This window comes from Mycobacterium sp. E802 (genome assembly GCF_001666875.1).
GTDB lineage: Bacteria > Actinomycetota > Actinomycetes > Mycobacteriales > Mycobacteriaceae > Mycobacterium.
Genome location: NZ_LZJD01000076.1, coordinates 1 through 44,169, shown reverse-complemented (window position 1 = coordinate 44,169; position 44,169 = coordinate 1). Strand labels below are relative to the sequence as shown.

At 66.4% G+C, this 44,169-nt stretch carries 39 protein-coding genes, 3 tRNA genes and 2 pseudogenes; 20 read left to right on the top strand and 24 right to left on the bottom strand.

The features are described 5' to 3' along the window. Window positions 1–222 (bottom strand): annotated as a pseudogene (locus A5699_RS11180) (IS1634 family transposase); the annotation flags it as partial. A gap of 206 nt (window positions 223–428) precedes the next feature. On the opposite strand from A5699_RS11180, the gene A5699_RS29075 reads away from it, so the two are divergent. Further along, the gene (locus A5699_RS29075) at window positions 429–569 is read left to right on the top strand and encodes a hypothetical protein (protein ID WP_157561197.1); all 141 of its coding nucleotides are present in this window, start codon (window positions 429–431) and stop codon (window positions 567–569) included. Window positions 570–1,304: 735 nt separating this feature from the next. On the opposite strand, the gene A5699_RS11175 is transcribed toward A5699_RS29075, so the two are convergent. Then, window positions 1,305–1,387 (bottom strand) — tRNA-Leu (locus tag A5699_RS11175). Between the two features lie 274 nt (window positions 1,388–1,661). Between A5699_RS11175 and A5699_RS11170 the strand changes: the two genes are divergently transcribed. From A5699_RS11170 to pknB, 7 genes are all read left to right on the top strand, one after another. Next, entirely contained in the window at window positions 1,662–3,122 is a 1,461-nt protein-coding gene (locus tag A5699_RS11170; protein ID WP_067769170.1) for a DUF3662 and FHA domain-containing protein, read from the top strand. Window positions 3,123–3,254: 132 nt separating this feature from the next. Next, window positions 3,255–3,722, top strand: coding sequence for an FHA domain-containing protein (locus tag A5699_RS11165; RefSeq protein ID WP_067769168.1), 468 nt, complete (start codon window positions 3,255–3,257; stop codon window positions 3,720–3,722). 28 nt (window positions 3,723–3,750) lie between these two features. Next, the gene (locus A5699_RS11160) at window positions 3,751–5,274 is read left to right on the top strand and encodes a PP2C family serine/threonine-protein phosphatase (RefSeq protein WP_067769166.1); all 1,524 of its coding nucleotides are present in this window, start codon (window positions 3,751–3,753) and stop codon (window positions 5,272–5,274) included. Beyond that, window positions 5,271–6,686, top strand: coding sequence for an FtsW/RodA/SpoVE family cell cycle protein (locus A5699_RS11155; protein ID WP_067769164.1), 1,416 nt, complete (start codon window positions 5,271–5,273; stop codon window positions 6,684–6,686). The genes A5699_RS11160 and A5699_RS11155 overlap by 4 nt, the downstream gene beginning before the upstream one ends. Beyond that, window positions 6,683–8,158 carry a D,D-transpeptidase PbpA gene (gene pbpA, locus A5699_RS11150; protein ID WP_067769162.1) on the top strand — a complete coding sequence of 492 codons (1,476 nt, stop codon included), beginning with the start codon at window positions 6,683–6,685 and terminating at the stop codon, window positions 8,156–8,158. Before A5699_RS11155 ends, pbpA begins: the two co-directional genes overlap by 4 nt. A 73-nt stretch (window positions 8,159–8,231) precedes the next feature. After that, complete coding sequence (locus tag A5699_RS11145) at window positions 8,232–9,509, top strand: protein kinase (protein ID WP_067769160.1); 1,278 nt, start codon at window positions 8,232–8,234, stop codon at window positions 9,507–9,509. Beyond that, a complete protein-coding gene (gene pknB, locus A5699_RS11140) occupies window positions 9,506–11,377 on the top strand; it encodes a Stk1 family PASTA domain-containing Ser/Thr kinase (RefSeq protein ID WP_067769158.1) in 1,872 nt (623 codons plus the stop codon). Before A5699_RS11145 ends, pknB begins: the two co-directional genes overlap by 4 nt. Here pknB and A5699_RS11135 read toward each other — a convergent pair. Together A5699_RS11135 and A5699_RS11130 are read right to left on the bottom strand one after the other, a co-directional pair. Further along, complete coding sequence (locus A5699_RS11135; RefSeq protein WP_067769156.1) at window positions 11,355–12,029, bottom strand: aminodeoxychorismate/anthranilate synthase component II; 675 nt, start codon at window positions 12,027–12,029, stop codon at window positions 11,355–11,357. The genes pknB and A5699_RS11135 overlap by 23 nt on opposite strands. A gap of 30 nt (window positions 12,030–12,059) precedes the next feature. Further along, window positions 12,060–12,809, bottom strand: coding sequence for a DUF881 domain-containing protein (locus A5699_RS11130; RefSeq protein WP_067769154.1), 750 nt, complete (start codon window positions 12,807–12,809; stop codon window positions 12,060–12,062). 93 nt (window positions 12,810–12,902) lie between these two features. Between A5699_RS11130 and crgA the strand changes: the two genes are divergently transcribed. Together crgA and A5699_RS11120 are read left to right on the top strand one after the other, a co-directional pair. Continuing rightward, a complete protein-coding gene (gene crgA, locus A5699_RS11125) occupies window positions 12,903–13,187 on the top strand; it encodes a cell division protein CrgA (protein ID WP_067769152.1) in 285 nt (94 codons plus the stop codon). 155 nt (window positions 13,188–13,342) lie between these two features. Beyond that, a complete protein-coding gene (locus A5699_RS11120; RefSeq protein WP_067769150.1) occupies window positions 13,343–13,759 on the top strand; it encodes a PH domain-containing protein in 417 nt (138 codons plus the stop codon). Window positions 13,760–13,847: 88 nt separating this feature from the next. On the opposite strand, the gene A5699_RS11115 is transcribed toward A5699_RS11120, so the two are convergent. Continuing rightward, the gene (locus A5699_RS11115) at window positions 13,848–14,375 is read right to left on the bottom strand and encodes a peptidylprolyl isomerase (RefSeq protein WP_067769148.1); all 528 of its coding nucleotides are present in this window, start codon (window positions 14,373–14,375) and stop codon (window positions 13,848–13,850) included. Window positions 14,376–14,494: 119 nt separating this feature from the next. On the opposite strand from A5699_RS11115, the gene cwsA reads away from it, so the two are divergent. Beyond that, the gene (gene cwsA, locus A5699_RS11110; RefSeq protein ID WP_067769146.1) at window positions 14,495–14,887 is read left to right on the top strand and encodes a cell wall synthesis protein CwsA; all 393 of its coding nucleotides are present in this window, start codon (window positions 14,495–14,497) and stop codon (window positions 14,885–14,887) included. 9 nt (window positions 14,888–14,896) lie between these two features. Here cwsA and A5699_RS11105 read toward each other — a convergent pair whose 3' ends face one another. From A5699_RS11105 to dnaA, 11 genes and pseudogenes are all read right to left on the bottom strand, one after another. Next, on the bottom strand, window positions 14,897–15,406 hold the full coding sequence (locus tag A5699_RS11105) for a hypothetical protein (protein ID WP_082957663.1): 510 nt from the start codon (window positions 15,404–15,406) through the stop codon (window positions 14,897–14,899). A 240-nt stretch (window positions 15,407–15,646) separates the two neighbouring features. Further along, window positions 15,647–15,719: transfer RNA gene (locus A5699_RS11100), tRNA-Ala, on the bottom strand. Window positions 15,720–15,873: 154 nt separating this feature from the next. Then, window positions 15,874–15,947: transfer RNA gene (locus tag A5699_RS11095), tRNA-Ile, on the bottom strand. 56 nt (window positions 15,948–16,003) lie between these two features. Continuing rightward, window positions 16,004–16,909 carry a DUF3566 domain-containing protein gene (locus A5699_RS11090; RefSeq protein ID WP_067769142.1) on the bottom strand — a complete coding sequence of 302 codons (906 nt, stop codon included), beginning with the start codon at window positions 16,907–16,909 and terminating at the stop codon, window positions 16,004–16,006. Window positions 16,910–16,961: 52 nt separating this feature from the next. Further along, the gene (gene gyrA / locus A5699_RS11085) at window positions 16,962–20,039 is read right to left on the bottom strand and encodes an intein-containing DNA gyrase subunit A (RefSeq protein ID WP_067769140.1); all 3,078 of its coding nucleotides are present in this window, start codon (window positions 20,037–20,039) and stop codon (window positions 16,962–16,964) included. A 72-nt stretch (window positions 20,040–20,111) separates the two neighbouring features. Further along, window positions 20,112–22,139: a DNA topoisomerase (ATP-hydrolyzing) subunit B gene (gene gyrB / locus A5699_RS11080; protein WP_067769138.1), complete on the bottom strand. Its 2,028-nt coding sequence runs from the start codon at window positions 22,137–22,139 to the stop codon at window positions 20,112–20,114. Window positions 22,140–22,355: 216 nt separating this feature from the next. Then, window positions 22,356–22,946 (bottom strand): DUF721 family protein, encoded by a 591-nt coding sequence (locus tag A5699_RS11075; RefSeq protein WP_067769136.1) that lies wholly within the window; start codon window positions 22,944–22,946, stop codon window positions 22,356–22,358. After that, window positions 22,943–24,097, bottom strand: coding sequence for a DNA replication/repair protein RecF (recF, locus tag A5699_RS11070; RefSeq protein WP_067769134.1), 1,155 nt, complete (start codon window positions 24,095–24,097; stop codon window positions 22,943–22,945). Before recF ends, A5699_RS11075 begins: the two co-directional genes overlap by 4 nt. Before the next feature lie 8 nt (window positions 24,098–24,105). After that, window positions 24,106–25,014, bottom strand: a pseudogene (gene gnd, locus A5699_RS11065) (phosphogluconate dehydrogenase (NAD(+)-dependent, decarboxylating)); the annotation flags it as partial. 10 nt (window positions 25,015–25,024) lie between these two features. Then, the gene (gene dnaN, locus A5699_RS11060; RefSeq protein WP_067769130.1) at window positions 25,025–26,215 is read right to left on the bottom strand and encodes a DNA polymerase III subunit beta; all 1,191 of its coding nucleotides are present in this window, start codon (window positions 26,213–26,215) and stop codon (window positions 25,025–25,027) included. A 559-nt stretch (window positions 26,216–26,774) separates the two neighbouring features. Next, complete coding sequence (gene dnaA / locus A5699_RS11055) at window positions 26,775–28,247, bottom strand: chromosomal replication initiator protein DnaA (RefSeq protein WP_067769128.1); 1,473 nt, start codon at window positions 28,245–28,247, stop codon at window positions 26,775–26,777. Window positions 28,248–28,758: 511 nt separating this feature from the next. On the opposite strand from dnaA, the gene rpmH reads away from it, so the two are divergent. The 9 genes from rpmH to A5699_RS11015 all read left to right on the top strand — a co-directional run bounded on the left by rpmH (window position 28,759) and on the right by A5699_RS11015 (window position 35,223). After that, on the top strand, window positions 28,759–28,902 hold the full coding sequence (gene rpmH / locus A5699_RS11050; protein ID WP_003883350.1) for a 50S ribosomal protein L34: 144 nt from the start codon (window positions 28,759–28,761) through the stop codon (window positions 28,900–28,902). Between the two features lie 30 nt (window positions 28,903–28,932). Further along, window positions 28,933–29,289 (top strand): ribonuclease P protein component, encoded by a 357-nt coding sequence (rnpA, locus tag A5699_RS28445; protein ID WP_076239776.1) that lies wholly within the window; start codon window positions 28,933–28,935, stop codon window positions 29,287–29,289. Then, window positions 29,286–29,642, top strand: coding sequence for a membrane protein insertion efficiency factor YidD (gene yidD / locus A5699_RS11045; protein WP_067769126.1), 357 nt, complete (start codon window positions 29,286–29,288; stop codon window positions 29,640–29,642). The genes rnpA and yidD overlap by 4 nt, the downstream gene beginning before the upstream one ends. Before the next feature lie 43 nt (window positions 29,643–29,685). Next, window positions 29,686–30,720: a membrane protein insertase YidC gene (gene yidC, locus A5699_RS11040; RefSeq protein ID WP_231965683.1), complete on the top strand. Its 1,035-nt coding sequence runs from the start codon at window positions 29,686–29,688 to the stop codon at window positions 30,718–30,720. Window positions 30,721–30,758: 38 nt separating this feature from the next. Further along, the gene (locus A5699_RS11035; protein ID WP_067769121.1) at window positions 30,759–31,301 is read left to right on the top strand and encodes a R3H domain-containing nucleic acid-binding protein; all 543 of its coding nucleotides are present in this window, start codon (window positions 30,759–30,761) and stop codon (window positions 31,299–31,301) included. Between the two features lie 57 nt (window positions 31,302–31,358). After that, window positions 31,359–32,075: a 16S rRNA (guanine(527)-N(7))-methyltransferase RsmG gene (gene rsmG / locus A5699_RS11030; RefSeq protein WP_067769119.1), complete on the top strand. Its 717-nt coding sequence runs from the start codon at window positions 31,359–31,361 to the stop codon at window positions 32,073–32,075. Continuing rightward, on the top strand, window positions 32,072–33,058 hold the full coding sequence (locus A5699_RS11025; RefSeq protein ID WP_067769117.1) for a ParA family protein: 987 nt from the start codon (window positions 32,072–32,074) through the stop codon (window positions 33,056–33,058). Before rsmG ends, A5699_RS11025 begins: the two co-directional genes overlap by 4 nt. 50 nt (window positions 33,059–33,108) lie before the next feature. After that, complete coding sequence (locus tag A5699_RS11020) at window positions 33,109–34,155, top strand: ParB/RepB/Spo0J family partition protein (RefSeq protein WP_067769115.1); 1,047 nt, start codon at window positions 33,109–33,111, stop codon at window positions 34,153–34,155. Between the two features lie 222 nt (window positions 34,156–34,377). After that, window positions 34,378–35,223, top strand: a complete 846-nt coding sequence (locus tag A5699_RS11015) for an acetyltransferase (RefSeq protein WP_067769113.1) — start codon at window positions 34,378–34,380, stop codon at window positions 35,221–35,223. Between the two features lie 13 nt (window positions 35,224–35,236). Here the strand turns inward: A5699_RS11015 and A5699_RS11010 are convergent, their stop codons facing one another. The 8 genes from A5699_RS11010 to A5699_RS10975 form a co-directional block, all read right to left on the bottom strand. Then, the gene (locus A5699_RS11010) at window positions 35,237–35,668 is read right to left on the bottom strand and encodes an SRPBCC family protein (RefSeq protein ID WP_067769111.1); all 432 of its coding nucleotides are present in this window, start codon (window positions 35,666–35,668) and stop codon (window positions 35,237–35,239) included. 96 nt (window positions 35,669–35,764) lie between these two features. Next, complete coding sequence (locus A5699_RS11005) at window positions 35,765–36,955, bottom strand: N-acetylmuramoyl-L-alanine amidase (RefSeq protein ID WP_067769110.1); 1,191 nt, start codon at window positions 36,953–36,955, stop codon at window positions 35,765–35,767. Between the two features lie 126 nt (window positions 36,956–37,081). Then, entirely contained in the window at window positions 37,082–37,414 is a 333-nt protein-coding gene (trxA, locus tag A5699_RS11000; protein ID WP_067769108.1) for a thioredoxin, read from the bottom strand. A 32-nt stretch (window positions 37,415–37,446) separates the two neighbouring features. Continuing rightward, the gene (trxB, locus tag A5699_RS10995; RefSeq protein WP_067769106.1) at window positions 37,447–38,382 is read right to left on the bottom strand and encodes a thioredoxin-disulfide reductase; all 936 of its coding nucleotides are present in this window, start codon (window positions 38,380–38,382) and stop codon (window positions 37,447–37,449) included. An 81-nt stretch (window positions 38,383–38,463) separates the two neighbouring features. Then, window positions 38,464–39,207 carry a hypothetical protein gene (locus tag A5699_RS10990; protein ID WP_067769104.1) on the bottom strand — a complete coding sequence of 248 codons (744 nt, stop codon included), beginning with the start codon at window positions 39,205–39,207 and terminating at the stop codon, window positions 38,464–38,466. Next, window positions 39,158–39,769, bottom strand: coding sequence for an RNA polymerase sigma factor SigM (sigM, locus tag A5699_RS10985; protein WP_067769172.1), 612 nt, complete (start codon window positions 39,767–39,769; stop codon window positions 39,158–39,160). Before sigM ends, A5699_RS10990 begins: the two co-directional genes overlap by 50 nt. A gap of 138 nt (window positions 39,770–39,907) precedes the next feature. Then, window positions 39,908–43,612: a murein biosynthesis integral membrane protein MurJ gene (gene murJ / locus A5699_RS10980; protein WP_067769102.1), complete on the bottom strand. Its 3,705-nt coding sequence runs from the start codon at window positions 43,610–43,612 to the stop codon at window positions 39,908–39,910. Next, window positions 43,609–44,169: DUF6049 family protein (locus tag A5699_RS10975; RefSeq protein ID WP_231965682.1), on the bottom strand; the 561-nt coding region annotated here is incomplete at its 5' end. The genes murJ and A5699_RS10975, both read right to left, overlap by 4 nt.

Here is a 44,169-nt window from a genome sequence, read left to right as displayed (position 1 = left end):
AACCATATGGGCCCGAACGGCTTTCGGGGTGATCCCCAGATCTAACTCGCCCTGGGTGTCATCGGCCAGCAGCCGGCGGGCCTCCTCGATGAGCAGACCCAACTCGGCGTCATCACGCGCAGAGCCCACATGACGAACAATCCGGCGGCGCCCGTCCACGGATTCGGCGATCTGGACTGCCGTCGCGCCCGAGGCCGTGCGCACTCGCCGAATCCAGACCATCCAGGCAGCCTACTGATCCAAATTAGTGCCTAGCGGGTGCACTAAGCTAAGGCATCACCGCAGGTCAACGCGCCGCCGCTCTCGAAAACAGGCCAAAGTGACCCAACTCGGGTGAGCCCGGCGACCGCCCCGAGGAGACATACGCGCGCGTCGCTCACGAAATATTCCGAGCGGCGCGAAACGTAACCGTCGCAAACCCCGCGTGGATGGGCGATCAGGAGCCGCGTGCGCTGTTCCGTGCATTCGACAAGTACTACTGGTGGATCGGCGGCGGGCACGGCGCCACCTCGCCCCAGGTGAAAAACCCTTGGGCCGTAGTCGACAAACTCGGTCTCGAACGGTCATAAGCATTCGAGAACATCGGCGCCAGAACCGCTTCTGGGTGGCAGGCGCATAATTCGGATTAGGTGGATAAGGATGTCCCGACGTCGGTGCATAATCCGACCGAGACAAACACCGGACAGAGACAGAAAGGCCGGAACTTTGCGTCCACCAAACCCGAGCGCGGTCACCTGGGACTGTCCCGAGTGCGGCCGGCGCACCCGCGCGAATCGGCGCGCGGGCCTGGCCTACGCACACACGAAGTCGGATTCCACCGCACTCTGCCCCATGTCATCGCAACCCGCCGTCGAGCCCGACTCGGTGGATGGTCCCGTCTTCCTCGGGAACGTTGTCGAAGAGAAGGCATCCAGGACTTATCGCCAAGCGCCACTCGATGACGCCCCGAGTGTGAGCGTCACGACCTTCTCCGGTGGTCTGCCAAACAGCAACCGCAGGCGACACTAGCTTCGGGGGCTCGCAGGGTGCTGCGGCCGTCGACACCCAGCGCTCAGCCGAGTCGGGAGCGCCCCGACACACCCACAGGGCCCGGTGTCGTAGCCGTCGCACTGGAAGTCCCGATGAGGAGCTAACGCCGGCCCTGCCTATACCCGTGGCGCGACCTCACTTCGGGGAGTTACGCAACCAGATCCCCGAATAGGATCTAGCACCCATCAGCGGACCAACGGACACCAAAACACAAAGGTCACGGACCCGAATGGGTTCGTGACCTTTGTGCCTGGAGTTCGTAGAACTCCTCTCTGTGGGCGAAGGGGGACTTGAACCCCCACGTCCCGAAGGACACTGGCACCTGAAGCCAGCGCGTCTGCCATTCCGCCACTCGCCCGAATGACCGAGGCAGCGTAACACTGCGGGCGCGTGGTTCCCAAACCGTGCGATCAGAGCCCCGATCGGTGGTCCCTGGAATCCCCAGAAAATCCTTAACCTCATCTAGATCAGGTCACTGACCAGCGTCGATCTGATTCTCAGAGTTCTGTTGGTCCCGCATTTGGGTACCTGGCCGATACCATGCTTGTGAGCAGTGTGGCCAGAGCGACACGCGGGAGCACGGGTGACCGTGCCGAGACGACGAACGACAACGAGTAAAGGCGGGCGGTGACATGGGTCTTGTCGACCGCATCGAACGCAAACTCGAGTCGACTGTCGGTGATGCGTTCGCCCGGGTCTTCGGCGGCTCGATCGTGCCCCAGGAAGTAGAGACGGCGTTGTGCCGGGAAGCCGAGTCCCGAGCCCGTACGGTGGCCGGTGGACAAGTTTTGGCCCCGAACGACTACGTAATTACGCTCAGTGGCACTGACTATCAAAAGGTGAGCGCCGATACTGACCTGACCGCGACCACGTTCGCCAAACATCTGGGGGGATTCATCCGTGACCAGGGATGGCAAACGTATGGTGATGTGGTCGTCAGATTCGAACAATCACCGAATTTGCACACCGGACAGTTCCGCGCCCGTGGCGCGGTCAACCCCGATTCGACCGCTGGCGAATCCGCGCGAGCCCAAGGCGACCATGCGTTCACCGCAGAATCAGGAGAACCACCTATGACCGATAACCCGAATTACCGCGGCGGCCAGGGACAGGGGCGCCCCGGCGACGACTACTACGACGACCGCTACGGGCACCCCCAGGACGATCCGCGCGGCGGCGGTCAGTACCCACCCGATCAGGGCGGCGGCTACCCCCCGCAGGACCAGGGCGGCTACCCGCCGCAGCGTGGCGGTTACCCCGAGCGCGGCGGCTACCCCGACCAGGGTGGTTACCCGGACCAGGGCGGATACCCCGATCAAGGTGGATACCCGGACCAGGGCGGCTACGGCGCGCCTCCGCAGTCCTACGAGCAGCAGCGTCCGCCGGCCGGTTACGGCGGCCAGCAGGGCGGCTATGACCGCGGCTACGGCGGACAGCCCGGCGGCGGCTACGGCCAGCCGGGGCCGGGCGGTCAACCCGGCTACGGCGGCGGCGCCCCGGATTACGACTACGGACGTCAGGACCCCCGCCAGGGCGGTGGCTATCCCGAGCAGGGCGGCTACCCGGAGCAGGGCGGCGGCTACGGCGGCGGCCAGGGCTACGGACGTCAGGAGTACGGCCAGCCGCAGCAGGACTACGGGCGCGGCTACGCCGAACCGCAGCAGGGCGGTTACCCCGACCAGGGTTACGGCGCCGAGCCGGGATATGGCGAGCCGGCCGGATACGGCGGCGGCGGTGACTACGGCGCACCGGCCGGGCAGGGCGGTTACGGCGGCGGGTACGGCGGTGGCGACTATGCCGCCGGCGGCGCCACCGTCACCCTTCAGCTCGACGACGGCAGTGGCCGCACCTACCAGCTGCGCGAAGGCGCCAACGTGATCGGCCGCGGTCAGGACGCCCAGTTCCGGCTGCCCGACACCGGGGTGTCGCGACGGCACTTGGAGATTCGGTGGGACGGGCAGGTCGCGTTGCTGTCCGACCTCAACTCCACCAACGGCACCACGGTGAACAACGCACCTGTGCAGGAGTGGCAGCTGGCCGACGGCGACGTGATCCGGCTGGGCCATTCCGAGATCATCGTGCGCGTGCACTGAGCGTCTGAGAACCGGACACACCGGAGTGGCAAGCACCCCGCTTCGCCCTCACGGCTATCGCCGTCCAAGTATCGTGACGTTGCCGACGGTAGCTGAGCAGTACCAGTGGGGCGGATACGGAGAGGACGTCAGATGCAGGGGTTAGTGCTGCAACTGACGCGTGTCGGTTTCCTCCTGCTGCTGTGGCTGTTCATCTGGTCGGTGCTGCGTATCCTGCGAACCGATATCTACGCGCCGACCGGTGCGGTGATGGTGCGCCGGGGTCTGGCCCTTCGCGGTTCCTTGCTGCCGAATCGGGACCGACGCCATATCGCGCGGCAATTGGTGGTCACCGAAGGCGCACTGGCCGGCACCCGCATCACCCTGGGCACACAGCCGGTGCTGATCGGCCGTGCCGACGACTCCACTTTGGTGCTCACCGATGATTACGCGTCGACGCGCCACGCCCGGCTCTCGCCACGAGGATCGGAGTGGTACGTCGAGGACCTAGGATCGACCAACGGCACATACCTTGACAGGGCGAAGGTGACAACAGCGGTAAGGGTTTCCATCGGAACGCCGGTTCGAATCGGCAAGACGGTAATCGAGTTGCGCCCGTGACGCGCACGCGAGGAGCGCGAGGAGCACTATGACCCTCGTACTCCGATATGCCGCGCGCAGTGATCGCGGGCTGGTTCGCGCCAACAACGAGGACTCGGTGTACGCCGGGGCTCGACTCCTGGCCTTGGCCGACGGCATGGGTGGCCATGCCGCAGGCGAGGTGGCCTCACAGTTGGTCATCGCAGCGCTCGCGCATCTCGACGACGACGAACCCGGTGGGGACCTGCTCAGCAAGCTCGATGCCGCCGTCGGCCAGGGCAACTCCGCCATCGCGGCGCATGTAGAAGCCGATCCGGAACTCGACGGGATGGGCACGACGCTCACCGCGATCCTGTTCGCCGGCAACCGGCTGGGCCTGGTCCACATCGGCGACTCCCGGGGCTACCTGCTCCGCGACGGTGAACTGACCCAGATCACCAAGGACGACACGTTCGTCCAGACGTTGGTCGACGAAGGCCGGATCACCGCCGAGGAGGCCCACAGCCATCCGCAGCGCTCACTGATCATGCGGGCGCTGACCGGCCACGAGGTCGAGCCGACCCTGATCATGCGCGAGGCCAAGGCCGGCGACCGTTACCTGCTGTGTTCGGACGGTCTGTCCGATCCGGTCAGCCAGGAGACCATCCACGAGGCCCTGCAGATCGAGGACGTCGCCGAGAGCGCCGACCGGCTGATCGAGTTGGCACTGCGCGGCGGCGGCCCGGACAACGTCACGGTGGTGGTCGCCGACGTCGTCGACTACGACTACGGGCAGACCCAACCGATCCTGGCCGGCGCGGTGTCGGGGAATGACGATCAGAGCGCTCCGCCGGACACGGCCGCCGGACGGGCCTCGGCCTTCAATCCCCGGCGCAACGAACCAAAGCGTGTGGTTCCGCAACCGGCCGAGCCCGACCGCAGGCCACGCTCGCGGCGCCGGATCCTCATCGCCGTCGTGCTCCTCGTGCTGGTGATCCTGGCCGGGTTGGCGATCGGCCGGGAGATCATCCGCAACAACTACTACGTCGCCGCACATGACGGCACGGTGTCGATCATGCGCGGTGTGCAGGGCTCGTTTCTGGGGGTCTCGCTCCAGGAGCCCTACCGCCTGGGTTGCCTCAACGACCGCAACGAACTGTCGTTGATCGGCGCCGACGAAGACCAGAACCGCCGTGACTGCCGGTTGATGGCGGTGGACGACATGCGTCCCTCCGAACGCGCTCAGGTCGTGGCCGGCCTGCCCGGCGGTTCCCTGGACGACGCGTTCGAACAGATCAGCTCACTGGCCCGCAGTTCCGTGCTGCCCGTCTGCGCCCCACGTACCGCCACCACGACGTCCAAACCGTCACCGACGCCGTCGCCGAGCCCGAGTCCGACCACCACGGCCACGCCGGGGCCGGTCCCCGGCGCCGAGTCACCGGCCCCCGAAACGTCCGCGCCGCCGTCGCCCACGCCCGGCGCCCCGGCTCCGACGTCGGGCGCTCCGCTGCCGTCGCCCACGCCGCCGCCCACCGTCACCGCACTGCCTCCCCCACCACCAGAACCGGGGACGAACTGCCGAGCGGTGTCATGACAACTCAACCCCAGTCGCCGGTTACCGTCATGCCGCCGCTACCCAATCGGCGCAACGCGGAACTGCTGCTTCTGGGGTTCGCGACCCTGATCACCACCGTCGCGCTACTGATCGTCGAGGCCAACCAGGAACAGGGCCTGAGCTGGGATCTGGCTCGCTACGTCATCGTTTTCGCGGCCCTGATGGGCGCGGCGCATCTGGCGATCCGACGCTTCGCACCGTACGCCGACCCGCTGCTGCTGCCCGTGGTGGCCGTGCTCAACGGACTCGGGTTGGTGATGATCCACCGACTGGACCTGGCCAAGGGCCAGCTGACCTCAGATGAGTTGGGCGGCACGGCCAACCAGCAGATGATGTGGACCCTGGTCGGCGTCATCGGGTTCTCGATCGTGGTGGCGGTGCTGGCCGACCACCGCATGCTGGCCCGCTATGGATACATCTGCGCGCTGACCGGCCTTGTGCTGCTTGTCATTCCGGCGCTGCTGCCAGCGAGATACTCCGAACAGTACGGCGCCAAGATCTGGATCCAGTTCCCCGGCTTCTCGATTCAGCCCGCCGAATTCTCCAAGATCCTGCTGCTCATCTTCTTCGCCGCGGTGTTGGTGGCCAAGCGGGATCTGTTCACCAGCGCCGGAAAGCACTTCCTCGGCCTGGATCTGCCCCGGCCCCGGGACCTCGCTCCGCTGCTGCTGGCGTGGGCGGCCTCGGTGGGCGTGATGGTGTTCGAAAAGGATTTGGGCACCTCACTTCTGCTGTACGCGTCGTTTCTGGTTCTGGTCTACGTGGCAACCGAGCGGCTCAGCTGGGTGGTCATCGGGCTGGCCCTGTTCGCGGCCGGAAGCGTTGTGGCATACCAGGTTTTCGGTCATGTCCGGGTGCGGGTGGAAACGTGGCTCGATCCGTTCGCCGACCCTGAGGGCGCCGGCTACCAGATGGTGCAGTCGCTGTTCAGTTTCGCCACCGGCGGCATCTTCGGCACTGGCCTCGGCAACGGCCAGCCCGGGACCGTGCCCGCTGCGGCCACCGACTTCATCATCGCCGCGATCGGCGAGGAACTCGGGTTGGTCGGGCTAGCAGGCGTTCTCATGCTCTACACGATCTTCATCATCCGCGGCATGCGCACCGCGATCGCCGTTCGCGACAGCTTCGGCAAGCTGCTGGCCGCCGGGCTGGCGGCCACCCTGGCCATCCAGCTGTTCATCGTCGTCGGCGGTGTCACCAAGCTGATCCCGCTGACCGGGTTGACGACACCGTGGATGTCCTACGGCGGATCCTCGCTGCTGGCCAACTACATCCTGCTGGCCATCCTGGTGCGCATCTCCCATGCGGCCCGTCGGCCGATCACCACCACCCCGGCACCTAACCCCACCCCGATCGCCGCGGCCAGCACCGAGGTGATCGAGAAGGTATGAACACCTCGCTGCGCAGGGTGGCAGTCACGATCATGGTGCTGATCGTGCTGCTGCTGGCCAATGCCACGATCACCCAGGTGTTCACCGCCGACGGGTTGCGGGCCGACCCACGCAACCAGCGGGTGCTGCTCGACGAGTATTCGCGTCAACGTGGCCAGATCACCGCGGGCGGCCAGTTGCTGGCCTACTCGGTGGCCACCGACGGCCGATTCCGCTTCCTGCGCGTCTATCCCAATCCCGAGGTGTACGCCCCGGTGACCGGGTTCTACTCGCTGGGTTACTCCAGCACGGGACTGGAGCGGGCCGAGGACACGATTCTCAACGGCTCCGACGAGCGGCTGTTCGGCCGCCGCCTGGCCGATTTCTTCACCGGCCGCGACCCTCGCGGCGGCAATGTCGACACCACGATCAAGCCGCAGGTGCAGCAGGCCGCGTGGGATGCGCTGCAGAAAGGCTGTGACGGCCCCTGCAAGGGCTCGGTGGTGGCGCTTGAGCCCTCGACCGGCAAGATCCTGGCCATGGCGTCGGCTCCGTCATATGACCCCAACCTGCTGGCCACGCACGATCTCGCCGCCCAGAGTCAGGCCTGGCAGCAGTTGCGCGACGACGAACAATCGCCCCTGCTGAACCGGGCGATATCGGAGACCTACCCACCGGGTTCGACGTTCAAGGTGATCACCACCGCGGCGGCGCTGCAGTCCGGGGCCACCCCCGACACGCAGCTCACCGCGGCACCGCGGATTCCGCTGCCGGACAGCACCGCGACGCTGGAGAACTTCGGTGGCTCATCCTGCGGCGGCGGGCCCACCGCCACGCTGCGTGAGGCGTTCGCCAGATCGTGCAACACCGCGTTCGTCGAGCTGGGATTGAACACCGGTGCCGACAAGCTCAAGGCCACCGCCCAGGCGTTCGGTCTGGACGAACCGCCGGCACCGATTCCGTTGCAGGTGGCCGAGTCCACGACGGGTCCCATCGCCGACGGTGCCGCACTCGGCATGTCCAGCATCGGGCAGCGCGACGTCGCCCTGACTCCGTTGCAGAACGCGCAGGTCGCCGCGACCATCGCCAATGACGGCATCGCGATGCGCCCGTATCTTGTGGATAGCCTCAAAGGGCCCGACCTGACCACAATCGCCACCACTGCGCCCGCCCAAGAGCGCCGGGCGGTGTCACCCCAGGTCGCGGCTACACTTACGGACTTGATGGTCGCCGCCGAGCAGGTGACTCAGCAGAAGGGAGCCATCGCCGGCGTGCAGATCGCTTCGAAGACCGGTACGGCAGAGCACGGGACGGACCCCCGTAACACTCCGCCGCATGCCTGGTACATCGCATTCGCACCGGCCTCCGACCCCAAGGTCGCGGTCTCGGTGTTGATCGAGGACGGTGGGGACCGGTTGTCGGCCACCGGCGGCGCACTCGCCGCCCCGATCGGACGCGCCACGATTGCGGCGGCGCTGCGGGAGGGTTCATGAGTCCGCGAAGGCGACCCGGAGTGAGGATCGCAGCGAGGGACGAGCGAGGACCGGAGCGACTGGGAGTCGAGCCGTGAGCCCCCGCGTCGGAGTCACGCTGTCCGGGCGGTACCGGCTGCAGCGGCTGATCGCCACCGGCGGCATGGGTCAGGTCTGGGAGGCCGTGGACTCGCGGCTGGGCCGGCGCGTCGCGGTCAAGGTGCTCAAGGCCGAGTTCTCCACCGACGCCGAGTTCGTCGAGCGGTTCCGCGCCGAGGCCCGCACCGTGGCCATGCTCAACCACCCCGGCATCGCCAGCGTCTACGACTACGGCGAGACCGAGCTGGACGGTGAGGGCCGTACCGCCTACCTGGTGATGGAGCTGATCAACGGCGAGCCGCTGAACTCGGTGCTCAAGCGCACCGGCCGGCTGTCGTTGCGTCATGCCCTGGACATGCTCGAGCAGACCGGCCGGGCCCTGCAGGTGGCGCACACCGCGGGTCTGGTGCACCGCGACGTCAAGCCCGGCAACATCCTGATCACCCCGACCGGCCAGGTGAAGCTCACCGACTTCGGTATCGCCAAGGCCGTCGACGCCGCCCCGGTCACCCAGACCGGCATGGTGATGGGCACCGCCCAGTACATCGCGCCCGAACAGGCCCTCGGTCACGACGCCACCGCGGCCAGTGACGTGTACTCATTGGGAGTCGTTGGCTACGAATCGGTTTCGGGCAAGCGGCCGTTCACCGGTGACGGTGCGCTGACCGTGGCGATGAAACACATCAAGGAAACCCCGCCACCGCTGCCCGCCGATCTGCCGCCCAATGTGCGTGAGCTGATCGAGATCACCCTGGTGAAGAACCCCGGGATGCGGTACAAGTCCGGTGGTCCGTTCGCCGACGCGGTCGCCGCGGTGCGCTCGGGCCGTCGACCGCCCCGACCCAACCAGGCCCCGACGCTGGGACGGGCGGCTCCGGCCGCCGTGCCCTCGGCCGCCCAGGCCCGCGCCGCGGCCGATCTGACCGGCCGGACACCGATGACGGCCACCCGGGCCCGGCCGACCACCGCCGCCCACCGCCCGGCGCCACCGCCGCGGCGCACGTTCTCGTCGGGGCAGCGGGCCCTGCTGTGGGCCGCCGGCGTGCTCGGCGCGCTGGCGATCGTCATTGCCATCCTGATCGTGCTCAACGCGCAGGACCGCAAGGATCAACAACAGTCGCCGCCGCCCACGGTCACCGACACCGTGACCGAGACGACGCCCTACCAGACCCCGGCAGCGCTGCCGGATCTGGCCTTTCACGTGATCATGCCCAGCGACGCCGGGGCGCTCGCCCAGGGTGTCCCCAAGGCACCAGAACAGATACTGCGATGACGACGCCTCAGCACCTCTCCGACCGATATGAACTCGGTGAAATCCTCGGCTTCGGCGGCATGTCCGAAGTCCATATCGCGCGCGATACGCGATTGCACCGCGATGTCGCCGTCAAGGTGCTGCGCGCCGATCTGGCCCGCGACCCCAGCTTTTACCTGAGGTTCCGCCGGGAGGCGCAGAACGCCGCGGCGCTCAACCATCCCGCGATCGTGGCGGTGTACGACACCGGTGAGGCCGAGACGCCGAACGGGCCGCTGCCCTACATCGTCATGGAGTACGTCGACGGTGTGACGCTGCGCGACATCGTGCACAGCGAGGGCCCGATCCCGCCCAAGCGCGCCATCGAGATCATCGCCGACGCCTGCCAGGCCCTGAACTTCAGCCACCAGCACGGCATCGTGCACCGTGACGTCAAGCCGGCCAACATCATGATCAGCAAGAACAACGCTGTGAAGGTGATGGACTTCGGTATCGCCCGCGCCCTGGCCGACACCGGCAACAGCGTCACGCAGACCGCCGCGGTGATCGGCACCGCCCAGTACCTCTCACCCGAGCAGGCCCGCGGCGAGACCGTCGACGCGCGCTCCGACGTCTACTCACTGGGCTGCGTTCTCTACGAAATCCTCACCGGCGAACCACCTTTCATCGGTGATTCGCCGGTTGCGGTGGCCTACCAACATGTCCGTGAGGATCCGATCCCGCCGTCGCATCGGCACACCGGCATCTCACCCGAACTCGACGCCGTGGTGCTCAAGGCCCTGGCCAAGAACCCGGACAACCGCTACCAGACCGCGGCCGAGATGCGCACCGACCTGATCCGCGTGCACAGCGGTGAGGCCCCCGAGGCGCCCAAGGTGCTCACCGAGTCCGAGCGGACCTCGATGCTCAACTCCGGGCCGATGCTGGCCCACCCCGGTGGCGCCCCCACCCAGAACCTCGTGGTGCCGCGTCCGGCGGACCGCAATGCCTCGGTGGCCCGCTGGCTCATCGCGGTGGCGGTGCTGGCGGTGCTGACCGTGGTGGTGACCGTCGCGATCAACATGTTCGACGGCGCGCCGCGTGACGTGCAGGTGCCCGATGTCAGCGGTCAGCGTTCGGCCGATGCCATCGCCGCGCTGCAGAACCGTGGCTTCAAAACGCGCACCGAGCCCAAGACGGACAACAAGGTGCCGCCCGAGTACGTGATCGGCACCGAGCCGTCGGCCAACAGCATGGCGGCCGCCGGTGACGAGATCACCGTCAATGTCTCCGCGGGGCCCGAGCAGCGGGTGATCCCGGATGTCGCCGGCCTGACCCCGTCACAGGCCCGGCAGAAGCTCAAGGACGCCGGCTTCGAGAAGGTCAAGGAGTCGGCGAGCCCCTCGACACCGGAGCAGAAGGGCCGCGTGTTGGCCACCAACCCGCCGGCCAACCAGACCGCCGGTGTCATCTACGAGGTGACGCTCGTGGTGGGTTCGGGTCCGGAAGACACCGCGGTGCCCGACTGCAAGGGCCAGAGCGTCGACGTGTGCAAGCAGATCCTGACCGCGTCGGGCTTCACCAACACCGTGGTCATCGATATCGACCACACCGCACCCGCCGGACAGGTCGTCGACACCGAGCCGACCGCCGGGACGTCGGTGCCCAAGGACACCCCGATCCAGATCCATGTCTCCAAGGGCAACCAGTTCGTGATGCCCAACCTGGTGGGCCAGTTCTGGGACGACGTCTACCCGCGCCTGACCGCGCTGGGTTGGACCGGGGTGCTGGACAAGGGCCCGGACGTGCGCGACAGCGGTCAGCGCACGAACGCCGTGGTCACCCAGAGCCCGGCACCGGGCACGGGGGTGAACCGCGACGCACGGATCACGCTGAGCTTCGCGTCGTAGCCGCCGCTACGGCGCGAGCCACCTCGGCCTCCAGGGATGCCACCAACTGTTCGGCCGGGGCGGCACCGCAGACGCCCAGCCAGTTGGCCAGCATCCGGTGACCGCCCTCGGTGAGGATCGACTCCGGATGGAACTGCACCCCGTGGATCGGCAGCTGGGTGTGGCGCACCGCCATGATCACACCGCTGTCGGTCTGCCCGATGACCTCGAGCTCGGCCGGCACCGTGTCGGGCAGGATCGTCAGCGAGTGGTAGCGGGTCGCGGTGAACGGATCCGGCAGTCCCTTGAGCACACCGACGTCGTCGTGGTGTACGACGCTGGTCTTGCCGTGCAACAACTCTGGGGCTCGGTCGACGGTGGCGCCGAACGCGACGCCGATGGCCTGGTGACCGAGGCAGACGCCGAGTAGGGGAGTGGCGGCCGCGGCGCAGGCTCGAACCAGGGGAATCGTGGCGCCTGCGCGTTCGGGGGTGCCCGGTCCGGGGCTCAGCAGCACGCCGTCGAATTCGGCGGCCACCGTGGCCAGGTCGGCTTCGGTGGCCAACCGTGGGTCGTCGTTACGCCAGACGCGTACGTCCACCCCGAGCTGGCCCAGGTACTGGACCAGGTTGAACACGAAGCTGTCATAGTTGTCGACGACCAGAACCTGCATCGGCCCAGGTTACCGGCTCAAACAACCGGCTTAATACCCGACAGGTCCCGCGGGTTTCGCATATCGCATCCGCAGCGGCTCGGTATGCCCGGCGAGCTCGACCTCGGCCCGGGGTTCTTCCAGATAGCCGAGGCCGAACCGCATCACGTACTGCTTGTAGAGATTCACCAGCGGCGCACCGGCCAGCGCGGCCTGCATGGCCGGGACGTCCCCGATCGCGGTGATGACGTAGGGCGGGCTGTACGTGCGGCCGTTGAGCAACAGGGTGTTGCCCACGCAGCGTGGGGCCGAGGTGGCGATGATGCGCTGATCCTGCATCTGAATGCCCTCGGCGCCGGCACTCCACAGGGCGTTGAGGACCGCCTGGATGTCCTGCTGGTGCACCACCAGGTCGTCGGGAGCAGCGTCGCGGGGGAAGCGCCCCTCGGCGTCGCGCTGGGCGTCGTTGAGGGTGACCACCAGACCTGGCCCGCGCATCGGCACCACCCCGGCGTCGACGGCCAACTCGGCAGACCGTTTGGTGATCGCTGTGAGTGCCGCGTGCGAGCTGGGGGATCCGCCGTGATGGCTCTCGATCTCGGTGGACAGCCCATCGCGCTGGGCGGTCAACCGGTCGACCGACTGTTGCGCCTCACGGACCAGGTCGACGAGCCGGGGAGAATCGCTGCGCCGGATCTCATCGCCACCGGAGACGCCGTGCGTGGCCGCCAGCAGCAGGCCGGCGAACAGGCAGACCACCGGCACGCCGTAGCGCCACCGGGACCGATCAGGTTGGTCCATCGCTGTCTCTCCTCGACGTGCAGCTACGTTAGGCTCGTGAGGCATCCTGCCTCATCGTCGCACCGTGTGACGCCGACAGTCGCGAAGGTACCCATGCCCAAGTCCAAAGTCCGCAAAAAGAACGATTTCACCATCAAGCCGGTGAGCCGGACCCCGGTCAAGGTGAAAGCCGGACCGTCGAGTGTGTGGTTTGTCGCGCTGTTCATCGGCCTCATGCTGTTCGGCCTGCTGTGGCTGCTGGTGTTCCAGCTGGCCGCTACCAACCCGGTCGATACGCCTTCGCTTCTGCAATGGATGGCTGACTTGGGTCCGTGGAACTACGCGATTGCGTTTGCCTTCATGATCAGCGGGTTGTTGCTCACCATGCGCTGGCGCTGATCCGAAACGGCACCCTAATGAATTCATCTTACGTTTTCAGCGTTACCGAGCCAGCAACGTCGACGATGCTCAATCACATCGTTGTGATTCATCCCCATTGGGGATAGCACCTGTGGATAACTCCATTAGGCGCGGTAAGAGGGTGTGAACAACCGGTGCAGCAAACTCATTGGAGCCCACCGGCCGCTGGAGTCGCAGGTTGCGGCATAGCCGGGTTGGCGATGGCTATCGCAGCTGTGACCGTGATCACAGACCCGCCTGGACGTGTTCTTGCCGGCATAGCTGGGGTGGGATTGCTCACCTTCGCAACCATGTCGTGGCGGGCACGGCCGAAACTGGCAATCAATCAAGACAGTCTCAGCGTCGGCGGTTGGTGGCGCGACCAGAACTATCACCGCGATGACATCCGGAAGATCCGCATCACCGAGTTCCGCCGCATCGGCCGCAAGGTCCGCCTGTTGGAGATCGACACGGTCGACGACCGGCTCGTGGTCCTGACTCGATGGGATCTCGGGACCGATCCCATTCACGTGCTCGACGCGCTCACCGAGGCCGGTTTCGCGTCCCCGTAGAGGTGTCGTAAAAAGCTCCACACAACACGCGACGCTCCCGGCTGACCCCGGGGGCGTCGCGCGTTTGTGCGTGCGGGAGGCGGCCGCGTTATGCCACGGTCACCGATTCGATGACCACCGGCTCGGTCGGCCGGTCGGACCGGTCGGTGGCGGTGGACGCGATCGCGTCGACCACTTTCTGCGACTCCGGGTCCACGACCTCGCCGAAGATCGTGTGGCGCCGGTTCAGGTGCGGGGTCTGGCCGACGGTGATGAAGAACTGCGAGCCGTTGGTGCCCGGTCCGGCGTTGGCCATGGCCAGCAGGTAGGGCTTGTCGAACACCAGCTCGGGATGGAACTCGTCCTCGAACTTGTAGCCGGGCCCGCCGCGGCCGGTGCCGGTCGGGTCGCCACCCTGAATCATGAAGCCGTCGATCACCCGGTGGAAGACCGCGCCGTCGTAGAACGGACCTGACGTGCCACCCGAGGCGTTCTCGGTGCTGTAGTCCTTGGTGCCCTGCGCCAAACCGACGAAGTTGGCCACGGTCTTGGGAGCGTGGTTTCCGAACAGTGCGATCTTGATGTCGCCGCGGTTGGTGTGCAGTGTCGCCGTCGCGGTCTGAATGGGGCTCGTCACAAGAGGTCAGTCTGCCATCCCGATCCGCGCGACCGTCAGATACCCCGCCAACGCCCACCACACCCGCCAGAGATGGCAGTCTGGAACCCAGCCCCGACATGAGCCCAGAAAGGTGCCCGATGAGCGCGAACGTGGATATCCGGTTGGCCCCCCATCAGCGGCTGGCCCGCGGCTTGAAATACAGCACGCTCGGGCCGGTCGACGTCACCCGTGGTGTGGCGGGCATCAGCGCCAACACCGTGTCCGCCGCTGCGGCCGGGCTACGTAAGCGCTATGAATCCGGCAAGCTGCGTCGTCAACTCGCCGCCGCGGCGGAGGCCGTGGCCGCGCTGCCGGAGGTGATCCAGGAAGCCGCCGCACCACCCAAGCGGCGTCGCCGTCCCCTGGTAATCGCCGGCGTCGCCGCCGCAGTGCTGTCCGGTGGGGCAGTGGCCTTCTCGCTCGTGCGGCGCTCCAAGCGGCCCGAGCCCTCACCGTTGCCGCCCAGCGTCGAGGTCACCCCCAAGCCCTGACCGGGCGGGTCACTGTGGGGTCGGTGGCTGGCAATCCAGCCAGCGACCGTTCTCCTTGACGAATGCGTTGGGCTGCGTGGCGGTCGCCGGTGGGTTCTCGCCGAACACCCATGTCGTGGTGAGGTCGGCGGTCGCCTTGTCGCCGGTGACCTTGATGTTCTCCACTTTGTCGATCGACGCCTTCGACGTCTGACGAAGAATCTCCAGGTTGGCCGCCTTGTACGCCGGCTCGTCGTATCGGATCAACGCGTCGACCAGTTGATTGATGGTGGCGTCCGATGCCGTGGGGTGCTGCCGTTTGAATCCACTCGTCAGCAGGTCAACGGGTGCGCCGGCCAATTCCCCGGGCGCGCCGGCCGCGCTGATCGGCGGAAACAGCGTGTCCACTTGATTGCGTACCGCCTCGCGGTATTGCACACAGGTCAGCTCGGCCAACCGGTTGAAATCGAACCCGGACAGCGCCTTTCCTTCCTGGGCCACCAAGTCGCGGATCTGTTGTTCGGCACTGACCGGCGCCACTGACGCAACTGCCGAACTCGACGTCGCCTCCGGAGCGCTTTCGCTTTCCGATCCGCAACCGGCAACTGCCAGAACGGCAATGCCCACGACACATGCACGTATCACCAAAGTTCTCACTTCCCCCCGCTGGCTGACAGCGGAAGCTTACCGGTCAGGCAGGCTCTCGGGGCCGTTGCGCAACACGTGCCGCGGACGAAAAAGCGGCCCCGGCGAGAAAACCGGAACCGCTGAGAAACTTTGTGGAGCCTAGGAGATTCGAACTCCTGACATCTGCCTTGCAAAGGCAGCGCTCTACCAACTGAGCTAAGGCCCCGTATTCGGCAGGGGCGGTTTGGGATCCGCCTCGTGCCAAACCTCTTCACCGTGTCGTGATCGCCAGACGATCACCGCGACGGCTGCGACGCCGGCCAGAAGAAGAAACCGCATGGGCGCAACCTCTCGGTGATCACCGGTTACACCGGGTGTCGTGGGCCTAGGAGGACTCGAACCTCCGACCTCTTCGTTATCAGCGAAGCGCTCTAACCGCCTGAGCTATAGGCCCGAAAATTGGGATCGACCGAGCGCAGAGATTACCGCACCGGGGCACAGACTCCCAAATCAATCCCTGTCGGCCAGCGTGACCTCGACCCCGCCCACCAGATCGGTGGTCAGGTTGTAGATGAACGCACCGATGGTGGCCATCGCGCACAACACGACGATGTTCACCAGGCCGACCAGCGCCGCACCGCCGAAGATCGTTCCGCTGGATACCAATTCGCCACCGGAGGCACCGCTGGCGCTGGTCAACAGGTCACCCACGTTGCTGTTGAGCTTGCTCCACACGCCCATCGCGCCGAGCACCAGGTACAGGAACGCGACCGCGATCATCCACACGAAGAACAGCACCACCGACAACACCAGTGAGACCTTCAGCACAGTCCACGGGTCGACCCGGCGGATCTGCATGCTGGCCCGGACCGGCCCCTGATGCTGGGTCCGGCTGGCCACCTGAATCCGAGTGGTCGCGGCATTCGAGGAGCGGGGGGCCGCGGCGTCGGCAGACGCCTTCCGTTGCGACGGACGCGGCGAGGGTCCCGACAGATCCGGCAGTTCGCTGGCGTACGCCTCGGTCCGCACCTGCTCATTGCGGGGCTCGTTCCGCGGCGCGGACGATGCCGGGGCCGGGCGGGGCGCCCGGGCCTGCTGCTCGGTCTCCTGTGACTCACTGCCGGCGACGAAGCGCTGCAACCTGGCTTCCACCCCGGGGGAGTGAGCCCCCGCGGAGCGGGCATTCTCGTCGCGGGTCTCCCGCTGCTCAGAGGACGGTTGCGACGCGGTCCGGGCGGTTCCGCGCTGCCATGGCGGCGCCTCACCGGTCTCGGTGATCTGACCACCGCCGGCCCGGGCCGGCGCACCAGCCGTCTTCTTCCCGCTGGGACCGCCCTCGGACCCGGCACCAGAGCCGTTGGAGCTGCCCGGCCGGTCGCCCGCTCGTGGGTAACCCGGCTCGCTCGGTGAAGTCACCTACCAGCTCCTTAGCTCGGGCCGAGGTCCGGGTCGGGCCTCAGCAGCAGCGTCACTCGTCGTCGGACTCGGCACCGGACTCGACAACATCCGGATCGGACTCCTCCTCGGCGTTGCGCGCTATCGCAATCAGTGTGTCGCCCTCACCCAGGTTCATCAAGCGGACGCCCTTGGTCTGGCGACCGGCTTTACGAACCTGACGTGCGGCAGTGCGGATCACGCCGCCACCGGAAGTGATGGCGTACAGCTCCGTCTCGTCGTCGACGATCAGTGCTCCGACCAGATTGCCACGCTTACGGTCGTACTGGATCGTCAGGATGCCCTTGCCGCCGCGACCCTGCGGTGAATACTCGTCGATCGCGGTGCGCTTAGCATAGCCGCCGGACGTCGCGACCAGCAGATATGTGTCCGGCTGGACCACGTTGAGCGACAGCAGCTTGTCCTCTTCGTTGAACCGCATGCCCTGCACACCGGAGGTGGCACGCCCCATCGGACGCAGCGCCTCGTCGGTTGCCGAGAACCGGATGGACTGGCCTTTGGCACTGACCAGCAGCAGGTCGTCCTCGGCAGAACACAGCACCGCACCCACCAGTTCGTCGCCGTCACGCAGGTTGACCGCCACGATGCCGCCGGACCGGTTCGAATCGAAGTCGACCAGCTTGGACTTCTTCACCAGACCGTTGCGGGTCGCCAGCACCAGGTACGGCGCATCCTCGTAGGTCTTGAGTTGGATGACTTGGGCGATGCGCTCCTCGGGCTGGAAGGCCAGCAGGTTCGCCACATGCTGACCGCGGGCGGTGCGCGACGCCTCCGGCAACTCGTAGGCCTTCGCCCGGTACACCCGGCCCTGCGTGGTGAAGAACAGGATCCAGTCGTGGGTCGAGCAGACGAAGAAGTGGTTGACGATGTCGTCCTGCTTGAGCCCGGCGCCCTGCACACCCTTACCGCCGCGCTTCTGACTGCGGTACAGATCGGTCTTGGTGCGCTTGGCGTACCCGGTCTCGGTGATCGTGACGACCACTTCCTCACGGGCGATCAGGTCTTCATCGCTGACCTCACCGTCGGCCGGCACGATCCGGGTCCGGCGGTCGTCGCCGTACTTGTCGACGATCTCGCGCAGCTCGTCCCGCACGATGGCACGCTGCCGCTCGGGCTTGGCAAGGATGTCCTCCAGATCGGCGATCTCGGCCTCGATCTTGGCCAGATCGTCGATGATCTTCTGCCGTTCCAGGGCAGCCAACCGGCGCAGCTGCATGTCCAGGATGGCCTGGGCCTGGATCTCGTCGATGTCGAGCAACTCGATCAGGCCGGCGCGGGCGATGTCGACCGTCTGCGACGCCCGGATCAACGCGATCACCTCGTCGAGCGCATCGAGCGCCTTGACCAGACCACGCAGGATGTGCGCCCGCTCATTGGCCTTGCGCAGCCGGTACCGGGTGCGCCGCACGATGACGTCGAGCTGGTGGTCCACGTACAACCGGATCAGCTGGTCCAGCCGCAGGGTGCGCGGCACGCCGTCGACGATCGAGAGCATGTTGGCACCGAAGCTGGTCTGCAGCTGGGTGTGCTTGTAGAGGTTGTTCAGCACCACCTTCGCGACGGCATCGCGCTTGAGCTCCACCACAATTCGCAAGCCCACGCGATCGCTGGACTGGTCTTCGATGTTGGAGATGCCGGCCAGTTTGCCGTCGCGCACCTGCTCGGCGATCGAGGTGATGAAGTTGTCGTGGTTGACCTGGTACGGCAGCTCGGTGATGACGATGCCGGTGCGGCCCCGGCTGTCTTCCTCGATCTCGACGACGCCGCGCATCTTGACCGAACCGCGACCGGTCTTGTAGGTGTCCTCGATGCCCTGGCTGCCGACGATCAGGCCGTGGGTGGGGAAGTCGGGTCCCTTGACCCGCTCCATCACCGCGGCCAACGTGGCTTCCTCGTCGGCCTCGTAGTTCTCCAGGCACCAGTAGACAGCGTCGGCCAGCTCCCGCAGGTTGTGCGGCGGGATGTTGGTGGCCATGCCGACGGCGATACCGCCCGAACCGTTGGCCAGCAGGTTGGGGAACCGGCTCGGAAGAACCGTCGGCTCCTGCACCCGGCCGTCGTAGTTCGGACTGAAATCGACTGTCTCCTCGTCGATTTCACGCAGCATTTCCATCGCCAGGGGAGTCAGCCGCGCCTCGGTGTTGTGGCTGACGAACCCATTGGTGATGAATGCGTGGTCATCTGTATCGACCCGCAGGCTGTACACCGGCTGTACACCGGCGTCGGTCACGGATTCGACCTCGGCGTAGTAGAACCGGCCGTCGGTGAGGTCCGTGGCGATACGTTCGGCGTCTGGGTCATCTCCGAACGCAGCCAAGAATTCGTCAACACGACGGTTGATGATCGAATTTCCAAAATTCTTGTCAGGAACCGTAGCCTCGGCAAGCATCACCGCGACATCCCCGGGACGGATCTCTTCGATGAGCTTCCACAGGAGTGTCGGCACACCGGCGACGTCCACCAGGCACAACAACGGGTGGTTCTCGGTGCCGGTGACCTCGTAGCCTTCGGCCGTGCGCACCCGATATGTCTGATGCTCACCCGAATGAAACAGCCGGTCCGCCACCACGGGATCGCCGTGGCGACCGACTACCTTCAGGTCGATCACATTGTCAGAGTTGGGGCGCGCCCCCGGCACAACGTCGGCGATTCGGACCGAATGTCCGAACGGCAGGCGCACCAAAGCGTCGCCGGTCACGCAGTACCGCATGGCCGCTGGCGGATCGTTACCCGGCGAGCCGAAGTTGCCCTGCCCGTCCACCAGTGGGTAGCGCAGTGACCACGGCTGGGCCATGCGGACCAGCGTGTCGTAGATCGAAGCGTCACCGTGCGGGTGGTAATTACCCATCGTCTCGGCGACCGAACGCGCCGACTTGGCGTGGCTGCGATCGGGGCGGAAGCCGGAGTCGTACATCGCGTAGAGCACGCGCCGGTGCACAGGCTTGAGGCCGTCACGAACCTCGGGCAGCGCACGCCCGACGATCACGCTCATCGCGTAATCGATGTAGCTGCGCTGCATCTCCTGCTGAATGTCGACCGGTTCGATCCGGTCGCCCGCTTCACCTCCCGGGGGGAGGGTGGTGTCAGTCATCTAGTCCTCGTTCGTCAGCGGCGGCCACAGTCTAGTAGGCTCGCATGGTCATCGGTTCGTCACGTGACAATCTCAAACATCCAGGAAGCGCACGTCTTTCGCGTTGCGCGTGATGAAACTGCGCCGCGCTTCGACGTCTTCACCCATCAGGATGGAGAACAACTCGTCGGCGGCGGCTGCGTCGTCAAGCGTCACTTGACGCAACACGCGCACAGTGGGATCCATTGTGGTTTCCCACAATTCCTTGGCATCCATCTCGCCGAGACCCTTGTAGCGCTGGATGCCGTCGTCGACGTTGATGCGCTTGCCCGCGGCCTTGCCGGCCTCGAGCAGCCCGTCGCGCTCGCGGTCGGAGTAGGCGAATTCCGGTTCCTGGCGCTGCCATTTCAGCTTGTACAGCGGCGGTTGGGCCAGGAACACGTGGCCGTGTTCGATCAGCGGTTTCATGAAGCGGAACAACAGGGTCAGCAGCAGCGTAGAGATGTGCTGGCCGTCCACGTCGGCGTCGGCCATCAGCACGATCTTGTGATAGCGCAGCTTGGTGATGTCGAACTCGTCGTGGATACCGGTGCCCAGCGCGGTGATGATGGCCTGGACTTCGGTGTTCTTCAAAACCCGGTCGATGCGGGCCTTTTCGACGTTGATGATCTTGCCGCGCAACGGCAGGATCGCCTGGAACATCGAGTCCCGACCGCTCTTGGCCGAACCACCGGCCGAATCACCCTCCACCACATACAGTTCGGACTTGCTCGGATCGGTGGAGCGGCAGTCGGCCAACTTGCCCGGCAGTCCGCCGATCTCGGTGGCACTCTTGCGACGCACCAGCGCGCGGGCCTTGCGGGCCGCTTCACGGGCCTGCGCCGAGGAAACCGCCTTGTTCACAACGGTTTTCGCCTCAGCCGGGTTGGCCTCGAACCAGTGACTGATCTGCTCGTTGCAGATCTTCTGGACAAAGGACTTCACCTCGGTGTTGCCGAGCTTGGTCTTGGTCTGGCCTTCGAACTGCGGCTGGGACACCTTGACCGAGATCACCGCGGCCAATCCTTCGCGGATGTCCTCACCGGTGAGGTTCGGGTCCTTGTCCTTGAGGAGCTTCTTCTCCTTGGCGTACTTGTTCACCACGCTCGTCAACGCCGCGCGGAACCCCTCTTCGTGGGTGCCGCCCTCATGGGTGTTGATCGTGTTGGCGAAGGTGTGTACCGACTCCGAGTAGCCGCCGTTCCACTGCATGGCGATCTCGACCTCATGGCCCTCGCCCTTGCCGTCGAAGTCGATGACGCTGGGCTGGATCGGCGACTTCGTCCGGTTGATGTGCTTGACGAAATCCACCAGACCGCCGGGGTAGTGGAACACCCGGTGCTTGACCTTCTGCGGTGCGGCCACCTCGGCCGCCTTCTCCTCGGCCGTCTTCGGCGCCTCGGCGTGGTCACTGACCACGTCGTCCACCACTTCCTCGGCGGTGACGCGCTCGTCGGTGAGTTCGATGGTCAGTCCCTTGTTGAGGAACGCCATCTCCTGCAGGCGACGGGCGATGGTCTCGAAGTCGTAGACGGTGGTCTCGAAGATGTCCGGATCCGCCCAGAACCGGATCGTGGTGCCGGTCTTGTTCGTCTTCTCACCCTGCTTGAGGGTGCCGGGCACGGACTTGTCGTAGACCTGGAACCACTCGTACCCGTCTTTACGGATATCGGCCTCGAGCCGGGTGGACAACGCGTTGACCACGGACACACCCACACCGTGCAGACCGCCGGACACCTGGTAGGCGCCTTCTTCGAACTTGCCGCCGGCGTGCAGGACCGTCATCACGACGTCCACCGTGGGGATGCCGGTGGCGTGCATCGCGACGGGGATACCGCGACCGTCGTCGGTGACCTCGACGCCACCGTCGGCCAGGATCCGGACATCCACCCGGCTGGCGAACCCGGCCATGGCCTCGTCGACCGCGTTGTCCACGACCTCCCAGATCAGGTGGTGCAGACCCCGCTCGCCGGTGGAACCGATATACATGCCCGGACGTTTACGTACCGCCTCCAGGCCCTCGAGCACCTTGATCGAATCGGCGCCGTACTCACTGGGAGCGTTCTTCTTCTGGGCAGCCACGTCGGACGCGTCTCCTTGGGGTTCATGGGAGGCAGTGCAGACACCGCCTGAGATCCTCAGACAGTCTACCGCCAGATCCGGACAGGACCGACGCTGTAGGTGCGTTTCTAACGGTCTGATTGCGCCGTGCGCGGAATTTTTCGCATGTCGGTGCGTCGGGAGCCCGAAATGAGGGCTCTTGCGCGTATCGAAGCTCTCAGCCCAATGTCAGTCTGACTACCCGTACGTGTCCCGGGGTCCGCGCCCCGGCACGTGGTACCGACCTTTACGCCAGGACGGCCCGACGGGACCCACGATCTTGAGCGAGGTCACCACACCGTCACCGACGGCGGCGGCAATCTTGGCCAGCAGTTGTGCCTGCACCATCCGAAGCTGGGTGGCCCAGGCCGTCGACTCGGCCGAGACGGTCAGCACCCCCTCGTTCAGCGCGGTCGGATTGGCGTGATCGGCGATCTGATCCCCGACCACCGCGCGCCACCGGCCGAAGACTGACCCCTCTGCGACCCTCGAGGACCAGCCCCGCACCTTGGCCAGATCCCGCGTTGCCGCACCGAGCGGCTGTGGGTCGCGCACGTCCGGACCCGGACCCGACCAGGTGCGACGCCGGCCGGCGTTGCCCGCCACCCGCCGCACCGGTGCCCGGCGACCCCGGCCGACGTCCTTACCCTGGCTGCGTGCCGCGCCCCGCGCCTCCTCGAGGGTCCGCCGGACCAGATCCATGCCCCGCATCCGGGTGAGGTCGTCCGGCGAGACCGCGGGGGGCGTCGGTTCGGCAGGTTCGTTCGGTTCGTTCGGTTCGTTCGTCATGACTGCACCACCGAGGTCCGCCCGTGGTCGTCCTCGGTCATCCGGATCTCGACGCGGTTGCTCGCCCAGTCCTCGGGAATGTCCTCCCCGACAGCGGCAGTGACCAGAACCTGCTCGGCCTCGCCGGCCACCGCGGCCAGGGACTGGCGGCGCGACGTGTCCAACTCGGCGAACACGTCGTCGAGCAACAGCACCGGGTCCACACCGTCCGAACGCAGCAACTCGTAGGCGCCCAACCTCAGCGCCAGCGCCATCGACCACGATTCCCCATGGCTGGCAAAGCCTTTCGCGGGTTGATCACCCAGCCACAGCTCGAGGTCGTCGCGATGCGGGCCGACCAGACAGACGCCGCGATCCAACTCGGCGTCGCGCCGGCGGGCCAGCGCATCGAGCAGCGCGGCCTCGTAGAACTCGACGCTCTCGGGTCCCGGCGTGTTCTCGATCGCCTCCACGCTGCTGCGGTACCGGATGGTCGCCGGCCGCGATGCCGGGGCCAACAATTGATACGCCTTCTGCACTTCAGGGTGGAGTTGTTCGACGAGTGCCACCCGGGCGGCGATCAGCGCCGCCCCATGGGCGGCCAGGTGTCCGTCCCACACATCGAGGGTGTCCAACACGCTGCGATCACCTCGATAACGCGCTCCCGTAGCGGTTTTCAGCAACGCGGTGCGCTGACGCACCACCTTGTCGTAATCGGCCCGGATCCCGGCGACAGCCGGGCGACGCGTAGTCGCCAACTCGTCGAGATAACGACGCCGCTCACCTGGATCGCCGCGCACCAGCGCCAGGTCCTCGGGGCTGAACAGCACTGCCCGCAACACGCCGAGGACTTCCCGGGGCGAGCGCACCGGCGAGCGGTTCAACCGGGCCTTGTTGGCGCGACCGCTGGTGATCTCGAGATCGACCGCCAGCTCGCGACCCTCGTTGACGACGATGCTCGAGACGATCGCGCGCTGCGCGCCGGCCCGGATCAGCGGGGCGTCGGAGGCCACTCGGTGCGAACCGAGAGTACAGCAATACCACAGTGCCTCAACAAGATTCGTCTTGCCGTAACCGTTCGATCCGACGAATACGGTGCGGCCGGGCTCCAGCTCGAGCTCGACATGGGCCCACGACCGGTAATCGGTCAGTCCCAGGTGCCGGACATACACGACAGGGCCTATCCGGACTCGCTGATCCGGTGCACGGCGTGGCCACCGAACTGGTTACGCAGCGCCGACACCGCTTTCATCGTGGGGGAGTCGTCCTGCCTCGAGGCAAACCGGGCGAACAACGATGCCGCGATCACCGGCATCGGAACCCGGTGGCTGATCGCCTCTTCCACGGTCCAGCGGCCTTCCCCGGAATCCTCGGTGTAGCCGCTGATCTCGGCGAAACCGGGGTCTTCCTTCAAGGCCTTGGCCAACAGTTGCTGCAACCAGGAACGCACCACCGTGCCGTTGGTCCAGGCCTGGATGACCGCCTGGGGATCATCGATCAGATCCTCGGCCGCCAGCAGCTCGTATCCCTCGGCGTAGGCGTGCATGAGGCCGTACTCGATACCGTTGTGCACCATCTTGGCGTAGTGGCCGGCCCCGACCGGACCGGCGTGGACGAATCCGTCGGCCACATCACCCTCCGGGCGCAACGTGTCGAAGATCGGCATGGCTCGAGCCACATCGGCATCGCTGCCGCCGACCATCAGTCCGTATCCCTCGTGCAGGCCCCACACGCCGCCGGAAACTCCGGCGTCGATGAAATTGATTCCCTTGTCGCCCAACAGCTTTGCGTGCGGACCATCTTCGGTGTAACGCGAATTGCCGCCGTCGATGACCAGATCGCCCGCGGCGAGCACGTCGGCCAACTCGACGATCGTCTGGTGGGTCACCGTCCCCGACGGCACCATCACCCACACCACTCGCGGCGCCTCGAGCGCCCCGGCCAGCTCGGCGAGCCCGGCCACGTCACTGACTTCAGGACGAGGGTCGTAGCCGACGACGTCGTGGCCGCCGGCGCGCAGGCGCTCGCGCATGTTGAAGCCCATCTTGCCCAGGCCGACCAACCCCAGTTGCATGTGCGCCCTTCCTCGCCCCGGCCGGTCAGCCGGGAAGCCGTACCGGCATCAACAGGTAGACATAATCGGTTTTGGCGGCCGGGAACGGACCTGAACCGCCGGTGGCCGCATCGTCGTTCGTGGGACGTAGCACCGCCGGGCGGCTCGGGGTGGTGAACCCGAACGTCACCCGCTCGGAATGCAGCGAGCTCAACCCGTCGGTCAGGTAGGTGGGGTTGAACGCGATGGTCAGCGGGTCTCCGGCGAACTCCACCGGCAGGTCTTCCTCGGCGCGGCCGACGTCATCGGCCCCGGCCGAAAGGTGCAGCACGTCGTCGCCGAACTCCATGCGGATCTGGGCCCCGCGGTCGGCCACCAACGCCACACGCTTGATCGCCTCGGTCAGCTCGGCCACACCGATGGTCGCCACCGCGGTGTGCTCGGTCGGCAGCAGCTGACGGAACTTGGGGAACTCGGCATCGAGCAGGCGGGTGGTGCTGCGCTTGCCGTTACTGCGGATACCGAGCAGGCCGTCCTTGCCGACCGACGCGCCGGCACCGAGCGACAGGTGCACCTGGTTGCCGTCGGTACCGGCCTTGGCGGCCTCGGCCAGAGTCTTCGCCGGGACCAAGACCGCCGCCTCGACGTCGGTGGCGCTGGTCTCCCAGGTCAACTCACGCACCGCCAACCGGAATCGATCGGTGGCGGCCAAAACCACTGACTCACCGGAGATCTCGACGCGGATGCCCGTCAGCATCGGCAGGGTGTCATCGCGGCCGGCGGCAACGGCGACCTGGCCGATCGCCTCGGCGAACAGATCCGAGGACACCACGCCGGTCTCCTCGGGCAGCGACGGCAGCGCGGGATAGTCCTCGACCGCCAGGGTGGGCAGGGAGAACCGGGCACTCCCGCACGTCAACGCCACCCGGGTGCCGTCCACGCTGAGCTCGACCGGCTTGGCCGGCAGCGCCTTGGTGATGTCGGAGAGCAACCGCCCGGACACCAAAACGCTTCCCGGAGAAGCGATTTCAGCGCTCACCCGGACCTCGGCGGAGACCTCGTAGTCGAAGCCGGAAATCGTCAGCCCCTCGTCGGTGCCGGTCAGCAGAACGCCGGCCAGCACCGGGATGGTGGGCCGGGTCGGCAGATTGCGGGCCACCCAGGCCACCGCGTCCGCGAAGTCCTCACGCACTACGCGGAACTTCAGGTCCGTCAGCCCAGCCGTCGTCGTCGCCACGTGCTATGCGCCCCTTCGATGATCCCCATAACGAGCTCTACCAGCGTGTTCCCAAAACCGCACCACGCAGCACGACGCTGAATGACAAAGCTGGTAATCGCTGTCGATGAACCACCGTAGAGCTTTCCTCACCAACTTGAAAGCTAATCGATCGGGGTGACATCCAGGCACCTCGAGCCCCGACGGGTTGTCGGTCCGCTCGATGTCCCCAAGGCCCTTCTTCTAGAAGGAATTCTCAGAAGATATTTGAGTAACAGTATTAGGTGCTGTGAAAACTGGGGATGAACGGGTGTTTGCCCAGCACCACCGGTGTGTCGCAATGTGAGTGCGCTGTGGAGACCGGTGGATGGACCGGCGCTCGAGTGTGGACAGAGCCGGCGGTGTGGATGATTTTGTCATTCATCCAGTGGTTTGCCCGCAGGTTGTACACAGGCGTATCCACAGCGCTGGGCTGTGACCTGTGACGCATCGTGGGGCGAAAGTTGTTACAAGATTCTTCGCCGACAGCCCCTCGAGCGCCCACGATGTGGGACTCGGACGGGGGATCGGAACGCCGGATTCAGCGCTTGGCGCGCTGACGGATCCGCGTGGTGAGTTCCTTGACGTGGTCGAAGACCTCACGTCGCTCGGCCATTTCGCCGCGGATCTTCTTCTCGGCATACATCACGGTGGTGTGATCACGCCCGAAGGCCTGGCCGATCTTGGGCAGGGACAGGTCGGTGAGCTCCCGGCATAGATACATGGCGATCTGGCGGGATTGCGCCAGTGCCCGGGTCTTGCCGGGGCCCCGGAGCTCTTCGACGGTGGTCTCGAAGTACTCGGCCGTCGCCGCCATGATCGCGGCGGTACTGATCTGCATCGTCGTGGCGTCGGCGATCAGATCGCGCAGCACGACCTCGGCCAGGGCCTTGTCGATCCGGGTCTTGTTGAGCGAGGCGAACGCGGTGACGCGGATCAGCGCACCCTCGAGTTCACGAATGTTGCGCTCGATGCTGCTGGCGATGAGCTCGAGCACGTCGTCGGGCACGTCGAGGCGATCCATCTGCGCCTTCTTGCGCAGGATCGCGATCCGGGTCTCCAACTCCGGCGGCTGCACATCGGTGATCAGCCCCCACTCGAAGCGGGTGCGCAGCCGGTCCTCGAGGGTGGCCAACTGTTTGGGCGGCCGGTCCGAGGAGATGACGATCTGCTTGTTGGCGTTGTGCAGCGTGTTGAAGGTGTGGAAGAACTCTTCCTGGATACCTTCCTTGCCCTCGATGAACTGGATGTCGTCGACGAGCAGGATGTCGATGTCGCGGTAACTGCGCTTGAACGACGCCTTGCGGTCGTCGCGCAGCGAGTTGATGAAGTCGTTGGTGAATTCCTCGGTGGAGACGTACTTCACCCGCATGCCCGGGAAGAGACGTTGCGCATAATTTCCGGCCGCATGCAGCAGATGCGTCTTACCGAGGCCGGATTCACCCCAGATGAACAGCGGGTTGTAGGCCCGGGCCGGTGCCTCGGCGATGGCCAGGGTGGCGGCGTGGGCGAACCGGTTGGACGCGCCGATGACGAAGGTGTCGAAGGTGTAGCGCCGGTTGAGGTTGACCGCGTTGTCGTCGCCGATCGTCGAATCGCGCTGCGGGCTGCTGAAGTAGCCCGGCCAATTCTCCTCGGCGCTGACCTTGGCAGCCCGGTCGTCGTCGATCTCGTCGGCTTCGGCCGCGAGGTCCGGGGTGTCGTCGGCGGCAGCGGCCGGCTCCGGGATCTCGGAGTGGTCGTCGTCGGCGGACGGGGTGGCGATCCGCACACCCAACTCGATGCGTTGACCCAGCTTGCGGCTGAGCGTGTTGATGATCGGCTCGCGCAGGTGGCGCTCGATCTCGTTCTGCACGAACGGCGTGGGCACCGACAGCAGAGCAAATCCCTCGGCGATGACGAGCGGCTGCACCAGCTTCAGCCAGGCCCTTTGCTGGGGAGTGAGGTCACCGTTGAGTTCGGCGACGACGCTGCTCCAGACGGCGACGAAAGGTGGGTCGGGGTCAGCTGTCAACGACGGTCTCCCCCTTTGAGGTGCTACTAGGTCGACCCGGGGACGACCAAAAAGAACGATGACGAACTGTCCACATATTTATCCACAGCTTGTGGAGAAAGGACAGTCGTCGTCGCTCTGTTGTCTGTTTGGAGGCCGTCAGAGCCGGGTATGTCACTGTTCGGAATGGTGACGCGGGACCGACGTCCTCGTTTGATTGTCCGGGCCGGTCCGTGCGCGGAACGGCATTGCCAGAAGCTAACAGTTTTCTCTCGATGTGCCAACAGTTCTGCAACATCGGATGCAGTCCAACTATGCGGGTCGGCGCAGGTTTGACCGAGGGAAATCTCATCAGTACCCTCGAGCAGTCGCCCGCACGTGGCGATACGGCTGCGCCCGGGAGCTTGACGGAGAACGCGCCGGTTAGTAAAGCACGACGGACGAGCTTAAACCGAGCTTGCACGGTAACCGTTTTCGACGACATTTCGGTGTCGACGAGCGCGGGTGCCAAATGGAACAAGGAGAGATTGCCGTGGCCAAGGGCAAGCGGACCTACCAGCCCAACAACCGCCGCCGTGCGCGCGTGCATGGGTTCCGGCTGCGCATGCGCACCCGCGCCGGCCGCGCCATCGTCGCCAACCGTCGTAGCAAGGGCCGTCGCGCACTCACTGCGTGATTTTGCGGTTCTCAGGCGGGATCTAGCGCGGTGCTTCCGGCTCGATACCGGATGAGGCGGTCCGCGGAGTTCAGTGCCACCGTCAGTCGTGGCGCGCGTGCAGTCCAACCCGATGTGGTGGTGCATGCGTTGCACGACGGGACGGACGCTACCGGCCCGCGGGTCGGTTTGATCGTGTCCAAAGCTGTCGGGAATGCGGTGGAACGCCATCGCGTGTCCCGGCGGCTTCGTCACGTCGCCCGCACCGTCATACCGCGACTGGAAGCCACCGATCTCGTGGTAATCCGAGCCCGCGCGGGCAGTAGCGAGGCGCCCTCGCGCCGGTTGGAGCAACAACTGCAGCGCGCTCTCGAGCGCCTGGACGCACGGCGCGGGACGTCACCATGATTCGCCGGGCGGGTGCTGTGATGGCCCGCGGTGCGATCTCCGTCATCCAGCTCTACCGCCACGCCATCTCTCCGTACCGGCCACCGTCATGCCGGTTCATGCCGACCTGTAGTCAGTACGCGGTCGACGCCCTCACCGAATACGGCTTGTTCCGCGGTGCGTGGCTGTCCTTGATCCGGCTGCTGAAGTGCGGCCCGTGGCACCCCGGCGGATGGGATCCCATCCCGGATCGGTGCCCCCACGATCACGAGTCCGTCAGTTCTGACGGGACCGTCCCTGGCGAGATAGCCGCCGCCGAAAACCTTGTCTGGGAGACCCCAGCGAAGCGAGGGGAGAGCAAGTCGCGTGTTTAACTGGTTCAGCCTGGACATCATCTATTACCCGGTGTCGGCGATCATGTGGGTTTGGTACAAGGCGTTCGCCTTTCTGCTGGGCCCCGAGAACTTCTTCGCCTGGGCGCTGTCGGTGATGTTCCTGGTGTTCACTCTCCGCGCGATCCTCTACAAACCCTTCGTCAAGCAGATCCGCACCACGCGGCAGATGCAGGAACTGCAGCCGCAGATCAAGGCCCTGCAGAAGAAGTACGGCAAGGACCGGCAGCGCATGGCGCTGGAGATGCAGAAGCTGCAGCGCGAGCACGGGTTCAACCCGATCCTGGGCTGCCTGCCCATGCTGGCGCAGGTGCCGGTGTTCCTCGGCCTCTACCACGTGCTGATGTCCTTCAACCGGACCCAGACCGGCATCGGCCGGTTGGGTCTGTCGGTGGAGGAGAACCGCAGCCTGCCCAACTACGTCTTCAGCGCGACCGACGTCGGGCACTTCCTCGACGCGAACCTCTTCGGTGCACCGCTGGGCGCAACGATGATCCAGCAGCACGGCCTCGAGGCGTTCACCGAATTCAACCGGCTGTCCGTCGTTCTGGTCGGTGTGCCGATCATGATCCTGGCCGGCATCGCCACCCACTTCAACAGCCGGGCCTCGGTGGCGCGCCAGAGCGTGGAAGCCGCCGCCAACCCGCAGACCGCGATGATGAACAAGCTCGCGCTCTACGTCTTCCCACTCGGTGTGGTGGTCGGTGGTCCGTTCCTGCCGCTGGCGGTGATCATCTACTGGCTGTCCAACAACATCTGGACCTACGGTCAGCAGCACTACGTGTTCGGGATGATCGAGAAGGAAGAGGAAGCCAAGAAGGCCGAGGCGCTCGAACGCCGCTCGGCGAATGCGCCGGCACCCGGAGCCAAGCCCAACCGTGCGCGTAAGGCCGAAGCAGCGGCCGCGCCGGCGGCCACGGAGGACGCCGAGGACGCCGAGGCTGATGCCGAAGCGACCGCGTCTGGAGACGAGAAGAACCCGGCAGCGCAAGAGGGAGGGCAGAGCATGAACCTCAACAAGCCCAAGCCCGGCGCGCGCCCCAAGAAGCGGAAACGGTGACCAGTTCTCACACTGGCTACAAGTAGGGAGAGACGGATATGACTGACGCACAGACGACCGAGCCCGACGCGGAGGTGGACGAGGCCACCCCACCCGCGCCGAAGAGCGAGGACGATCTGGAGGAGCGGCTGGTTGCCGAAGGCGAGATCGCCGGCGACTACCTGGAGGAGCTTCTCGACCTGTTGGACTTCGACGGCGATATCGACCTCGACGTCGAAGGGGACCGCGCGGTGGTGAGCATCGACGGCGGCGGAGACCTGAGCAAGTTGGTGGGCCGCAAGGGCGAGGTGCTCGACGCACTTCAGGAATTGACCCGATTGGCCGTGCACCAGAAGACCGGCGAGCGCAGCCGGCTGATGCTGGACATCGCGCGGTGGCGCCGCCGTCGACGCGACGAGCTCGCCGCTCTGGGTGACAAGGTGGCCCGTCGCGTGCTCGAGTCCGGCGAACGTGAAGAGTTGGCTCCGATGACGCCGTTCGAGCGCAAGATCGTTCATGACGCGGTGGCCGCGGTCGACGGGGTCCGCAGCGAGAGCGAGGGCGTGGAGCCGTCGCGACGCGTCGTCGTTCTGCTTGGCTGAGTTCTAGTTACAAGGGTGTAGTTCAATGCGGCGACGGTGCCGTGGGGAGTGCGGAGGATGTTTCACGTGAAACATGGACCGGTTCCCGCGGCACCGGAAGCCGCGGCGGAGGTCTTCGGGGATCGCCTCGAGACCGCCGAACGGTATGCGGCGATTCTGGCCGGTGCCGGTGTCGAGTGGGGATTGATCGGTCCGCGGGAAGTCGACCGGCTCTGGGACCGACACATTCTCAACAGCTCCGCGCTCGGAGAACTCCTGGCGCCCGGTGAGCACATCGCAGATATAGGTAGTGGCGCCGGCCTCCCGGGGATCCCGTTGGCCTTGGCCCGTCCCGACGTACACGTGACGTTGATCGAGCCGCTTCTGCGCCGGAGCGATTTCTTGCGCGAGACGATTGCGGAACTTGGCCTCGGCGTGGCTGTGGTTCGCGGTCGCGCTGAGGATGCCATGGTCCGTGAGACGGTCGGCGAGCTGGACGCGGTGACTTCGCGAGCGGTCGCGTCGTTGGACAAGTTGACGCGCTGGAGCATGCCACTGCTCCGCGTGGAGGGCAGGATGCTGGCCCTGAAAGGTGAGCGCGCCGAGGCAGAGATCGACGAGCACCGGCGTGTGATGGCTTCCCTGGGTGCAGTCGATGCCAGGGTGGTGAAATGTGGCGTGAACTATTTGAACCCGCCCGCAACCGTCGTCGCCGCACGGCGCGCGGCGGTGAGACCGGGCAGCCGGTCGACGGGCAGAGCCTCCGGGTCGCGGGGGAGATCGGGCAGGAGATGAGGATGGGTTCTGATCGGCAGCGAGCTGCCGCAGCGGATGCAACGCCCGCCGTTTCACGTGAAACGGTTTCACGTGAAACGTGGAACGACGGTGCAGCGTGGTCGACGGACGCGAGTATGGACACACCCATCGCGGCAGAGGCCGAGCAGGCGACCCGCGTGCTCCATACGAAGCACGGTCAGCTTCCCCGGCCCTCGCGCCAGCGGGTGTTCACGATCGCCAATCAGAAGGGCGGCGTCGGTAAGACGACGACCGCTGTAAACGTCGCAGCGGCACTCGCGCTACAAGGGCTGCGCACCCTGGTGATCGATCTCGATCCGCAGGGCAATGCCAGCACGGCGCTAGGTATCGAACATCGCCCCGGCACCCCGTCGTCCTACGAGGTACTCATCGGCGATATCCCGGTCGAGGAAGCGCTGCAGCGAAGCCCGCACAGCGATCGTCTGTTCTGCATCCCCGCCACGATCGACTTGGCCGGCGCGGAGATCGAACTGGTCTCCATGGTGGCCCGCGAAGGGCGCTTGCGCTCCGCGCTCGCGGCGCTGGCCAACCATAATTTCGACTACGTGTTCATCGACTGCCCACCGTCACTCGGGCTGTTGACGATCAACGCTCTCGTCGCGGCGCCCGAGGTGCTCATCCCGATCCAGTGCGAGTACTACGCACTGGAGGGCGTCGGGCAGCTGTTGCGCAACATCGAGATGGTCAAAGCGCATCTGAACCCAGAGCTGTCGGTGTCGACCGTGATACTGACGATGTACGACGGGCGTACCAAGTTGGCGGACCAGGTGGCTGAAGACGTCCGGGAGCACTTCGGCGACAAGGTGTTGCGCACGGTAATCCCGCGCAGTGTGAAGGTGTCGGAAGCTCCGGGATACGGGATGACGATCCTTGATTACGATCCGGGATCCCGCGGAGCGTTGAGCTATCTTGACGCCAGCCGAGAGATCGCGGAGCGCGGGGCACCGCCCCGGGCGCAGTAGGCAGTACCAGTGGGCAGACAGCGGACCGTAGGGATGAGCAGGAGACGACCATGAATCAGCCGGCACGGAAGCGGAGTGGCCTCGGCAGGGGACTGGCGGCGCTCATCCCGACCGGTCCCGCGGAGGACGGCAACGATGCGCTGAGCCCGCGGATGGGCGCCAGCGCCGCCGATGTGCTTCTCGGGCCGCCGGCTGAGTCGGGCGCTCCGGGCACTCCAGGTGTCCCGCCCACCGCGGCACCGGCGGTGGCACGTGAAACCGACTCGGTTGTCACCGGTGATGTCGGGGCCACCTACCGCGAGATCGACCCGAGCCTGATCCAGCCGAACCCACGTCAGCCCCGGCAGGTATTCGACGAAGAGGCGCTGAGCGAGTTGGTGCACTCGATCCGTGAGTTCGGATTGATGCAGCCAATCGTCGTCCGCGAGGTCACGGAGAACGGCGATACCCACTATCAGCTGGTGATGGGGGAGCGGCGCTGGCGTGCCGCCCAGCAGGCCGGCCTGGAGGCCATCCCGGCGATCGTTCGTGAGACCGGCGATGACAGCATGCTGCGCGACGCGCTGCTGGAAAACATCCACCGGGTCCAACTCAACCCGCTCGAAGAGGCGGCCGCATACCAGCAGCTGCTCGACGAGTTCGAGGTCACCCACGATGAACTGGCCGCACGTATCGGGCGGTCCCGGCCATTGATCTCGAACATGATCCGACTGCTGCGTCTTCCGATCGCGGTGCAGCGCCGAGTGGCTGCCGGGGTGCTGTCCGCGGGGCACGCGCGGGCCCTGCTGGCGTTGGAAGGCGGTCCGGAGAAGCAAGAGGAGCTGGCGGCACGGATCGTCGCTGAAGGAATGTCGGTGCGCGCCACAGAGGAGGCCGTGACACTGGCCAACCGCGACGGCAACACCGCGCCGCCGGCGCCGCGGCGGAAGCCCATCCAGATGCCGGGTCTCCAGGATGTTGCTGAACGGCTCTCGTCGGCCTTCGATACTCGGGTCACTGTGAGTCTGGGCAAACGGAAGGGCAAGATCGTGGTCGAGTTCGGGTCGGTTGACGATTTGCAGCGCATTGTCGACATCATGAGCGCCGAACAGTCCTGAAAGTCCACGACCGAGGACACCAGGTTGTTCCGTCACTGTGACACATCAGTGATCAGCGCATGCAGCCGCGAACGCGTCAGGAAGCAAAGCGGCTGTGCGGCATAGGATTTCACCTCGGAGGCGGAGCGCGATGAGATTTACGGGGCACAGTGTGTCCGTTCGGACCGACTCTCCTATCCTTGAGGGGCAGCCACGCACTCAGTGTGAAAGCCAGGGACCTCAGTGACAACACGAATCACGCCGCTTCGGCTCGAGGGTTTCGAGCAGCTGCCCAAGCATGCGCGGCGGTGTGTGTTCTGGGAAGTCGATCCGACCACAATCGACGACGACCGTCTGGGCGACCCCGAATTCGAGAAAGAAGCGTGGCTGTCCATGGTCATGCTGGAGTGGGGATCGTGCGGTCAACTGGCCGTCATGGCCCGTCCCGACGACGCACCGGATGCTACGTCCGAGGTGGACGCCGCAGATCAGGATGTTCGGCTCGACGTCGTCGCCGCGGCCTCGGAGTTCGGCTTGGCGCCGCCGGCCGTCGTGGACGAACCGTGTCTGGGTTTCGCGTTCTATGCACCCCCGGGTGCCGTGCCACGGGCGCGGCTGTTTCCCACCGCCCCGGTGAGTGCCGACGCGATTCTGTTGACCGCGGTCGGTGTGGATTCCACCGAAGACAGCGAGCGGCTGTCTCAAAACCTGCTTGCCGCGGTCGTCACCGATCTGGTCCGACGCGGTGTCCGTGCGTTGGAAGCGTTCGGCTACACCGCGGGACTGACCGAACTTTCCGACAGCGGGAAGCTGCCTGCCGAGTTGTCCGCGGTGACACGGGTTCTGGGGGACTGCGCGGTGGACCGGTGCATGCTCGAATCTGATTTTCTCGAAGATGTCGGCTTCACGGTCGTCGCACCACATCCGTATTTCCCCAGACTGCGGTTGGAACTCGACAAGGGACTCGGCTGGAAGGCTGAAGTGGAAGCCGCACTCGAGCGACTACTGGAGAATGCGCGCATCGAGCTACCGGTCGGTGCGGGGATGTCCGGCACCGGTTTCAGTGCGAAAAGTACTGCGCCCCAGTAAAAGCTACGTCGACTCAGCCGGCACGGCGGCGTGCTGCGCGTACGGCGCCCGCGCTGGCCACACGTAGGGCGACGGCGACGATGAACTGTGAGCCGGGAATGACCGTGCGGAAGCTGATCTCGGTTGTCATTCGAGTGCCGCCGGCAACCGGTGCGACCGTGATCTGACCGACGTAGTCACGAAACGGTAGCCCGGACACCAACTCGTACCGAAGTTTCGTCGGCGCCTCGAATGCCGTGATTCGTTCGCGGATGGGAGATCCGAACAGATGGATGGCGCGCACAGCACCCACCCCGTTGCGATCTGGCGTGCCATCCTGTTCCAGGATGACCTTGCGTGCGGGCATCCACTCCGCCATCTGTTCGTGGTCGGAGATGACGTCCCACGCCACCAGTGGGTCGACCGCGATGTCGCGACTGTCGGTGTAGCGATACATCCGCGCCATATCGATCAGCTAAGCACGGACCGGGGCGTTCAGGCTTGTCTGGCGCTCACGCGCTCAGGTCCAATTGGCGCTCACGCGCTCAGGTCCAATTGGCGCTCACGCGCCGCGGCCGGCCTGTTCCACCGACAACTCATGCGCCAACAACTCGGCAAAGGTGAAAGTGCCTGTGGGGCGGTCGTTTTTGCCCAGCAAGTACAGGCGTTTGACGGCAGCCAGGATGCCTTCGGCGATGGCGTCGCGGGTATGGGTGGACAGCAGCAGGCCACGGTCGTGTGGGTTGGTGATGTAGCCGATGTCGACCTGGACGGTGGGCATGCGGGTCAGGCGTAGCAGATCCCAGGTCCGGCCGTGGGAGCGGCAGTCACGTAAACCGGTGCGGGCCACAACTTCTCGTTGAATGAAGTCGGCCAGATTGCGGCCGATGGTCGACACCGAGCCGTGGGAGTTGCCGAAGTGGAACGAGGCCACACCGTTCGCGGCGGGGGAGGCCTGTGTTTCACAGCGCAGGCTGATCATCAGGTCGGCGCCCACGGTGTTGGCGGTGTTGGCGCGATCGACGTCGAGCGGGCTGCGGTTGGCCGGCCGGGAGATGAAGGTCTCCATGCCGATCGCCGTCATCCGGCCTTCGAGCCGACTGGCCAAGTCCCACAAGATGTCTGCCTCGCTGATCGGGCCATCGGGCCCGTGCATGATCATCCCGTGGTCCGCACCGCCGCGGCCCGGATCGATGATGACGTGCTTACCGGACAGGCGGGGCCCCGAACGGCGGACCAGCTCTTCTTCGCGGATGGCGTGCGGTGAGCCGCCGGTGACGCGTGGACCGAGAAAGTACAGGGAGCGCAACGTCTCCGGGCCGCAGATACCGTCTGGGTAGAGCCCGTACTCGCGCTGATACGACGACAGCGCGTTGTGCGTCTGCAGGCCGAAATGTCCGTCGACCATGCCGGTGTAGAAGCCGAGATCCTGCAGCCGTGCCTGCAGCGTGGCGACGTCATCGCCGTACATGGGCGCCCCGAACTGGTGGGTCAGGGTGCGGGCGCCAAGCCGGTAGGAGGCCTCACGCAGCGCGCGGTAGGTGGCCTCGCCGACGATGCCGTCCACCAACAGACCACGATGCTGTTGAAAAGCCCGAACGGCACGGTCGAGCTCGTCGTCAAAGGCGTCGAGCGCAACATGTCTACCGGTGCTCAGGTCAGCGTCCGGGCTGTCCATCAGACCTAATGCGGCCAACGCTGCCCGGATCTCGGTGACTGCTCCGCCACGATCACCGCGACGCAGACTCGACATTCGGCCCCTCCATGCTGGTCTCCGGCCGTCTGCCGGACTAGCTAGCCAGCATTGTCTCAGACTTCGGCCACATACCGGAAAACGCCAGGCGTATCCGCGGTGGGCGTGGTGGCAGTTTTTTGGGCGTCAGAGCGCGTCGGAAAGCTCGCGTAGCAGTGCCGCCTTGCCCTTGGCGCCGACGATTCGCTTCACCGGCTGACCGTCCTTGAACAGGATCATGGTCGGGATCGACACCACCTGGAAATCACGTGCGGTGACCGGGTTGGCATCCACGTCGAGCTTGGCCACGCGCAGCTCACCGGCCTTCTCGCCGGCGATCTCCTCCAGGACGGGGGCAACCATCTTGCAGGGCCCGCACCAGGTGGCCCAGAAGTCCACCAGCACCGGGGTGCTGCTGCTCAGAACGTCGTTGGAGAACGAATCGTCGGTGACCGTAACTGTTGCGCTGTCCGCACTCATGGAGCTCTCCTGTCGTCGAAAACTGTTGGGGGTCAGCTGTTGTCAGCGAGCCAACGCTCGGTGTCGATGGCCGCTGAACAACCGCTGCCCGCGGCGGTGATGGCCTGGCGGTAGGTGTGGTCGACAAGGTCGCCGGCGGCAAAGACACCGTCGAGCGTGGTGGCCGTGGTACGGCCGTTCACCTTCACGTAGCCCTCGTCGTCGAGTTCTATCTGGCCTCGGACGAGCCCCGATCGCGGATCGTGACCGATCGCCACGAACACGCCGGTGACGTCGAGCTTGGATTCCTCACCGGTGACGGTGTTGCGCAGCCGCACCCCGGTCACCTTCGGATCGCCCTCGATCTGGGTGATCTCGGTGTTGGTCAGGAAGGTGATCTTCTCGTTGGCGCGGGCGCGTTCCAGCATGATCTTGGAGGCACGGAACTCGTCGCGGCGGTGCACCAGCGTGACCGAGCTGGCGAAGCGGGTGAGGAAGGTGGCCTCCTCCATCGCCGAGTCACCGCCGCCGACTACGACGATGTCCTGGTCACGGAAGAAGAAGCCGTCGCAGGTGGCGCAGGTGCTCACCCCCATGCCGGTCAGCGCCTCCTCACCGGGCACGCCGAGGTGGCGCGCCGCGGCGCCCATCGCCAGGATCACCGAGCGGGCCTGGTGGGTCTCGTCGCCGACGGTGACCGTCTTGACGGGGCCGGTGAGGTCGACGGCGTCGACATCCTCCATGCGCAGGTCGGCGCCGAAGCGCAGCGCCTGCTCCCGCATCTCGTCCATGAGCTCGGGGCCGGTGATGCCCTCGCGGAAGCCGGGGTAGTTCTCCACCTCGGTGGTGGTCATCAGCGCGCCGCCGAACTGCGTGCCCTCGAACACCAGCGGCTTGAGCTGGGCGCGGGCGGCGTAGATGGCCGCGGTGTAACCGGCCGGGCCGGAACCGATGATGATGACGTCGTGAACCGTCGCTGAGGTGGACATGTAGGCCTTTCTGCCGTTCTCGGCACGGGTTGCAACGTCAGCCTAGGCCGGATCTGTTCCCAGGCGAGCGCGTAGGTCACACTACGGACTTCTCACCGGGCGGTTGAGCACGGTCCGGGCCAGCAACCCGGCACGACCACCGTCGCAGTCGGCGGCCACGACGAGCGCGACAGCGGCAGACGGCGGTCCGTCCGCGGCCGGCAACAGCATCAGCACCCCGCGCCGGCCGGCGACGTCGTGTGGGCGGGCGCCCAGAATCTGCACCCCGGGCGGGTAACCGAGCGCTCGCAGGCACGCCGCGCGGTGCTGCGGGTCGGCCAGTGGGCCCAGGTCCGCCGGGGCCGACAGCAGTCCGAGGATCTGGGACTCGGGCAGGCCGATGTCGGTGCGCGGCGGTGACACGCTGATCCGGCCCACGCTGGTCAACGTCGACGTCGTCGTCGCCGGTGGCCGCAGCAACATCAGGCTGCCGATCACGATCGCCACCACGGCCGCGGCCGCCCCGGTGGCCGCAGCCAGCACCTTCCAGCGCCGGGTGCCCGCAGGCCCCGGCGCGGCCCGCAGTGCCTCGGACAGGCGGGCGCTGACCTCCTCGGGAACCTCCGGAGCTGACGCCGAATCGGTGCCGAGCGCACGCACCTCCCGGCGCACCCGGTCGAGGGCGGACAAGATCTCCCTGGCTTCGGGGCCGGCCTGCGGATCGGTGCGCACCCGCCGGCGCACCTGCGCGGCGGTGGCGTCGTCGAGCAGCCCGGCCTGCAGGTCCGCGAGCAGCTCAGCAGGAATCGGACCGTCCGACGGCACTCGGGGCGTGCTGCCGTTCATCGGCTTCAAAATACTGGAGCAGCCGGGCCAGCTTGGTCCTGGCGCGGGCGCACCGGCTCTTCACGGTGCCTTCGGCCACCCCCAGCAGCCGCGCGGTCTCGGCCACCGAGTAACCCTGCATGTCGACGGCCACCACGGCGGCGCGCTGCTCGAGCGGCAGCTGCATGAGTGCCCGTTCGATCATGATGGCGGTGTCCACGCGCGGGGCCGGGTCACCGGCGGGGTCACGCACGTGGCACAGGTGGCCGAGTTCGTAGAGAGCCGCGGCGGGCTGGGTGCGTGACCGGCGCACCCGGTCCAGGCAGGCGTTGACGACGATGCGGTAGAGCCAGCTGCTGACGGCCGAGTCATAGCGGAACGACGCGGCCGTGCGATGCGCCGACAACAACGCATCCTGTACCGCGTCGTCGGCATCCTCATGGTGCCGGCTGGTCAGAAACGCCAAGCGGCGCAGCTGACGATGGTGCCGGTGGACGAGTTCCTCGAAGGCATACCGGTCTCCGGCGACGTGGGCGGCGAGCAGTTCGGCGTCAGAGCGATCGGTCGCGTCGTGCTCCCGCATCTGCTCCACCGGCTTGCCGGTCCCCCCGAACCTTCCCACACGCTGAACTTAAACGCTGTCCGGTACCCACCTGGACACTTGTTTGCCCGCAGCGGCATAACCCCAGCTCACAGCGCCATGTGGGCTGTGGATGGGTTGTCAGGAGGCCGCTTTGATGGTGATCTCGGAGATATCCGTGCGACTCTTGCCGTCCACGGTGCCCAGCGTCGAGATCCACACCAACACGTAGGACGTCGACGAGGCCTTGTCCACCGAGATGGTGTTGGAGCCGGGCTTCAGCGGGGTCGCCGGGGTCAGCTCGGTGGTGTCGGACAGCGACGACGGGGAGGCCGACTTCGCCGAGCGGATCTGCACCGACGTGCCGGTGCTGGTGACGTTGAGGGTGACCGAACCGATCACCGTCGGCTCGGGCAACTGCAGCATGAGCCCGACACCGTTCTTGAAGCCCGGGAACGGGGCCGGATCGGAGTACGTGTCGGTGGACCACGCGGTGCTGGAGTTCCCGTCGATGGCCTGCCCGGCGGTGGCCGGTGAATCGGCCTCGCCCTCGGGTGAAAAGACCGTCGCCCGAACGGGTTTCACGGTGCTTCCGGCAGCGGCCGAGGAACTGTCCGGGCTTTCCTCACTGCTCGCCGAGGGGGCATTCAGGCCGAGTTCGTCGCGGTTGAGGCCGCCGCCCACATCACCGAAGATGCGGTTGAGGATCGAGGCCAGCACCAGCAGCGCCACCAGGATGACGGCCGCGGCCACGCTGACCCCGATGATCAGGCCCTTGCGCCGCCGGGCCTCGGCGGCCTCGTGCTCCTCCGGGGTCTCGTGCGCGCGGACCGGGGCGGCCGGGGGCGGGGCCTCCTCGAACGAACCCATCAACTCGGTCCGGTCGGCGATCGCGGTGGCCTGCTGCAGCAGGTTCAAAAGGGTTGGGGCGCTGCGAATTCCACCACCGGGCTGGACAGCACGGGCGGCGGCAGCCGAGATCTGGAACGGGATGTCGCGATCCACCGCGCGCGGTTCGACCGGCTGCCCGGCCTGATCCAGGGCCGCCGGTTCCAGGCCACTGCGCGACCCCGATTCCTTCAGCGGCCAGCGATTGACCAGCAGTGCGTACAGTGCGGCACCGATGCCACGGATGTCGTCGTCGGGCGTAGCGTCCGGCATGGTGGCCGGGAAGGCAAGCGCCACATCGCCTTCGATGCTGACTCGAACCCGGCTCGGATGATCGATGGACAGGGCCACGCCGGCTCGGTGGGCCGCCTCGGCAGCCGCGGCCAGCGACTGGATGGCCCGGGCCCCACCGACGGGGGAGGGCGACGTGTCGGCCACCTCGGCCAGTGAACCGCCGCGGATCCACTCCGAGACGATCAGCCCACCCGAGCCACTGTGCGCCACATCCAGCACCCGGGCGATGCCGGGGACGTCGATGCGGCTGAGTTTGAGGGTGCGCGAAAGGATTTCCTGCACTTGCGCGTCGGACATGGTGGCGTCCGGGTCGACGAAGGTCAACGCCACCTGGCGATCCAGTGCGGTGTCGAGGGCCTGCCAGAACTGCAGGTGCGGTGGGCCGCCGTGGAACACCAGCAACCGGTAGCGCCCGTCGGCGATCGTCGCCCCGGGGATCAGGTGCACATCGTCGTCTTCCGGCTCCAACGCGGCCTCGCGCGGCGCGGCGAACGAGATGGGTTCGCGGGTCGGGTCACCACCGAAGTCGGTGACCGGGCGAGCTGTTCCGTTCGACCGGCCGCCGGGCTCGGAAGAGATCACCGACGTGGCGCCCTCCTCGGACGACGTGGTCGACGGTTCCTCCGGCGCGACGTCCGGCTCGAACTCGTCGGGCTGGAAATCGTCGGCACTCGGCCGCGGCAGCTTCGTCGTCTCGCTCGTCATCTCGGAGGTGGAGGTGGCGTTCCGTGCCGAGCCGTCCGCAGATTCGTCGGTCACCGGTGATCCTTTCCGCATCCCCACCCCGGCAACACCCGCCGGGGTCCCGCCTCCGGCGGCTGCCGGGCTTGACGGCCACCGATCAGGAGAAGAATTCCTCTGATCAGGGTACGTGACGGGCGCCGCAGGGTGCGGCGCGACGGGCGGCGTAATTGTTTGCACGGCTACCGTTCCGGTCGCCGAGGGGGTGGCTTGGCCCCGTCCCAGTCGACGGCGCACGAGCGCCAGCACCGACTGGGCTTCGGGAACACGGGCCGCGAGCATGACACCGGCGATGATCGGCAGCATGATCAGCCCCAGCACGAGCAGGCGCAGGATCGAGCCCCCGGCGCCGCCATGCGTGGTCAGTGACTCCAGGCCCAGCAGCTGATCGGCCGTGTGCGCCACCAGACTGGCGAGCAGCGAGCCCGCCAGTGTCACCAGGATCGTGCGGATCACGGTGTCACGCAGCATCCGCCCACCGCGGGGACGCAGGTTGGACTTCAACAGCAGATGCCCCACCACCGCGCCGGCGAGGAATCCCAGGCCGTTGGCCAGGCCGAGGTATCCGGCCACCATGTTGGCGTTGTCGGTCAGATGTGGCACCGCAACGGAGGCGACGATCTTGACGGTGGTGATCACCACGATGATGAAGATCGGGGTCCACGGCTTTTCGCGCGCGTAGAACACCCGCAGCTGCAGCAGCACGAGCGCATAGGGAATGAGCGTGAACGACGAGAGGGTGATCGCCATCCCCAGGTAACCCGCGTCCGAGGCGCTGAAGTTGCCGTAGGCGAACAGCGCGCTGCCGATCGCCGGGCCGCCGACGGTCATCATCGCCACGACCGGGATGAGTGTCACCATGGTCAGCCGGGTGGCCAGGGAGAAATCGTCGAGCACGGCGGGCACGTTGTCGGCCGCGGCGTTGCGGCTCAACCGCGGCATCACCACGGTGAGCACCGTGACGCCGATCATCCCGAACGGCAACATCAACACCAGCCAGGTGTAGTTGTAGATGGCCGGCCCGGTGTCGGCCGCGCCGCTGGCGATCTGGTTGCCGACGATCAGGCCGACCTGGCTGATCAGCACGTAGAGCACCATCGCCGCGGCCATGGCGCCGAACTTCTTGAGCCGGGCGTCGATTCCCCACAGCGGGCGCAAGCTGACCCGTTCGGCCCGGATCGCCACGAACAGCACCGCGGCCTGGGCGACCACGCCCAGCGTGGTGCCGATGCCCAGGACCAACAGCTTGGCCGTGCCCATGTGCGGCGGATCGATCGAGAACTCACCGGGCACCAGGACGAAAACTCCCAGCGTCACGATCGCCACCACGTTGTTGACCACCGGGGCCCACGCCGGCGGTCCGAACACGTTGCGGGTGTTGAGGATCGCCATGAAGACCGACGACAACCCGTAGAACAGCACCTGCGGCAACAGCAGGTAGGCGAACGCGGTGGTCAGCGGATTGTTGACCTTCGGGTCACTGCCCAGCATGAGCCGCACCAACAGCGGCGCACACAGCACCGACAGCACGGTGGTGACCAGCAGCAGCGTGGTGGCCAGCGTCACCAGCCGACGGATGAAGGCGGTGCCACCGTCGGCGTCGTCACGTTCGGCGCGGGCCAGCACCGGAACGAAGATCGCGGTGAAGGTGGCTTCCAGAACCAACGCGGCCACCATGTTGGGCAGTTGGTTGGCCACCGAGAACGAACTGGTCAGCGCCCCGCCGAGCAGGGCCATCAGCAGCACGAACCGGAAGAAGCCGGTGATGCGTGAGATCAGGGTGGCAAAGGCCATGCCCCACGACCGGGACACCACCGCGGCGTCGGACAGTTCGGCGCGCCCGGCCGGTCGGGCCGGGCCGGTGGCGTGCGGAATCCGCGGCGGGCCCGGCCGGCGGGCCGGGTGCTGGTCGGGCGAGGTCATCGAGACCGGTCCGAACTGCTCGGGTGCGGTGCGTCGGCGTCGGCGTCGTTGTTGAACGCCATGGCGACGTCGAGCGGGTCGGGATGCTCGCCCGGCGGGATGAGGTCAGCCCGGTCGGGCTGGCCGCGGAAGCGGTGCCACAGCCGGCGCCCGGCGAGGGCCACGAGCACGGCGGCGGCCGAGAGCGTGATGAAGAACAACACTTTGCCGTAGGCGTTGGAGTGCACCGACAACCGCACCGGCTCGCCCAGGGTCAGGCCATCGGGGGTCTGCAGGTTGACGTCCACGGCGACACGTTGGGTGAAGTGCACCTCGATCGGCACCCGCAGCGGCAGGTAGCCGGGCGGCAGCACGATCTCACCCATGTCGGTGACGGTCATGCCGGGCGGCGCGTCGACGTGCAGCCGGACCCGCACCGGCACCGGCAGGTCGTTGCGCAGCGCCAGTGGCAACGGACTGCGCTCGGTGGCCAGGGTGTAGGCGCCGCCCGGGTTGACGATCGTCACCGCGCCGAACATGTCGTTCACACTGCGGTTGACGGCGCCCAGCCGCTGTTC

Coding starts and splice junctions, on each gene's coding strand:
- yidC (WP_231965683.1), top strand. CDS start 29,686: ATGTGGGTTTGGTACAAGGCGTTCGCCTTTCTGCTGGGCCCCGAGAAC.
- cwsA (WP_067769146.1), top strand. CDS start 14,495: ATGAGCGCGAACGTGGATATCCGGTTGGCCCCCCATCAGCGGCTGGCC.
- A5699_RS11035 (WP_067769121.1), top strand. CDS start 30,759: ATGACTGACGCACAGACGACCGAGCCCGACGCGGAGGTGGACGAGGCC.
- yidD (WP_067769126.1), top strand. CDS start 29,286: ATGATTCGCCGGGCGGGTGCTGTGATGGCCCGCGGTGCGATCTCCGTC.
- A5699_RS11025 (WP_067769117.1), top strand. CDS start 32,072: ATGAGGATGGGTTCTGATCGGCAGCGAGCTGCCGCAGCGGATGCAACG.
- A5699_RS11135 (WP_067769156.1), bottom strand. CDS start 12,029: ATGCAGGTTCTGGTCGTCGACAACTATGACAGCTTCGTGTTCAACCTG.
- crgA (WP_067769152.1), top strand. CDS start 12,903: ATGCCCAAGTCCAAAGTCCGCAAAAAGAACGATTTCACCATCAAGCCG.
- trxA (WP_067769108.1), bottom strand. CDS start 37,414: ATGAGTGCGGACAGCGCAACAGTTACGGTCACCGACGATTCGTTCTCC.
- A5699_RS29075 (WP_157561197.1), top strand. CDS start 429: ATGGGCGATCAGGAGCCGCGTGCGCTGTTCCGTGCATTCGACAAGTAC.
- A5699_RS11020 (WP_067769115.1), top strand. CDS start 33,109: ATGAATCAGCCGGCACGGAAGCGGAGTGGCCTCGGCAGGGGACTGGCG.
- pknB (WP_067769158.1), top strand. CDS start 9,506: ATGACGACGCCTCAGCACCTCTCCGACCGATATGAACTCGGTGAAATC.
- sigM (WP_067769172.1), bottom strand. CDS start 39,769: ATGCGGGAGCACGACGCGACCGATCGCTCTGACGCCGAACTGCTCGCC.
- A5699_RS11170 (WP_067769170.1), top strand. CDS start 1,662: ATGGGTCTTGTCGACCGCATCGAACGCAAACTCGAGTCGACTGTCGGT.
- A5699_RS11075 (WP_067769136.1), bottom strand. CDS start 22,946: ATGACGAACGAACCGAACGAACCGAACGAACCTGCCGAACCGACGCCC.
- pbpA (WP_067769162.1), top strand. CDS start 6,683: ATGAACACCTCGCTGCGCAGGGTGGCAGTCACGATCATGGTGCTGATC.
- gyrA (WP_067769140.1), bottom strand. CDS start 20,039: ATGACTGACACCACCCTCCCCCCGGGAGGTGAAGCGGGCGACCGGATC.
- murJ (WP_067769102.1), bottom strand. CDS start 43,612: ATGACCTCGCCCGACCAGCACCCGGCCCGCCGGCCGGGCCCGCCGCGG.
- A5699_RS11155 (WP_067769164.1), top strand. CDS start 5,271: ATGACAACTCAACCCCAGTCGCCGGTTACCGTCATGCCGCCGCTACCC.
- A5699_RS11165 (WP_067769168.1), top strand. CDS start 3,255: ATGCAGGGGTTAGTGCTGCAACTGACGCGTGTCGGTTTCCTCCTGCTG.
- trxB (WP_067769106.1), bottom strand. CDS start 38,382: ATGTCCACCTCAGCGACGGTTCACGACGTCATCATCATCGGTTCCGGC.
- A5699_RS11130 (WP_067769154.1), bottom strand. CDS start 12,809: ATGGACCAACCTGATCGGTCCCGGTGGCGCTACGGCGTGCCGGTGGTC.
- A5699_RS11160 (WP_067769166.1), top strand. CDS start 3,751: ATGACCCTCGTACTCCGATATGCCGCGCGCAGTGATCGCGGGCTGGTT.
- A5699_RS11005 (WP_067769110.1), bottom strand. CDS start 36,955: ATGTCGAGTCTGCGTCGCGGTGATCGTGGCGGAGCAGTCACCGAGATC.
- rsmG (WP_067769119.1), top strand. CDS start 31,359: ATGTTTCACGTGAAACATGGACCGGTTCCCGCGGCACCGGAAGCCGCG.
- A5699_RS10990 (WP_067769104.1), bottom strand. CDS start 39,207: ATGAACGGCAGCACGCCCCGAGTGCCGTCGGACGGTCCGATTCCTGCT.
- A5699_RS11010 (WP_067769111.1), bottom strand. CDS start 35,668: ATGGCGCGGATGTATCGCTACACCGACAGTCGCGACATCGCGGTCGAC.